At 58.7% G+C, this 42,586-nt stretch carries 35 protein-coding genes; 26 read left to right on the top strand and 9 right to left on the bottom strand.

Features of this window, described 5'->3' with window-relative positions; translation table 11 throughout:
• The first annotated feature begins 414 nt into the window (after positions 1 to 414).
• The 3 genes from purE to DW732_RS01575 all read left to right on the top strand — a co-directional run bounded on the left by purE (position 415) and on the right by DW732_RS01575 (position 2,394).
• Positions 415 to 879, top strand: a complete 465-nt coding sequence (gene purE, locus DW732_RS01585) for a 5-(carboxyamino)imidazole ribonucleotide mutase (RefSeq protein ID WP_006235810.1) — start codon at positions 415 to 417, stop codon at positions 877 to 879.
• A gap of 35 nt (positions 880 to 914) precedes the next feature.
• On the top strand, positions 915 to 1,910 hold the full coding sequence (locus tag DW732_RS01580) for a class B sortase (RefSeq protein WP_118098323.1): 996 nt from the start codon (positions 915 to 917) through the stop codon (positions 1,908 to 1,910).
• Between the two features lie 88 nt (positions 1,911 to 1,998).
• The gene (locus tag DW732_RS01575; RefSeq protein ID WP_199569685.1) at positions 1,999 to 2,394 is read left to right on the top strand and encodes a molybdenum cofactor biosynthesis protein MoaE; all 396 of its coding nucleotides are present in this window, start codon (positions 1,999 to 2,001) and stop codon (positions 2,392 to 2,394) included.
• Between the two features lie 90 nt (positions 2,395 to 2,484).
• Here DW732_RS01575 and DW732_RS01570 read toward each other — a convergent pair whose 3' ends face one another.
• The gene (locus DW732_RS01570) at positions 2,485 to 3,714 is read right to left on the bottom strand and encodes a putative ABC transporter permease (RefSeq protein WP_117743346.1); all 1,230 of its coding nucleotides are present in this window, start codon (positions 3,712 to 3,714) and stop codon (positions 2,485 to 2,487) included.
• A 286-nt stretch (positions 3,715 to 4,000) separates the two neighbouring features.
• Between DW732_RS01570 and DW732_RS01565 the strand changes: the two genes are divergently transcribed.
• From DW732_RS01565 to DW732_RS01535, 8 genes are all read left to right on the top strand, one after another.
• On the top strand, positions 4,001 to 5,671 hold the full coding sequence (locus DW732_RS01565) for an amidophosphoribosyltransferase (RefSeq protein WP_117743345.1): 1,671 nt from the start codon (positions 4,001 to 4,003) through the stop codon (positions 5,669 to 5,671).
• 156 nt (positions 5,672 to 5,827) lie between these two features.
• Positions 5,828 to 6,931 (top strand): phosphoribosylformylglycinamidine cyclo-ligase, encoded by a 1,104-nt coding sequence (gene purM / locus DW732_RS01560; RefSeq protein WP_117655823.1) that lies wholly within the window; start codon positions 5,828 to 5,830, stop codon positions 6,929 to 6,931.
• Complete coding sequence (purN, locus tag DW732_RS01555) at positions 6,921 to 7,619, top strand: phosphoribosylglycinamide formyltransferase (RefSeq protein WP_118098319.1); 699 nt, start codon at positions 6,921 to 6,923, stop codon at positions 7,617 to 7,619. The genes purM and purN overlap by 11 nt, the downstream gene beginning before the upstream one ends.
• Before the next feature lie 289 nt (positions 7,620 to 7,908).
• A complete protein-coding gene (locus DW732_RS01550; protein WP_118098317.1) occupies positions 7,909 to 8,295 on the top strand; it encodes a hypothetical protein in 387 nt (128 codons plus the stop codon).
• Between the two features lie 930 nt (positions 8,296 to 9,225).
• Entirely contained in the window at positions 9,226 to 9,561 is a 336-nt protein-coding gene (locus DW732_RS09760; RefSeq protein ID WP_147356347.1) for a zinc-ribbon domain-containing protein, read from the top strand.
• A 13-nt stretch (positions 9,562 to 9,574) separates the two neighbouring features.
• Positions 9,575 to 9,901: a hypothetical protein gene (locus DW732_RS01545; protein ID WP_118098315.1), complete on the top strand. Its 327-nt coding sequence runs from the start codon at positions 9,575 to 9,577 to the stop codon at positions 9,899 to 9,901.
• Between the two features lie 419 nt (positions 9,902 to 10,320).
• A complete protein-coding gene (locus DW732_RS01540; RefSeq protein WP_118098313.1) occupies positions 10,321 to 10,977 on the top strand; it encodes a hypothetical protein in 657 nt (218 codons plus the stop codon).
• Positions 10,978 to 11,171: 194 nt separating this feature from the next.
• The gene (locus DW732_RS01535; protein ID WP_118098311.1) at positions 11,172 to 11,690 is read left to right on the top strand and encodes a zinc ribbon domain-containing protein; all 519 of its coding nucleotides are present in this window, start codon (positions 11,172 to 11,174) and stop codon (positions 11,688 to 11,690) included.
• A gap of 10 nt (positions 11,691 to 11,700) precedes the next feature.
• Here DW732_RS01535 and DW732_RS09755 read toward each other — a convergent pair whose 3' ends face one another.
• Positions 11,701 to 12,192 (bottom strand): Crp/Fnr family transcriptional regulator, encoded by a 492-nt coding sequence (locus DW732_RS09755; RefSeq protein WP_158567314.1) that lies wholly within the window; start codon positions 12,190 to 12,192, stop codon positions 11,701 to 11,703.
• Positions 12,193 to 12,300: 108 nt separating this feature from the next.
• Between DW732_RS09755 and DW732_RS09750 the strand changes: the two genes are divergently transcribed.
• The 10 genes from DW732_RS09750 (at position 12,301) to DW732_RS01485 (ending at position 20,804) form a co-directional block, all read left to right on the top strand.
• Positions 12,301 to 12,486 carry a hypothetical protein gene (locus tag DW732_RS09750; RefSeq protein ID WP_147356345.1) on the top strand — a complete coding sequence of 62 codons (186 nt, stop codon included), beginning with the start codon at positions 12,301 to 12,303 and terminating at the stop codon, positions 12,484 to 12,486.
• Positions 12,487 to 12,744: 258 nt separating this feature from the next.
• Positions 12,745 to 14,211 (top strand): ATP-binding protein, encoded by a 1,467-nt coding sequence (locus DW732_RS01525; protein ID WP_118098308.1) that lies wholly within the window; start codon positions 12,745 to 12,747, stop codon positions 14,209 to 14,211.
• Positions 14,212 to 14,241: 30 nt separating this feature from the next.
• Positions 14,242 to 14,709 carry a PTS sugar transporter subunit IIA gene (locus DW732_RS01520; protein ID WP_118098306.1) on the top strand — a complete coding sequence of 156 codons (468 nt, stop codon included), beginning with the start codon at positions 14,242 to 14,244 and terminating at the stop codon, positions 14,707 to 14,709.
• A gap of 135 nt (positions 14,710 to 14,844) precedes the next feature.
• Positions 14,845 to 16,065, top strand: coding sequence for a peptidylprolyl isomerase (locus tag DW732_RS01515; RefSeq protein ID WP_117743341.1), 1,221 nt, complete (start codon positions 14,845 to 14,847; stop codon positions 16,063 to 16,065).
• Between the two features lie 54 nt (positions 16,066 to 16,119).
• Positions 16,120 to 16,563, top strand: coding sequence for a GatB/YqeY domain-containing protein (locus DW732_RS01510; protein WP_117743340.1), 444 nt, complete (start codon positions 16,120 to 16,122; stop codon positions 16,561 to 16,563).
• A gap of 416 nt (positions 16,564 to 16,979) precedes the next feature.
• On the top strand, positions 16,980 to 17,711 hold the full coding sequence (locus DW732_RS01505) for an amino acid ABC transporter ATP-binding protein (RefSeq protein ID WP_055251548.1): 732 nt from the start codon (positions 16,980 to 16,982) through the stop codon (positions 17,709 to 17,711).
• Positions 17,712 to 17,719: 8 nt separating this feature from the next.
• Complete coding sequence (locus tag DW732_RS01500; RefSeq protein WP_118098304.1) at positions 17,720 to 18,595, top strand: transporter substrate-binding domain-containing protein; 876 nt, start codon at positions 17,720 to 17,722, stop codon at positions 18,593 to 18,595.
• A gap of 25 nt (positions 18,596 to 18,620) precedes the next feature.
• Positions 18,621 to 19,367 (top strand): amino acid ABC transporter permease, encoded by a 747-nt coding sequence (locus DW732_RS01495; protein ID WP_117743673.1) that lies wholly within the window; start codon positions 18,621 to 18,623, stop codon positions 19,365 to 19,367.
• A gap of 3 nt (positions 19,368 to 19,370) precedes the next feature.
• The gene (locus DW732_RS01490) at positions 19,371 to 20,009 is read left to right on the top strand and encodes an amino acid ABC transporter permease (RefSeq protein WP_006235796.1); all 639 of its coding nucleotides are present in this window, start codon (positions 19,371 to 19,373) and stop codon (positions 20,007 to 20,009) included.
• Positions 20,010 to 20,180: 171 nt separating this feature from the next.
• Positions 20,181 to 20,804, top strand: a complete 624-nt coding sequence (locus DW732_RS01485; protein ID WP_117734775.1) for an AAA family ATPase — start codon at positions 20,181 to 20,183, stop codon at positions 20,802 to 20,804.
• Between the two features lie 51 nt (positions 20,805 to 20,855).
• Here the strand turns inward: DW732_RS01485 and DW732_RS01480 are convergent, their stop codons facing one another.
• The gene (locus tag DW732_RS01480; protein WP_118098302.1) at positions 20,856 to 22,259 is read right to left on the bottom strand and encodes a helix-turn-helix transcriptional regulator; all 1,404 of its coding nucleotides are present in this window, start codon (positions 22,257 to 22,259) and stop codon (positions 20,856 to 20,858) included.
• 226 nt (positions 22,260 to 22,485) lie between these two features.
• On the opposite strand from DW732_RS01480, the gene DW732_RS01475 reads away from it, so the two are divergent.
• Positions 22,486 to 24,405, top strand: a complete 1,920-nt coding sequence (locus tag DW732_RS01475) for a hypothetical protein (RefSeq protein ID WP_118098300.1) — start codon at positions 22,486 to 22,488, stop codon at positions 24,403 to 24,405.
• Positions 24,406 to 24,578: 173 nt separating this feature from the next.
• On the top strand, positions 24,579 to 31,199 hold the full coding sequence (locus DW732_RS01470; protein ID WP_118098298.1) for a leucine-rich repeat protein: 6,621 nt from the start codon (positions 24,579 to 24,581) through the stop codon (positions 31,197 to 31,199).
• Between the two features lie 233 nt (positions 31,200 to 31,432).
• On the opposite strand, the gene gltA is transcribed toward DW732_RS01470, so the two are convergent.
• The 6 genes from gltA to glmU all read right to left on the bottom strand — a co-directional run bounded on the left by gltA (position 31,433) and on the right by glmU (position 39,021).
• Complete coding sequence (gltA, locus tag DW732_RS01465) at positions 31,433 to 32,842, bottom strand: NADPH-dependent glutamate synthase (RefSeq protein WP_117734771.1); 1,410 nt, start codon at positions 32,840 to 32,842, stop codon at positions 31,433 to 31,435.
• A complete protein-coding gene (locus DW732_RS01460; protein ID WP_006235793.1) occupies positions 32,833 to 33,672 on the bottom strand; it encodes a sulfide/dihydroorotate dehydrogenase-like FAD/NAD-binding protein in 840 nt (279 codons plus the stop codon). The genes gltA and DW732_RS01460 overlap by 10 nt, the downstream gene beginning before the upstream one ends.
• A 196-nt stretch (positions 33,673 to 33,868) precedes the next feature.
• Positions 33,869 to 34,498 (bottom strand): aminoacyl-tRNA hydrolase, encoded by a 630-nt coding sequence (gene pth, locus DW732_RS01455; RefSeq protein WP_199569684.1) that lies wholly within the window; start codon positions 34,496 to 34,498, stop codon positions 33,869 to 33,871.
• Positions 34,499 to 34,849: 351 nt separating this feature from the next.
• Positions 34,850 to 35,977, bottom strand: a complete 1,128-nt coding sequence (locus DW732_RS01450; protein WP_118098296.1) for a hypothetical protein — start codon at positions 35,975 to 35,977, stop codon at positions 34,850 to 34,852.
• Positions 35,978 to 36,428: 451 nt separating this feature from the next.
• On the bottom strand, positions 36,429 to 37,415 hold the full coding sequence (locus tag DW732_RS01445; protein WP_089573682.1) for a ribose-phosphate pyrophosphokinase: 987 nt from the start codon (positions 37,413 to 37,415) through the stop codon (positions 36,429 to 36,431).
• Positions 37,416 to 37,608: 193 nt separating this feature from the next.
• On the bottom strand, positions 37,609 to 39,021 hold the full coding sequence (glmU, locus tag DW732_RS01440) for a bifunctional UDP-N-acetylglucosamine diphosphorylase/glucosamine-1-phosphate N-acetyltransferase GlmU (protein WP_118098294.1): 1,413 nt from the start codon (positions 39,019 to 39,021) through the stop codon (positions 37,609 to 37,611).
• A 199-nt stretch (positions 39,022 to 39,220) separates the two neighbouring features.
• Between glmU and DW732_RS01435 the strand changes: the two genes are divergently transcribed.
• Genes DW732_RS01435 through DW732_RS01425 form a run of 3 tightly spaced genes read left to right on the top strand, consistent with a single transcriptional unit; the run spans position 39,221 to position 42,280 of the window.
• Positions 39,221 to 40,108 (top strand): energy-coupling factor transporter transmembrane component T, encoded by an 888-nt coding sequence (locus DW732_RS01435; protein WP_233539320.1) that lies wholly within the window; start codon positions 39,221 to 39,223, stop codon positions 40,106 to 40,108.
• On the top strand, positions 40,108 to 41,562 hold the full coding sequence (locus tag DW732_RS01430) for an ABC transporter ATP-binding protein (RefSeq protein WP_199569680.1): 1,455 nt from the start codon (positions 40,108 to 40,110) through the stop codon (positions 41,560 to 41,562). Before DW732_RS01435 ends, DW732_RS01430 begins: the two co-directional genes overlap by 1 nt.
• 4 nt (positions 41,563 to 41,566) lie before the next feature.
• Positions 41,567 to 42,280 carry a DUF6580 family putative transport protein gene (locus DW732_RS01425; RefSeq protein ID WP_118098292.1) on the top strand — a complete coding sequence of 238 codons (714 nt, stop codon included), beginning with the start codon at positions 41,567 to 41,569 and terminating at the stop codon, positions 42,278 to 42,280.
• The last annotated feature ends 306 nt before the right edge of the window (positions 42,281 to 42,586 follow it).

The following is a 42,586-nucleotide window of genomic DNA, read 5'->3' as shown; positions in this document are numbered from 1 at the left end:
CCGACCTGAGTCCGATTGGGCTGAATTTGACTTTCTGAACCGGTGGAGACGCTCAAATAAGGGCGATAAAGGTCATTATGGGGCTCAAAGTGACTTCAAACCACTCTATTAGCGCCAAGAGGCACGGCCAAAAAATACGTATCTGAACTAACTGTCCACTACCCTCCGCAAACCTTTCATTCCAACCTAAATTAGCCAACGTACGTCATAGCAATTCCCGGTAGGTCCCCGGGTGCCCCGCGGCGGGCCGGGTTTATTATCGGAGCGACTTTGCGAAGCAAGGGGAGCGAAGATAAAAACCCGGCCCGCCGCGGGGCACCCGGGGACCGCAGGGACGGGAGCAGCTATACTACTCTCAGTAGTTAAGGGTCGCGGATCCGCCGCGTCATCGCTCTCAACAGGAGGTCTTTGTTTATGGCAGATCAGAAGCCGGTTGTCGGGATCATCATGGGCTCCAAGTCCGATCTGGGCGTTATGGAAGGCTGTACCGCCGAGCTCGAGGCGCTCGGTGTGCCCTATGAGCTCGTCATTGCGAGCGCGCACCGCACGCCGGCGAAGGTCCACGAGTGGGCTTCGACTGCTGCCGACCGCGGCATCAAGGTGATTATTGCTGCTGCCGGCAAGGCTGCTCACCTGGGCGGTGTCGTGGCTGCGTTTACGCCGCTGCCGGTCATCGGCGTGCCTATGAAGACGAGTGACCTGGGCGGCATGGATTCGCTGCTGTCGATGGTGCAGATGCCTTCGGGCGTGCCCGTGGCCTGTGTGGCCATCAACGGTGCCAAGAACGCCGCCATTTACGCCACGCAGATTCTGGGCGCATGCGACCCCGAGTACCGCAAGGTTATCGAGAAGATGAAGCAGGAGATGGCCGACGCCTAGGCGTTCCGCCGTTTCACCGCAGTATAAGGAGAGCCATGTCCGACTATCAGGGAAAACGATTCAAGGTTCCTCAGATTCCCGATCCGTCGAAGCCGGGTGCTGCCCGTGCGGCACAGCAGGGTCGGACATCCTCTCCTCAGCAGCCGCGCGCGCCGCGTCCCGTAACGCCGACATCCCATCGTCGTCAGGATACGCCGGCTGCGTATCGTCCTTCGTCTTATAGCACCGCTAAGAAGCCGCCCCTGTCTTCATCGCATGCCGCGCCGTCGGATTACGCCGAGCCGCCGCGCAAGAAACGCCGGTCCGTCATTCCCATTCTGCTCATCATTATCGGTATCGGTCTGATCGTTGCCGCTGCCGCCATCTTTATCAATGCGCAGATTGGCTACAAGCAGGCGAGCGAGTCGTATCAAAAGATCGAACAGCAGTATAGCGATAAGGACGCTAGCGGCGTGCCGATTATCGATTTCAATGCTCTTGCCCAGACAAATCCCGAGGTCGTCGGTTGGATTTACGTACCGGGCACCAACATTAACTATCCCGTAGTGCAGGCTACTGATAATTCCAAGTACCTCAACACGTTGTTCGATGGCACGTCCAACGCATCGGGTGCCATCTTCTTGGATTACGAGGACATTGCGCCCGGCATGGTGGATCAGCAGACTACGATCTATGGTCACCACATGAACGACGGATCGATGTTCAATGTGATCTCGGGCACGACCGATCAGGCGACGTTCGACAGCATAGAGTGCGTGTACTACATCACGCGCGACGCCACCTATAAGCTGCGTCCGCTGGCGACCAAGGTCGTTGAGGACACGTATGCCAAGGCGCGTACGCGCAATTTTGAGGGCGACGACGGGCTCAAGAACTACCTGTCCGAGATGCTCGACGGTGCCTCTGCCGTGGCGAGCGATGCGGGCGACCGCGCCGCCTCAGCAACCAAGGTCGTGACGCTCGTGACCTGTCGCTCGCTGTCGCTGAGCAACACGCGCGTCGTCATGGTGCTCACGCCGGTCGAGGAGTAGATTATCCAGGGGTAGCTAAAAGAGCCCCGTCCCAAATTAGCTACTCGCTGACGGTAAGGGAGAAATGATGCTTGAAAGTGGCAAAACGATGCCTTCGGTTGATGCTTGGCTGCGTGAGGCTAAGGCCGATGCTTCGGCGGCTGGCTGCGGTATGTACCTGACACACAACGGTGTGGTGCGTGCGACGCCCAAGGCCGAGGTGCGCGGAGTCGAGACCGATGGCGTGGCGCCTGGGCATAAGGTGGGCGGCATGGTGTTCGGCTTCGATACTCAGAAGGTGCAGGCTGCTATCGAGGCCACGCGCGCGATGCCTGGTATCGGCTATGTGCGCGTGTGGCTGGCAAGCGGCGAGCTTACCGTGGGCGACGACATCATGCTCGTGCTCATTGGCGGAGACGTTCGTCCGCACATGGTCGATGCCCTGCAGTCGCTTGTCGGCACCATCAAAAATGAGTGTGTGAGTGAGGTCGAGCGCGAGGCGTAGAGGCTTGCGTCGACAGAAGGCTCGTTTATAAAAATGCCCGCCGGTACGTGTGATACCGGCGGGCATTTTGCGTTTTGGGCGCGGTGGGCGCTACACGCGCGTCGCATCCTTGGGGCTCATGGTCATGCTCTGGAAACGATTTTCCATATACTCATTATCGAAGTACGTGCCGTAGAACTGCGCAACGGGAATATCGCTGACCGTGCCGTTGACGCGCTGGTACCAGTAATCGAGCGACTGCAGCGTCATGACGCCGTCGACCAGCATGATGATGGTAAAGATGACGGTAGCGGAGTAGCGGCTCTTCCACGGAATCATGTTGATGAGATTGAGCAGCCTCGGCAGCAGCAGCTTGATCCAGATGAGGCCACCCAGGCCCCACAGGCAGGCAAAGCCCGTGCAGGTGCGTCCGCCGGTAAGGACGGCGAGCGGGTCGGGCATGCCAAAGAGCTTCATGTGCGAGTAGTTCCACGAGACCACACCGAACGAGGTCTGCATAAACCAGCCCACGAACACCTCAAAGCTTGCGCCAAGTAGGGCACTCACCAAAAAGATAATGATGGGGTTCTTTTTGTAGAAGCGGTTGAGCACCATGGTCATGAGTACGGCGCCAAATCCGTAGATGGGGCTGAAGGGGCCAAACAGCATGCCGGCGCGGTTCTGGTAGACGCCCGGGTCGTCGACCGTCATATGCCAGATGTCCTCCAGGATCAGGCCGAGTACGCAGCAGACAAAGAATACCCAGAACAGGTTGAAGTAGTTGAGCTTGATGTAGCCTTCGCCGGTCTCATCGCGGCCGAGCATGCCCTCGGCGGCGGCGTCGCGATCGAGCATCTCCTGCAGGCGGCGCTGCAGCTCGCGCTCCTGACGAAGCGTGGGGTCGACGGTGGCCGAAAGCGCGACGAGGATGCCGAGCTGGATGGCGGGGCGCAGCAAGAACGGCCCGATACCCTGGAGCATCACGTCGACCAAAAGCTCAACGACGGTAAATGCGATAAGGATATAGGACAGGCGCGCGGCGTTGCGGCGCTGGTTCTTAATGAGGTCAAGGCCAAAGATGATCAAGATGACCGCGCTCGCCGCCGAGAGCATGATGCCGGCGACGATAAGGCCGACCGCGACGAGCGTGTTGTCGCCGAGCTTGGCGGCGGTGTTGCCGGTGATGAGCGCGGTGATGACCTGCCACATAAAGGCGGCGACCGACGGGAGCGTGCCCACGCCGGATAGAATGCACAGGGCGGCGTACACCTTAATGATCAGGGGGATCTTCTTGACCTCTGTGGCGCTGGGGACGCTGGGGTCGAGTTCATTTCGATCCATACATAACCTTTCTCGCTTTGTTGCAGGTTATAAGGATACGCCGCCGACCTGCCAAAAGACAGGACAAACGACCCAATTGCAACTTTGTAATCCCCAACGGTGGACACGGCGGCAATCTGGGGGGTGCGGGCGCTTGCACTGGACAGACCGATAAAATGTTTGACCACAAAACTGATTATTAGCTCGGTGGGCTTTTAAAAAGCGCTGTTCATGCGCGGGAGTGCTTGTCCTGCCGTGCGTATAATAAGGTGGGTAACGCCAAAATACGAGGCTCTGAGGGGATGCCATGTCTCAAGAAACCATCCGCGCGGCCGAGCGTGCCGCGGGACAGGTGAACACCATGTCGACGTATGATCCGGACTCCGACCAGCTGCATGAGGAATGTGGCATTTTCGGCGTATGGGCGCCCGATCGCGACGTGGCTCGACTGACGTACTTTGGCCTGCGTGCGCTGCAGCACCGTGGCCAGGAATCGGCGGGAATCGCCGTGGGTGACGGCGGCACGGTTATGGTCCGCAAGGATCTGGGCCTGCTCGACCGCGTGTTCTCCAACGCCGACCTGTCGACGCTCTCCGGCCAGCTGGCCGTGGGCCACGTGCGCTATGGCACCGCCGGTGCCAAGAGCTGGGAAGCCTCTCAGCCGCATCTTTCTACCATCAACAGCGTCATTATCGCGCTTGCTCACAACGGCACGCTGGTCAACACCGACGAGCTGCGCCGCCAGCTGATCGAGCTGGGCGTGCCGTTCCTCTCCAATTCGGATTCCGAGGTCGCGACCAAGCTCATCGGCTACTTTACTCAGCGTACAGGCCATCTGCGCGAGGGTATTCGTAAGACCATGGAGCTCGTGCGCGGCGGCTACGCCATGACGCTCATCAATGAGCAGGCGCTCTATGCCTTCCGCGACCCGCACGGCATTCGCCCGCTGGTGCTGGGCAAGCTCGTGGACGAGGGCCTGGACCAAGCCGATGCCGCATCCGTTTCGCAGCTGCCGTCGCAAGACGACGCCGCGACGGTCGACGCCACCACCCATGTCACGCGCGCTGGCGGCTGGGTCGTTGCCTCGGAGACCTGTGCGCTCGACATCGTGGGTGCCGAGTACGTCCGTGACGTCCGTCCCGGTGAGATTTTGCGCATCAGCGCCGAGGGCCTGGTATCCGAGCAGGGCGTACCTGCAGCCGAAGAGCCTGCCAACTGCATCTTTGAGCAGGTCTACTTCGCCCGCCCCGACTCCATCATGAACGGCAAGAGCGTCTACGCCTGCCGCTACGACATGGGTCGCCAGCTGGCACACGAGGAGCCCGTCGAGGCTGATCTGGTCATCGGCGTGCCCGACTCCGGCCTGCCGCCCGCGGAGGGGTATTCGCACGAGAGCGGCATTCCCTTTGGCGAGGGCCTCATCAAGAATCGCTATGTGGGCCGTACGTTTATCGAGCCCACGCAGGAGCTGCGCGCCATGGGCGTGCGCATGAAGCTCAACCCGCTGCGCGACAACATCGAGGGCAAGCGCCTGGTCGTCATCGACGACTCCATCGTGCGCGGCACCACCATGGTGCAGCTCGTCAAGATGCTGCGTAACGCCGGCGCCAAGGAGATTCACATTCGCATCAACTCGCCCGAGGTCATTTGGCCGTGCTTCTACGGCATCGATACCGACGTGCAGTCGCAGCTCATCAGTGCCAACAAGACGGTCGATGAGATCTGCGAGTACATTGGCGCCGATTCGCTGGCCTTCCTTTCGGTCGAGGGCTTGCTGAAGGTCATGCCCAAGGGCGGCTATTGCGATGCATGCTTTACCGGTCGCTATCCCGTGGCGATTCCCGAGAGCTTTGGCCGCGACAAATTTATGGAGGGCTTTAAGCCCCGCAACCTGGACAAGCCGCTGCACTTTGACGACGACGCCGTGGTCGAGAAATACGACGACCGCAGCTGGGAAGAGGAACACGGCGAGGCCTAAAGCCTGCCAAAAGGGACAGGTTTATTTTGGTAGGTTTTACCTGCTGTTTTGTTGATATGACGGCGCGTGCTGTTATGGCGCGCGCCGAAATGAACGCAACTATGAGCACCGTTTGGCGCCTGCGCGGCGCCACGGTAATGGGAGAGGAAGGCTCAGATGAGCGACAGCAAGCATGTGACGTATGAGGATGCCGGCGTCGATACCGCCGAGGGCGGCCGCGCCGTCGACGCGATTAAGCAGATGGTCAAGGACACCAATCGCCCCGAGGTTATCGGCGGCATCGGCGGCTTCGGTGGCCTGTTCTCGGCTGCCGCGCTTAAAGATATGGAAGACCCGATCCTGATTAGCGGCACCGACGGCGTGGGCACCAAGCTCGTGCTCGCCCAGATCATGGACCGTCACGAGACGGTGGGTCAGGATCTGGTCGCTATGTGCGTCAACGACATTCTGGCTTCGGGCGCCGAGCCGTTGTTCTTCCTGGACTACGTTGCCATCGGTCACATCGAGGCCGAGCACATGGCAAAGATCATCAAGGGTGTGGCCGATGGCTGTAAGCTCGCGGGCTGCGCGCTTGTGGGCGGCGAGATGGCCGAGCACCCGGGCGTTATGGCCCCCGCCGATTACGACCTCGCCGGCTTTACCGTGGGCGTCGTCGACCGTCCCAAGATGCTCGACCCCGCAAACGTCCGCCCGGGCGATGTGATCCTGGGCCTGCCTTCCACCGGCGTGCACTCCAACGGCTACTCGCTCGTGCGCAAGGTCATCGGCGTCGACGGCATTAAGCCGGGCACGCCCGAGGCCGCCGCTAAGGCCGAGGAGCTGAGCCGTCCGCTCGAGGAGCTCGGCGGCGCATCGCTCGCTGACGCCCTGCTTGCTCCCACGCGCATCTACGTCAAGCCGATTCTTGAGCTGCTGCGCGGCGGCGCTCCGGTGCACGCGATTGCCCACATCACCGGCGGCGGTATTACCGAGAACCTCAACCGCGCGCTCGCCGACGACGTCGACGCCGTGGTCACCCGCAACGGCGCTGAGATGGGTTGGGACGTTCCGCCCGTCATCACCTACGTGTCGCGCCAGGCTGAGCTCGCGCCCAACGAGGCGTGCAAGACCTTCAACATGGGCGTTGGCCTGTGCCTGATCGTCGCCCCCGAGGACGAGGCCGCGGTTACCGAGGCCCTGGTCGCGCTGGGCGAGAAGCCGTTCCGCGTAGGCGAGTGCGTCGAGGGTTCCGGTAAGGTCGTGTACTCCGATGAGCGCTAACGAGCAGATGGCTGCCGTCGAGGGCCTGGACTTTGTGCCCTATGCCCGTCCGACCGGCACCGATACGGACGAGCCGCTCAAGATCGGTGTGCTCATCAGCGGTTCGGGTACCAACCTGCAGGCGCTGATCGATCTGATCGCCGCCGGCAAGCTCAACGCTTCGATTGAGCTTGTGGTGTCGAGCCGTCCTTCGGCTAAGGGTTTGCAGCGCGCTGAGCGCGCGGGCATCCAGACGCTCACGCTGTCCAAGGATGTCTATGCCGACCCTATTGCCGCCGACGAGATCATCGCGCACGAGCTGCTCGAACGCGGTTGCGAGTATGTGGTCATGGCCGGCTACATGCGTATGGTGCACACGCCTCTGCTGGCGGCGTTCCCCAATCGCGTGGTCAATTTGCATCCGGCGCTGCTGCCGAGCTTTACCGGTGCGCATGCGATTGATGATGCCTTTGCGCGCGGCGTCAAGGTAACTGGCGTGACCGTGCATTTTGCCAACGAGATTTACGACAATGGCCCCATCATCGCCCAGCGTGCGCTGGCCGTCGAGGAAGGTTGGGACGTCGACACGCTCGAGGAGCACATCCATGCCATTGAGCACGTCCTGTATCCCGAGGTCGTGCAGATGCTCGCCGACGGCCGCGTCCACGTGCTGGAGAGCGGCAAGGTCGCAATTGACGCGGCGCGCTAGTCGTTGGTTTGTGTTGGCGGTTAAGTGTCGGAGGTACGCTTAACCGCCATTTTTTATGCATTGCGATCTACGTTGCTTGAGGCAAACGATTGCCACAGCTTGATGTTCATAGTCCAATTGCTTCGCCAAGAGGCGCGATCCGGCAAGAGATTAATTTAGCCTAATAGAGCCATTTGCTCTTCTTTGTGCTCGGGATACGCCGGACCATAATCAAATGATAATGCGCTAAATAATCTTATGAGGATAATCAAATTATCTTTTGTACGGGTGCTGTCTGTTGGGAGCAAAGATGGGTGCACAATTATTTTCGAGACGAACAGCAATTAAAATGGCCGTTGCCGCGGCTTCTGTCCCGCTGATTGGTCTAGTTGGATGTGGTGAGAAGTCGATTGTTGGAACTTGGGCAAACGACGACGGAGACGAAATTCTCCAATTTGATGAGAATGGTGATTGTTCGGTTCCTTTTACCTATAACGGTGCGTGGCTGGAAAGCTGCGATCGCTATACGATTCAAGAAGACGAGACATTGGTTCTAAGTAGCAGTCAAGGAAATATCAGCTCTCAACATTGGAAGAAAGCCAGCAGCAAAGAGGAAGCTGAAGAGGCGGATGATAGGCTCTATTTTCTCAATGGGGATGAGCTTATTATCAACAACGAAACGTACACGAGAGAATGAGAACTAAGACACGCCGACCGTGTGAAGACGGGGAATGCCATAGATGAATACCGTGCCGGGCTCGTGACAAACATCATTGTCACGAGCCCGGCACACATTAAAGTATAAATTGTTCACCAGTCCGCATCCTCTTTTTGCTCAGATTGAGCCGTTTGCTGCTAGTGCGGTTGTTGCTCAGATGCCGATTGAATCCGATGCTGACTTCGCGCACAGGACAGGGTTACCGGAGTCATTCCTAAAAACGATGCTATATTCCTATGGGGAATAGCATCGATCAGTCCAGGATATTCCCTCAGAAACCATTCATATCGATTCTTTGCGCTGAGGTGCCCGATGACGTTTTCGACTTTCCAGTGATTGTGTCATGCGCTCTCAAGCAACGAATTATAAATGGACAAAAGTTGAGGGGTACTTTCTGCTGCTCTGTAGAAATCCGAAATTTTAAGCTTAATGAGATTGCAATCCGTTAAAGCTTCGAAACATTCAGAAGAGAGCGTTGTTGCGTCTGCGCTTGTCATAACCGGAGTGCCGGGAACGAAGACGAGACGATCGGTTACTTCATCTCCGTCGGCTGAGAGGCCATGCGCTCCGGCTATGCCCTTTTCTAATAAATAAAAAAAGTTTGCTTCTGGCCGAAATCAGTTATTTCCGATCCTTTTTCGCGGGCAGCTTGTGGAGCTTCAAAGCGGTTCTCCTGTCGACAATTATGGCGCTTCGACTGCGGTCTGTCGCAGGGGCGTTATCAAATGCTAATGCGTGTTTGTTGCCAGTGTGGATAATCAAGTCTGCCTAAATAATTCCGTGTTTGATTTCGAACCCAAACGAGGGCTATGGCATTAAAGCCACCATGTTTTCTAGAAATTTGAACGGTGGGGCCATATCGATTGCGAGATTTTGAAGGGTTAATTGTCTCGTTGGAGGGTGGGGCTAATGAAACCAAAAAAGGAAACCGTTGCTTTGCTGTCACTTGGCTTGGGTCTTTTTGCGCTGGTCTACGGGCTAATAACAAAAGCGATGTTATCTCATCGTTATACGTTTAAAGCTCCTCTTACCAGCATGGAGCTTTCGGTTTTAGCAATTATTGGAATCGGATTCGTTCTATTGATTGTCGGTGCGCTTCTATTTATAAGCGTGCGCTATGCATCCAAGAATGTGGTTGATATTGATTCGACGCGGAATAAAGGCAAGGTATGTCCTTATTGCCAAACCCGGATTATAGGAGATGCAAAACATTGTCCGAACTGTGGTCAAGAGTTGGGTCAATAGAAAGGGGCTTGAGATGCCGAGGACAACGGTAACGATTTGTGCGCACGGTCAAATTGATACGCCAAGGGTCTTAGAGATTTGGAAGAGCATTATTGAGGGCGCCGGTTTTCAACAGAAACTAATTAAGGGTGAACCTTGTTGGTCGAAGGGCGACGGCGTGCTAATGCTGCAGCGTAATTTTACGATCGCTTTTGGCGAAAGGGAAATTGTGCTTGAGGGATGGATGGGCGATGCTCTCTTGGGCGAATCCGATTTAACGGGCGTTAATGGCTGGATGCAAAAGAAAAAGATGAAAGGGCTCCTGTCCCAAGCGGAGGGAGCAATCAGGAGCATAGTCTAGGCTGCATTAGATAGCGATATAGCGATTATTGATGACTGAAATGCATAGCTGGGCCATAAAAATATAAGAATACTGGTAGCCGGGTGCCCGATTTAATTTGGACACCCGGTGATTTCGTTTATCTTGCCAACAAGCTTTAAGTCAACGATGTTCGGCCGCCATTGGCTTCTGGAAAGACTTAGGTTAAGTGGCAAGTGATCGATGTTAAAGGTCAAGCGAAGGATATGGATATGTCACCGTCTTCGGTTGGCCGTGATTCATCTTGGCTTGATACGGGCATGCAATTTTTGTTGCGAGTGTCGTTGGGGTATGGCTTTTGTTCCATGTCGGCCAGGGGCCGAAATCTAAACAAAGTAGCCAATAGCGGCGACAAGACGATAGGACGCTAGATAAGAGCGATATTAGTGGATAGGGGTAAAATGAGAAAAGCAATCGATTTAATAGCAATTTTTTTATTTGGTGCAATGGTTGTATACATTGCATCGGTCGTTTCATCCAATGGAGCGGCGACGCAGTATGCTGTGTCGGGTTTTTGGGGCGGATGGGTGGAATCTCCAAAAATCTCAACTATCGCATTTTGGATAGTGCTCGTGTATCTTGGGCTAGTGGTATTGACTTGTTCGCTGTGCTGGAAGAGTCCCCTATTGGTGTTGGCGGTTTTAGGCGCAGTTTCGATTATGGTTCTCGTCAATCCCTCTTATTCAATTTATATCTGCTACGTAATGTTCGGTCCGGGACATTTCATTGGAGACCTGCTTATGCCCATTGCGTCATTTTGCGGATCGGTTATTTTTGGCAGTCAATTTGCCTTTGAAAACGGATATGGCTGGTTTGTAAGGCTGATTTGTGTCTTGTTCTGGTCAATGGGATTCTTGGCGATCGTTGCAGCTCCGGGCGAGTTCTTTAGCGAGCTGTTCTCCGATTCAGGAACGGCGCAGTCAACATCGAGCAGAAGCACAAGATCTGATTGCAGTGACGAGATTGATAATTTATTGCGTGATGCCAAGATAGACCGGATCCAAGAAACGTTGGATGACATTAAATACTGGGAAATTCGTAACGGAGGCCGTAAGTAGCTGTGTCGAGATTGCGCGGTTGAAACGAGAGGCATTAATGCGTGGTGCAAGACAGATGATGTCACTGTGCCGCAGCGACATCATCTGTCTGCTGGGGTGCTGCATGTAGGGGGCCAGACCACCATCGCCTTTTGCGACAATGGCTGGTTAATAATTGATTGTGATAGTTAACAGGCGGGCTATGAGGAGGATATATGCCACTGCTGCCAGTTGATCATGAGCCATTCCATCTTGATGCAGGTGAACGATCTACGCCGCGCATTGAGTTGATCTATGATCTTGAGGAAGAAGCGCGAAGACTTGAAGATGACTATCAGGTTCTAGTGGATGCGTTATGCGACGATATCGTTAAAAGCGAGGGCGAAGATGAAATACGGTCGAGTATTGAGCACCGAATCGGCATGCTGATAAACATCAAAGAGAGCCAGCGCCTCTGCTATGCCCAAATTGAAGATTTGGTGCCTAGACGTCATCCTTGTCCGGTCCCTCCAATGAAAAAACGTCCCAATTGCTGCGGTGAGGTCGAATGCCAATGCTGCGGTACAAAAAACGAGATAGATGCTCAATTCTGTAAAATATGCGCTAGCCCTATTGATATGGGCGAAATATGGCGTTATTGCAAGAAGTGTAGGATTGCATACAGTAGGGAGATCAACTTCTGTCCTGAATGCGGTTCAACAATAACCGTCGAGATTAAACGTAAAAGGAAATAGCGTTTCGTTGCTATATGCCTGCCCTTACGCGCGAAAGTGTGATTGGCGACATACCCAAAAATGATGAGATGCGCGAATGGGGAACCCTGTCGATAACCCCCGGATACTCCTCGAGAAACCATTTATAGCGGTCACGAGCTGGCAGCAGCCTAAGCGCGGATTCGGTTTTATAGTGATCGTGCCAAGCCCTTGATAGATATCGGTTAATGAGAGCTGCAAGTCCTGGATTATATTGGGCTTTATTTTGAACATCGCTTATCTTAAGAAGAACGAGCGTGCAGTCTGTTAAAGCTTCAATATAAGTCGGAGATGGAATGTCAAACTCGGGGCTAGGCATTACGGGCATGCCCGGTTCCGCCATTATGCAGTCAGTGATTTCCGAACCATCGCTTTGTAGGGAATACGAACAGGCTACCCCTTGTTTTAAAAGGTAAAACCATTTTTGTTGGGTACCCATTTCAAGGATAATTTCCCTTTTTTGAAATTGCTGGATTGAAGCCATTGCCACTAGCTCGGCTAATAGGTTTTGGTTGTCGCACGGGGCGTACTGACAGAAAAAATTCGGATCTAGGGACACGGAATCGCTCCAACGGGCACATATCGTTAACAAATGCTAACCAAGAATAAGATACGCCATCGGGGGGGGGCATTATCAAATGCTAATGAGGTTCTGGCTTTTTCGGAAATTTCAGAAATGCATAAAAATGGAGTGCCGCTGCGCCACTATTTGCCAGCTGTGTTTTTCGTTGCTGTGCCGCTGCCGCTCGATTTGTTCGAAGGACATGATGCTGGATAAGGACAACGCCCATTTACTTGGCGATAATTGCTGGTTTAATTTCATGCCCTGCTGCTTGAATTCCTTTTGACATCGGGCCATATCTTCTTGCCTGCCAATTACGGCAGTCGACTCTTTCGCAGAGAACAAAGCTTCCAGCATTGAGGTTATCTGGGAAAACGGCCAGAAAACTTGGCCTTCAGCTTCAAATTGTGCACAATTCTATTTATCATCTATTTAACATCTTGTTATCAAAATAAGCGCAAGGAGGCAGGCTCAATGAGTGAAGCAGATGGCATGGAGCTGATTTATTCGCTTATCGGCTACCCTGATGAAACCGAGTGGCTTGAGTTTAAAGAGGGTAATAGCGACCCCGTTAGAACGGGTCGTGACATCTCGGCGCTTGCCAACGCTGCCGCTTACTGCGGCCGTGCATATGCCTATAAGATCTGGGGCGTGAGCGACGATACTCATGAGCTTGTGGGCACCCAGTTCAACCCATATCACGCAAAGGGCAAGGGAAACCAAGAGCTTTTGATGTGGCTCAAGCTCGCGCTCTCAAACAATGCGAATTACGAGTTTGCGGTTATTGATCATGAGGCAAAGCGCTTTGTGGTGCTGAAAGTGCACGCCGCGAACGCTCAGCCGGTCTATTTTGATAAGACCGCCTACATCCGAGAGGGGTCTTCGACGGCAGAACTGCTTCCTGGTAGTGCGCGAGAGGCGGAGCTGTGGCGTCGCTTGCAGGCGGGGAACGCGGAGCTCGCTGTAGTTGAGAGCGATTTGACATCTCAAGAGGTCGCCGAGATACTAGATGTTGATGCGTATTTTGAGTTGTGCAGATTGAGAAGACCTGTCGATCTGGACAGAGTGATGCTTGCTCTTTGTGAACAAGAGCTGATTCGTCGTCAAGATAACGGCCGATATAGTGTGACGCGCTTGGGAATGCTTCTAGTGGGAAAAAGGCTTTCTCGCTATCCGGAGCTCAGGAAACGCACGCTGCGAATCGTGCGATATGCAGGAAAAGGCAACTTTGACATTATCGGTGATACTGAAATCGACAAGGGTTACGCTTTGGCGCTTCCACAAGCAGAGCAACTGGTCATGTCGATGATTCCGGCTGTTGAGGCACTGGATGGTGCATTTCGACGCATTCAGACGGCTTATCCTCAAAGGGCGATTCGCGAGTTGCTATCAAACGCCGTGATCCATCAAGACATTGCCGACAATACGGCGGGGCCTCTTGTTGCGATTTACGACAATCGCATTGAGGTTTCTAATCCCGGAACAACGCTTATTCCGGCAGAGCGCGTGCTCAACGCTCAGCCGAAAACGCGCAATTCGATGATGGCGTCCCTCATGCGCCAAATGGATCTTTGCGAAGAAGGCGGTACGGGCTGGGATTTAATCGTAGATTCGCTCGAAAAAGCCGGCATGCCTTCACCGGTTATCAAGAGTGAGGGAGGGCTGGGAACGCTCGTGACGCTCTATTGCGACTGTCCGTATACTCGAATGAAAAAGAGCGAGCGAAAAAATGCCGTGTACTGGCATGCCTGTCTTTTGTATGCCCAAGGTGAGTCAATGAGCAATCAGTCACTGCGAGAGCGTTTTGGTCTTTTGGACGAAAAGAAAAACACGGTGGCGATGTCTCGTCTAATCAAAGAATGCCTGGAAGGGGCGTTGATAAAGGAAGAGGATGAGGACGCGGGTTCCAAATACAAAAGGTATATTCCGTATTGGGCCTAAAGACAGGAAATGAAAAGAAGGAGGCGGCTTATGTCTGGTAATAACGAAGCATTATTTACACCTGAACTGGTGTTTTTTGATTGGGAGTGCGCGACGCCGGATGAGGTGTTTGCGCGGCTCGAGGACGAGCTTGCGCCTCGCGGCTACACTGCGCCCGGTTGGCTCGATGCCGTCCGCATGCGCGAGGATGCCTATCCCACGGGTCTTGCCATGCCGGCGGCAAATATCGCCATTCCGCATACCGATCCGGGGTTTGTAGCCAAGCCCTATATCGCGGTGGTAAAGCCCGCCGCACCCGTGACATTTAACGCTATGGCTGGCATGGGCGCTCCGGTGCCGGCGCAGATCGTCATCAATCTGGGCATCGCCGAGCCGGGCGGCCAGGTCGAGGCCCTGCAGGCGCTCATGAACATCTTTATGGACGCGGATGTCGCGGCCGATGTGCTCGGCCAGACCACACCTCAAGGCATGGTCGACGCCATCCGCCGCCACTTTTAAAGCCGGCACTTGGGGACAGTCCCTAACTGCCGGCAGAAAAGGAACGTCCCCAAGTGCCAGGGTTGCCCCCTTTGTCGCGGAGGCCGCGTTGTGACACAATGGCGTTTGTTCGATTCGTGATGCGAAAGGCCAAACATGGCAAATAAGAAAAAGAACTCCGAGGCCGCGCCGACGCCCGAGCAGCAGGCTCGCGCTGCCTCCAACTCTCGTAAGAAGCAGCGCAAGACGTACGTGTCTAAGACCGTCAAGATCGTTCTGGTGGTCATCGGCGTGCTGGCGATGCTGCTTTCCGTCTCGGCCATGGCGTGCTCCGGCCTTATGTCGCAAGCAGAGGATACCTCGGGCTACAAGCTTACCGGCGGTGTGGCTGCCACTATCAACGGCACCAACCTCACCGAGGACACCGTGACCAAGCAGATCATGAGCATGCGCACGTCCTACGGCTACACCAAGGACAAGGACTGGGCGCAGTATCTGGTCGACAACGACCTCACGCCCAAGAAGTACCGCAAGCAACTCATCGACTCCTACACGCAGCAGATTCTGCTTCAACAGGCACAGAAGGAGAACGGCGTGACGGTGTCGGACGAGGAGGTCGAGAAGGCTTGGAAGGACGCGTGCAAGAGCGCGGGCGGTGCCAAGGCCTTTAAGAAGACCCTCAAGACCTACGGCTACACCGAGGACACCTATAAGAGCTCGCTCAAGGAGAGCCTGGCGCAGCAAAAGCTCAAAGATGCCGTGGCGCCCACCAGCAAGCCCAAGGACAGCGAGATCGTCGATTACATCAACGAGAATCTGTCGAACTACAACGATGCCCGCCGCTCGTCGAACATCCTGATCAAGGTCGATTCCGACGCATCCGACGAGGACAAGGCTGCCGCCAAGGCTAAGGCGCAGGAGTGCCTGGACAAGATCAACTCCGGCGAGCTGAGCTTTGAAGACGCCGTGAAGCAGTATTCCGACGACACCGGCTCCAAGGAGAAGAAGGGTGACGTGGGCTGGGACAAGCTCACCACCTTCGTCGACAGCTACCAGGCGGCACTCGAGGGGCTCAACAAGGGCGATGTGAGCGACGTGGTCGAGTCGACGTACGGCTATCACATCATCAAGTGCACCGACTACTTCCATGTCGATAATCAGGTCGATGACATCAACCAGGTGCCCAAGGCCATCAAAAAGTACGTCTCCAACGTGGTGAAGACGCAGGCAGAGAGCACTGCGTATAGCGAGTGGCTGGAGCAGTACAAGAAGGATGCCGACATTACCGTTAACCCCATGCCCAAGGACGTGCCGTACAACGTCAGCCTGAAGGGCGTCACCAAGAGTTCGACCGACGATTCGTCGACGACTGAGTAATCATGGGGCGGCGCTCGTGTGAGTGCCGCCCGCACTATTGAGGAGGATTTGCAGATGACCAACGAAGAGCTGCAGAAGGAAATGATTGCGGCCATGAAGGCCAAGGACAGGGTTCGCCTGTCTATCATTCGCCAGGTTAAGGCTGAGGTGAAGAACATCGAGGTCAATGAGCGCCGCGACGTGACCGAGGAAGACGTCAACAGCATGATCAAACGTCTGATCAAGCAGACAAGCGAGACGCTGGAGATGTCTATCAAGGCCGGCACCGACCAAGAGCGTACCGACAACCTGACCGAGCAGGTCAAGATTCTGGAGAGCCTGCTGCCCGCGCAGGTTTCGGGCGAGGAACTCGAGGCCCTGATCGAGCAGGTCATCGCCGAGCTGGGCGCCACGTCCAAGAAGCAGATGGGCCAGGTCATGGGTGCACTCGGCAAGGCCACCGGCGGCAACTTCGACAAGCCGGCTGCGGCAAAGATCGTCGGAGCGAAATTGGCGTAATTTGTTACGCGGTTTTACCAAACCGCGTAACGGCTCGACGCTGCAAACCCGCACACACGGCAATCTGACGTTCAATTTCAAGGGCGCGACCATAAGGTCTGCGCCCTTTCATTTCACGTCACCTTGCTCGCGTGTACGGGTTTTCGCTGACTTATGCTCAACAAGGGCGGTTGTATTATTTTCGGGTCTTGAGGGGCGTGGCCGTCATGGTCGCGCCCCTTTTTGGTGGGGCACCCATTGGGGACAGACTTAAATGAGTGCCCAATGAGCAGGTACTCATTTAAGTCTGTCCCCAATGGGTGCCAACGAGTGGGTGGAAGATTGCGGGTTCTTTACGGGGGTGCAGTGTGGGCTGCGGAAACGCGATTCTTTCCGTACAATGATGCAATTCGTGTAAACGCAGGGAAGGGGCATTCATGGCAGACATGATCGAGATCAAGCATCTCAACAAGTACTTTGGCGACCTGCATGTGCTCAAAGATATCAACCTCACCGTCAAGCGCGGCGAGAAGCTCGTAATGATCGGGCCTTCCGGTTCGGGCAAGTCGACGCTCATCCGTTGCGTCGACTATCTGGAGGAGCCCACATCGGGCGAGGTCATCATCGACGGTACGCCGCTCACCAAGAAGAATCACCTGGAGATGGCTCGCAAGTACAGCTCCATGGTGTTTCAGCAGTTCAACCTGTATCCCAACATGACGGTGCTCGGCAACCTGACGCTCGCGCCCATCAAGCTGCAAAAGAAGAGCAAGGAGGAGGCGACCGAGATCGCCATCGCCGCGCTCAAGCGCGTCGGCATGGCGCATAAGGCCGGCGAGTATCCGCAAAACCTCTCGGGCGGTCAGCAGCAGCGCATCGCCATCGCCCGTGCCCTGTGCACCAAGCAGCCCATCATCCTGTTTGACGAGCCGACCTCGGCGCTCGACCCCGAGATGGTGCAGGAGGTGCTCGACGTTATGATTGAGCTCGCGCAGGAGGACATCACCATGATCTGCGTGACGCATGAGATGGGCTTTGCGCGCCAGGTGGCCGACCGCGTCATCTTTATGGAGGACGGCCGCATCCTGGAGGAGGGCACGCCCGAGCACTTCTTCGATAACCCCGAGAACCCGCGCTGCCGCGAGTTCCTGTCCAAGATTCTGCATTAGGCGCGGTGATGGACATGACGGATATGACGAGGGCGGCCGTGTCGCGCCGTCACTTTTTGCAGCTGGCGGGCGCTGGCATGCTCGCGCTGACGGGGACCGCGCTCACCGGTTGCGGCAACTCCACCAGCGGCGAGGCCTCCGACAAGGGCTCCAAGCTTGCGGCCATCAAGTCGCGCGGTCATCTGAATGCCGGCGTTAAGAAGGACGTTCCCGGCTACGGCTATTACGACACCGCCAAGGGTCGCTTTGAGGGCATGGAAGTCGATTTGTGCTACCAGATTGCCGCCGCCGTCTTTGATGTGAGCTACAAGGAGGCCCGCGCCCAGGAGCTGGTCGAGTTTACCGACGTAACGCCCAAGACGCGCGGCCCGCTGATCGATAATGGCCAACTCGACGTGGTCGCGGCGACCTACACCATCACCGACGAGCGCAAGAAGAGCTGGGATTTCTCGACGCCGTACCGTACCGACTACGTGGGACTCATGGTCAAGAAGCGTTCGGGCTTTACCTCGATTGAGGATCTGGATGGCAAGGTCATTGGCGTGAGCCAGGGCGCCACCACGCAGGGCCTGATCGAGCAGATGATCAAGGACAACGGCTTTAGCTGCAAGCCCGAGTTTAGGGCCTTTAGCGGCTACCCCATCATTAAGAGTTCGCTCGACGCCGGCAATATCGACGTCTTTGCCATGGACCGCTCCACGCTGGCCGGCTATATGAATGAGACCGTCGAGCTGCTGCAGCCCGAGGTCAAGTTTGGCGAGCAGGGCTACGGCGTGGCGACCAAGAAGGACTGCGACCTTTCGGCCGTGGTCGATCAGGTGGTCTGCGATCGCCTGGCCGACGGCTGGCTCGATCAAGAGGTCAAGACCTGGGGTCTTGTGTAGGCGCATCGTCCAAGGAAGGAATCAAATGCTCGAAGGATTGTTTGACGCCGACCGCTGGTCGACGACATTTCAAAACATGGGGCCCTTCTGGGAGGGCTTTGGCGTGACGCTGCAGGTGGTTGTTGCCGGTCTGCTGTTGTCGCTGGCGCTGGGCACGCTGCTGGGCGTGTTCTCGACCACCCGTTCGCGCGTGCTGCGTGCCATCAGCCGCGTGTACGTGGAGTTTTACCAGAACACTCCGCTGCCCGTGCAGGTACTCTTTATGTACATGGCCGGCCCGCAGTTTTTGCAGGCCATAACCGGCGCCGACCAGCCGGTGCGCATCGCGCCGTTTGTGCTGGGCTTCTTGGGTGTGGGCCTGTACCACGCGGCCTACATCTCGGAGGTCATCCGTACCGGCATCGAGGCCGTTCCGCGCGGTCAGATGGAGGCGGCCCAGAGCCAGGGCTTCACCCGCGCGCAGGCTTACTGGTACATCGTGCTGCCCCAGACGTTCAAGATTATCCTGCCGCCGCTGTGTAATCAGGCGCTCAACCTGGTCAAGAACACGTCGGTGCTGGCGCTCGTAGCCGGCGGCGACCTTATGTACCGTTCCGACAACTTTGTGAGTCTGTACGGTTACCTGCAGGGATACATCGTCTGCTGCCTTATGTACTTCATCATCTGCTTTCCGCTCGCCATGCTGGTGCAGTGGCTCGAGCGCCGCTCCAAGGAGCGTCCGCGCGGCGTGAGCCTGGCCGAGCTGGGGCTCGACAACGTAGAGGAGGCCTAGCGCATGGAAATCTTCAACGCGACCAACCTGCTCTACATTTGGGGCGGCTTTGTTAAGACCATCGAGATCTCGGCGCTGTCGATCTTTTTCTCGCTCATCTTTGGCACGGTGCTAGCGCTCGTTAAAAGCTATGCGCCTCGCCCGTTCCGTATTTTGGTGAGCGCCTATATCGAGCTGTTCCGTTGCACGCCGAACCTGCTGTGGATTCTGTTTATCTACTTTACGGTGCAGGGTTTGGACATTGTGATCTCGACCATAGCCTTTACGCTGTTTACCAGCGCTGTTATGGCCGAGATTGTGCGCGGCGGCCTCAACTCGATTCCGCGCGGCCAGTTTGAGGCAGCGCAGAGCCAGGGTTTTGGCTTTTTTGCCACCATGCGCTACATCATTCTGCCGCAGACGTTTAAGACGATCATTCCGGCGCTGTTCAGCCAGTGCACGACCGTCATCAAGGACAGCTCGTATCTTTCGGGCATTAACGTGGCCGAGCTCATGTACACGGCAAACGTCGTGATGGCCCATGCGATCGACCTGTCGCAGGTGCTTATGCTCTACGGCCTGGTGTTTGCGATGTACTTTGTGCTCAACTTTGGTATCTCGTTGCTGGTGAGAGCATATCAGAGGCGAATGGTGGCCGCATAGTCCTGCTTCCCCTAGCACGGCACCTTGCCCCTCAATCGTCGCTTGCGTACATTTAGTACGCGGCGCTCCTCTTTCGGGGCAATCTGCCGCACTTGGGAAACCAGGACCGGCGTAAGTGACAAAATGGGAAACAGAGACTGCCTTTTTCTCATTTGTTAGAAAGGAATCGCGATGAGCGATCTGGAGAATAAGAAGAATCCTGTGGTCATTACCATCGCGCGCGATTTTGGTGCCGAGGGTCACGAGATTGGCCGCATACTTGCCGATGAGTTGGGGATTCCGCTGTACGATAACGAGCTGCTGGTGCGCGCGTCACTGCGTGCGGGCGAGTCGCTCGACAAGATGGCCGCCTATGATGAGCGTCTGGCTGTGGAGAACATGGCGTTTCTGCCCGACCGTTACGATGCCCGTTCGTACTCGGACAAGTTGTTCCAAAAGATGAGCCAGGTGATTTTGGATCTGGGTGAGACCGAGAGCTGCATTATCGAAGGCCGTCTGTCCGATTACCTGCTGCGTAACAATCCCAACCACATTGCCGTGCTGGTGACCGCTCCCTTTGAGGATCGCGTCGAGATTGTGCGCAAGAAGCGTGGCCTTAATAAAAAGAAGGGCGCCAAGCTGGTCAAGCAGCAGCAGAAGGCGCGTGAGGCTTTTTACAAGCGCTATAGCGCCGGCAAGTGGAAGATGACGAGTGGCAAGGATATCGTCGTCAACCGCGCCAAGCTGGGTCGCGAGGGCTGCAAGGACGTCATCGCCGCGGCCTACCGCTACAAGGTGGCCCAACTCGAAGGCTAGCCGACCAAAACCACCACAAAGGGGACAGGCACCTTTGTGGTGGTTTTTGTTTTAGGCCGAGGGAAAGGCCTTGGTGAGACCGGCGCGCGTCTGCGTGTCGGTCTTTTGATAAATGGAGCTCAGGTGGCGCTGTACCATGCGCATCGAGATACCAAGCTCCTCGGCGACCTGTTTGAGCGGGCGCTCATCTTGGGTCACAGCCACCAGCACGTCAACTTCGCGTGGGGTGAGAGCGTGATCGGTGATGAAGACCTGACGCTGCTCCTCGATACTCGGTGCTGCCAGTGCCTCCTCGGCAAGCTGTTGATGTTCGCGCTCCTGCTCGGTTTGGGGCAGGCGGAATAGGCCCGCGGCAACGAATGCCACGCAGGCGGCGACGAGAAGCACGACCGCGCCAATCATGATGAGGGCGACGTTGCCAGAGGTCGCAAGCGCAAGCGAGACGCCCGACGTGGTGAACGCGCACACGTTATTGGCTGCACGGCCCATGCCGGCCCAGAAGGCGGGCACGTGCATGTGCGGTGCCAGCTGAGTAAACGTGGCGGTAAAGAACGTGACAAAAAAGCCCGAGCTCAGGTAAAAGACAATGAGGCCCAGGTTGGGATCGGCTCCTGCTTCGACGGCTAAGACCGAAATGGTGGAGAGTACCGTGACGCCGAACATGACGAGCCCCATGTAGCGACGCTCGGCAAGATCAAAGATAAGACCGGCGGCAAGACCGCTCGCTGCCAAAAAGAGGCGCGGCCAGGTCTGCACGGCGATGGTGCCGTGGGCGTTGGAGAACGTGACCACGTTATCGAGAGTAGAGAACAGACAGGCCAGAATCATGACGAGCGCGATGCTCCAACACGCCTGCTTGGCAAGGGCGTGCGATGGCTCAACAAAGGGATTGATGGCGGGGCTGGAGCTCTCAGCAGCCTTTTGGGGAACGACGCTGAGGGCGGAGATGGCGATCGTCGCTGTGCCAAGGACGATGAGCTCTGCGATGCCGCCGCAATTGAGCAGGTTGATGGCGAACTGCATCAGGATGCCCGCGGCATAGGCTGCTCCCGCACCGGTGGCGAGCTTGGGATCGTCTTGGAATGTCGTTGCGAAGGCATGGTGTGCCGCGCCGCCCAGTAGGCCGAGTCCGAGGAATGCGAGGCATCCCAGAATCTCGAGCGCAAGCGGGCTCGTGGGGGACTGAATCTGAGTCAACCCCAAGATGGCGATGGGGACGGCGGCGCTGACAACTGCCTGAGGCCGGTTTTTGCGCTGTGCGAGCCCGAGCAGCGGCGCATATCCGATAAAGCCGATCACGCTGGCGCCGAGGATGAAGCCCTGCGCAATCACAACACGCTCGGCACCGGCGAGCAGCCCGACATTAATGTCGAATCGAAACTCGGCAGCAAGAAAGACAAAGGTAAAGAGCGCAAGTGCCAGAAGCGCGTTGATTTTAGGCTTACTCAGGTTCAAGAACGGTCCTTTGGATGGACGAATAATCGTGTCCTCGATTGTAGCGTTCCTGGGACGAGTGTGGCGATGGTGGAATCATATTGAATTAAACCGCAGGTAGAGGCCTAGGTTCACATCTACGAACCTAGGCGTGCGGAGTCATTTTGCACATCTTGGTGGTACAGGACCACCACAAAGGGGACAGGCACCTTTGTGGTGGTATGCCCCTACGACCAAGGAGGCCGTTATGTACGGAAGCCGCTTTGATAAGCAAACTCAGCGCGAGCGCACCTGCTCGTTGGTTCATGGAACCTGGCACTGCGTGGGCGCCAAAATCGCTTGTGCCGGCGCGTGTGCGCTTATGGTCGGTCAGTTGCTGCTGCCGAGCGTGGCGCTGGCGACCGAATATGCCGATCCCGCCGCTGCGACGGTCGAGGTCGCCGCGGCTCCGGTGACGCCGACGGTTGCGGAGGATACGGCTGCAACGACCGCACCAGCTGCTTCGACCGCGCCTGCAACCGATGCTGCTCCGGCGGCGCAAGCCACCGTTGAGCCTCAGCAGACAATCCCAGCCGATGCCGCCAATGAGTCTAGCGGTGCTGCGCTCGCTGGGCAAAACGCTTCTGGCGACGACAACGCCGCCATGCCGGCGAGCAACGCCATCATGCCCTGCGGTGTGACCGATGTTGTTGGCGGCAGCGACGTTAGGGTCAATACGACCGTGGTTCCCCGCTACACGGACTGCGTGCTTCCGTGCGATGTCACACTCGAAAAGGGCCAGCCGTATACCTATGATGATTTTCCCGATGTAGAAGGTGGCATTCCAGAAACGCTTGCGAGCGAAGTCGTCGAGGTTAAGTACTACAGGGCCGATGCCGCTTCGGGCACTCTGGTCGAAGTTCAGGATGCGTCCATGTCCGACGTGACGGCTCGCTTCGAACCCGTTGGCAATCACATGAGGCTGACGCTGACCTTTACGGGTGGCGCGGCGGGCGGCTCGTATCGACTCACGCGCAATGAGGCTCTCTATATTGGCGCGGCACTGGAGTATACCGGAACTGACTATGAAGGCAGCTCGACTATCCTCAACGAAACCAGGTACGACTATTACCTCCGCTACGCCATCAATAGCGAAATTACGCTTGTTGCGTCAGAAAACGAAGCCATCCATAACCTGGACGTCAACGACGTGAAGACCGACTACGCGCCCGGCGAGGCGCCCCGCGCGACCGCGACGATCCCCGCCGCCGATGCCGACAAGTATGAGATCGCCTACGAATGCTGGGAGGAAATGGAGCTCGACATGGAATCCGGGGAGTCGGTACCCGTTGCCTTCTGGTATTCCGACCCCGCAAAGTACACGCCGGGCATGAAGAAGATTGACCACTTCGAAGAGGGTAAGTTCTACATGTACTCCGTTGAGCTGAAGCTCAAGGGCGACAATACCGTGGCCGATGACTGCAATATGAACGTTAACGGTCATTGGGCGCCCCACATCAAGACCGTCAACGGCGTCTTCGCGCCAAACGCTGACAATATGCTGTGTGAGCAGCCGATCGACGAATGGCGTGCCATCGACGTTATCGAGATCAACGGCGCCACGACCACCTTTAAGGCGGGCGATAAGCCGGTCTTTACGGCGAATGTTCCGACGGGCTCCAACTCCCTTCCTCAGTGTGAGTACTGGACGGGTAGCGACGGCAGTGAGGTGAATTCCGTTGAATTTTGGGACCAGCACATCACCAATCACATCGACGCCTTTAAACCCGGCGTGACCTATCGCTACGGCATCTACCTCAAGCCTGCGCGCGGCTTCTACTTCACGCCCGACACCAAGCTGGTGATCAACGGCCAGGAGTGCGGCTACCAGATGGGCGAAGCGAGTGTAGTTGATCCCGAGAGCGGCTGGATCTACACCCTGTGGCTCAACACCGATCTGACGTTTACGCCCGAGGCCATGCCGACTCCCGATCCGCAGCCCGCGGCTAAGCCGGTCACGACAACCACCACGACCAAGACGGTTGAGAAAACCACGCCGGCCAAGAAGTCCGATGCTGTCCTGGTCGCCACGGGAGACGCCACCGCGATAACGATCGCCGCCCTGGGCATCGCTGGCGCAACTGTTGCCGCTGCCGGTGTTGCTGCGACCAAGCGTCGCAAGCGTTAGGTTGCGCTCCGCCACGACGGATGAATAACCCCAACCACCACAAAGGTGCCTGTCCCCTTTGTGGTGGTTTGCGCAGGTAGAACGGTAGGTTCGTATATATGAACCTACCGTTCGCTTTGTTTTTGGACGACGATTACGCTGGATGACTTTTGGTTTTCAGGAAAGGAACGACCATGAGGTGGACCACTGTTCGAGCGCTTTGTTGCCGCCTGACCGTTGTCGCTGTGACCCTCACCATGGTGACGGGTTCTTTGCCCGCGGGCGTGTTTGCCGAGGCCCTCAACACCGACGGCACTTTTGTACAGACGGATAACGGCCAAGCAGGCGACGCCGCTTCCGCCGATTCGGCTGACGCCCAAACGTCAGACTCTGCTTCCGCCGGCCCCATGCCCGATGCCGGCGCTGCCGACCCCACAGCGCTCGATGCCGGTGACACGCCTGCGCCCCCGGCCTCCGAGATTGCATCGGCGGCGGGCCTGACGGGCGCCGGGCAGACCGAGAGCACACCTGCGGGTACGCTCGCCACCGATCTCGTCGAGGGCAAGGAACTCGCCGAGCAGCAGAAGCAAGAGGAGACCGCCGAAGCCGAAGCAACCTGGAATGAGGATCTTGGGCTCTGGATGACCTCGAAGGGCGCCACGGGCGTAAAAGGTGAAGACGATGATGGCTACGTGGCCGGCGAGCAGACTCCCGCGCAGTACTACTTCTCGATCGATAGCCTCACCAACGAAATTTCTATCGAGTATGGCGACGCGGGCATTACCACGTTGGAGGTGCCCTCGACCATCGACGGCAAGCATGTCGTAAGCCTTACGGGTATGGGAAGCGCTGCGCTCACATCAATTACGTTTGCTCCCGATTCGCATATCCGCTCTGTGGGCAGTTTGGGCGGCAGCAGCATCAAGGAAATCACGCTGCCCGATTCGGTTGAGGAGTTGGGCTGGAATGCGTTTACCGGAAGCAAGACACTTCAGACGGTGACCTGGCCCAACAACGCGGCTTTTACCACGATTCCCGAGCAGGCCTTTGAGGGCTGCGAACAACTTGACGACAAGGTGGTGGCAACGCTGCCGCCTTCGGTTAAGACTATCGACTATCGTGCCTTCGCCAATTGCGGCGTGCCGCAGTTCTACGTATCGGGCGAGACGGAGCTCACTTTTACGCAGATCAACGTGCCGGGCACGGTGGAGCGGATTGAGCGCTATGCCTTTGACGGGTGCTCGCATGTGTCGTCGGTGACGATCGGCGACGGCGTCAAATATATCGGAGCGCATGCGTTTACTTACCTCGATCCCGCACTGGCCGGTAAGGAAATCGTTGTGCCCAAGAGCGTGCGGTCGATTGGTTTGGAGCCGTTTGACAATACGCGTATTACCAGCAGCGCCGGCAGCTCAACCACTAATCACAACGCGGTGGCGCTGCGCATCATGAATCCCGATGTCAAGCTCGAAGAGGCAGGCCTGTACACAAATAACGTGACGATCGACGGCGTCGATTACTCGATGCCTTTTAGCGAGGGCCAGACCATCTATGCCTATGCGACGGACTCGGCGGGCAACCCCTCGATGATTAAGAAAATTGCCGATGCCGTTGCCGATCGCATGGACTCGGCCGATCCTTCGCGTCCTGCCTACACTTTTGAGTGGATGGGCGAGGCTGCCCAGGTAACGGGAAAGCTTCCCCAGGGTGCGACGGCCATACTCATGCAGGCGGGACAGTCCACGCCGTTAGCGGTTGGCGATGACGGTGCTTTTACGGTGGATGCCCTTTCCAAGATGGCGGCCACACTGCGCATATCGCTCGATGGTTGCTACGATATGGTGCTCGCTCGCCCGGGCGATCAAATGACGGGCACGTGGGACGTCGGGGAGATCAATGCCGAGGACTTTACCAAGATTCCGGCCTCGCGCGCGATTGAGCTCAACGTGGCCTATCTCGAACCGGTCGCAGGCCAGGATAAGACCGAACGCATTGAGCTCGATAGTCTCGATAACATCGATCTGACGGTGGAGAGCGGCGGCAAGACGCTCAAACCTGCCAAGGGCGACAAGGAAAACGACTTCCGTATCCAGGGCACAGCACTCGTGGTGTCGCAGGCCATTGCCGACGCGGACCAGGATCTGGAGATAACGCTCAAGCCCAAAGACAGCCTCAAGCTGGGTGGGGCGACGGCGACGGTGAAGCCTTCGGCCGGCAAGGTCGCTATCGACTTGAAGCCTTGGGGCACGGCGACGGTCACGACCAAGGGCGACTACCAGGGAGCCAACCGCGTGCTGGTGTTCCGTGCGTCCGACGGCAAGCTCGTCGCCGACGGCGTCACCTATTTGATGGGTTATGAAGACGATGGCACCACGCCTATCATGAAGGCCGAGACGCCGCGCCTTAAGGCCGGTTCGTACACCATCGTCGCCTTTAACAAGACGAGCTACGACATCCAAGCGACGAGCTATTCCACGTTTAGCCGCCTAGGGCTGACCGTGGGTAAGCATATCGCGCAAAAGCAGGTGAAGATCGAGGACGGCAAACAGCTCGACGTGACGCTCGACGTCCCCACGTTTGACGTGGAGACGTATCGTGCCGAGCGTGGGCTGACGGCGGGCTCGGTTATCGCTGATTCGTCCGCGGTCGTTGGCGTGGAGACCGAGCTGCGCATTCATTACGAGCTCAAGGACAGCCAGGCTGCCAAGATTGAGATTCCGCTGGCCAAGGATGCCGTCGAGGATGTGTCCGCAGGCGCTCGCGAAGCCGGCGCCAGCTCCGATGCCGGGTGGGTTGACACAACTTGGGAGGGCGACAACCTCGTTCTCGACATGAAAGAGGGCATGGGCGCTGATGTGTTTGTGCGCTTTAAGCCTAATGCCGCGGGCATCTATGCCATCTCGCCGCTTATTACGCTGGGCGAGGTGACATTGCCGCTGGGAAGCACCACACTCGAGGTTAGCGGATCGTTCATCGAGGTCGACAGCACCGACGTTCACAGCCTGCTGGGCAATGTAGCCTACGTTTATGCGTCGCCGGGCAAGAGCGTGCAGCTCACCGTGGGGACGGGCTCGTCGGCTGCAAAGTACACCGGCAAGACCAATAAACTCGGCCGTGCCAAGATTGAATACGACCTGCCGCAGGATACGCTTGCCGCCGAGCGCGTGATGCTCGAGGCGCGTGTGGGTTCGACCGATGTTGCCGCGGCTGCCGCCGATGTGACGGCTCGCAATTATGTGCGCTATGTTCCGGGCGCTTCGGTCTGGAACTTTGATGTGACGTATCGTGGCGGTACGCAAAGCCTGGTCAAGGACGGCAAGGACACCGGCAAGAGCCTGTGGACCTTCCATCATCTGCCACAAAAGAAGAACGCCTACTGGACCTTTGACATCACGCTCGAGGTGGGAAACGAAGAGGCCGCCGACACGCTCGACCTGTACGTGGACTGCGTGGATGGCAAGACGGTGACGATTCCTCTGACTCAAAAGTCGCGCGAGGGCACCCGTGTGCGCTATGTGGCGGAGTATGTGGACGAGGGTTACCTTAAGCTGCTCGACGAGTTTAACAAGGCGAATGACTCGACCTATGTGAACTGCGGAAACTTTGAGCAGATCTTTATGCCGCAGACCTACCGCATCTCCAATGCTCAGCTTATGACCATGCTGAGTTTTGATGCCAACGCTTCGGCCAAAAAGCATTCCGCCGCGGCCGAGGAGCGCCAACAGGAGTTCTCGAATGCCGTACAGCAGTGGCACGAGTATATGATGGATAACTCGTTTAATGATGTCGACGAGGCCTTTAACGACGCGATTGACCAGATGGTCGCCGATGCGTTTGCCGAGGAGGACAAGGACGGTAAAGAGGACGAAGCCCAAGGTGGAACTGCTCGCAAGGCCCGCCGTGCCCCTGCCGCCAGCGACGGCGAGGGTGATGATGCTGGCAACGACGAGGCGGCGCAGTTTGCCGCCGAGCTTAAGGCTGCGGTTGGCGGCTCGTCGGCGCTGCTGACCAAGCAGGGCGACAGCTATGGCGTCAACGTGGACAAGATGATCTTTGAGGATGCTTACGGCACCAGCGAGGATTGGTATCAGGAACTCGCGGCGGCCCAGGGCGCGAACGCTGCGGATGCGGCCGCCATCAAGGAGCTCGTCGACCATGCGTCGCGAGCGGAGTTTATTGCCCAGCAGGCCGAGGATCTGGTAGGCCAGTCGATGGGTATCGGCCAGCTCAACCAATACGGAAGCTGGAATGACGCAACCGCTGCGGCGCTCAACAAGTGTGCGGGCATTAAGGCCAGCGAGTACAACGGGCAGTCGACGAGCGGGTTTAACGATTTGGGCCAGGCGCTCGGCAGCTCGCTGAGCTACAAGGCGGCTGATGACGATACCGTCAAGGGCTTTAAGGTCGCCGCGCCCGATGGCGAGCAGACGGCCTATATAGAGTCGGAATTTATCGAGAACTCCAATAACAACAAGAACCAGGCGCTTCTGTTTAACTCGATTGCCATGCAGTGCGACATTCTGGACAACCTGTACGACAACTGGAATGTGGTCCATAGCCTCAACAACTCCAAGGTGCGCGGATGGCTCATGGCCTGGAAGCTCAACGGCGACGTGAGCGCCCATATGAAGCTCATCCGCACGATCCGTTCGCTCAAGAGCTATAAGATCGAGTGCGAGATGTTCGGACAGGTCTTTAAGACCGATGCGTGGAAGGCGGCCGGCCAGGCGTTTCCCGCGGCGACCCAGGGCATCGGCATCTTTACCGGCATTTACGGCGTGAACGATGCCAGCAAGAACTGGGAGAACGTGAACGTCCGTATGCAGAAGGTGAAGGGCGAGCGCGAAGGCTATGAGCTTCAGCATACGCGCTTGCTTGCCAAGCCCGAGAAGACCGAGGACGACTGGAAGTGCATTTACGCGCTGCGTGACGCCATGGAGAAGGCGCGCGCGTTTGAGGATCTGCTGTATCGCCAGCTCTGCCACGACAGCACCGATGTGGCAGTGGGCTCCATTATGACAATCGCCGGCGTGCTGACGGCCGGTTCGGCGGGTACCGTGGTGGGCGCTGCCTATGATGCGGCTTCGACGAGTGTGGGCTCGGAGCGCGCGATTAAGTTAACCAATGCCGAGTGCGCCTACGATGTCGCCTGTGAGCAGGTGGAGCGCGCGTGCCAGAATCGTATTACGGTCAACTGGGGTGAGCTGACCGATGCCGAGGTCTATAACGCCAACAAGGACGGCTTGATCTCGGACGAGAAGATGCAGTCGATCTTTGAGGCACGTTACCGCCATGTGGCCGCCAAGGCCGCACCTGATCCTGCGGGCGTGGTGTATGAGGGCCTGCTGTCCAATACGGTCGAGGGTGCAACGGTTGAGCTGTGGAGCGCCGACGATGCCACCGGCACCAATGCCACGCGTTGGGATGCCGAGGAGTATGAGCAGGACAATCCGCTTGCAACGGGTGCGGACGGTGCGTACAACTGGAATACGCCGACCGGCTGGTATCAGGTGCGCGTGACCAAGGACGGGTATGAGGAGGCGCGTTCGGCTTGGCTGCGCGTGCCGCCGATTCAGACTGAGGTGAACATTGGCTTGGTGTCGACGGCGGCGCCCGAGGTGGCTTCGGCCCATGCCTATACCGATTGCATCGAGGTTGAGTTTGCGCAGTATATGGACGCGAGCGACGATGCTCTGGTCGCATTGTGCGCGCAGGGCTTGGGCGACGTGACGTATACGTGGCTCGACAAGCAGGACGATCCCAATGGCAAGCCGTTGTCGCGCGTGCTGCGTATTCGCTATGTCGATGCGCGTGAGGCGGGCTCGACGGTGGCGTTTGAGCTTGATGGCGCTCGGAACTATGCCGGCACGGCCATGTCGCGCTGGGCAAGCGGGGAGCTTGCCGTGGGCGTTCGTGCCGACAAGCTCAAGCTCAACGTGGAACAAGCTGTGACCATGCTTGAGGGCGGCGACTTTGAGCTAGTGGCACATGTGACCGATAAGGCGGGCAAGCCGTTTGCGGGCGCCAAGGTTAGTGTTGGGCTGGAGTCCTCGGCTATCTGCTCTGTCGATGCCACCCAGGCCGTGACGGGCGAGGACGGCGCGGCGACGTTTGTGCTGCATGGTGCTCTGCCCGGTTTGACGACGTTGACGGCGGCGGTGGATGGCACGGCGCTGTCCAAGCAGGTTGACGTGCGCGTGTCTGCCGAGGCCGTGCGACCGGCGCGACCGGCGGCGACGATTGGTGCGACGACGTTTGGCTCGTGGTCGCCCAAGGAGAATTACATTACGGTGCCCAAGGGTACGAAGTTGGAGCTTTCGGCCGAGGACGGCACGACGATTTGGTACACCACCAACGACACCTGCCCCTGCCGTGACGAAGGCCGCGTAAAGTACGCCGAGCCTATTGCGCTCGATAGCAACATGTATGTGCGCATTGCGGCACAACGCCCTGGCATGTCGTACAGCGAGTATTCCGAGCGTCTGAACATTACGATTACGGTGACCGATGAGACGGTGCCTGAGCCGACGCCCGATCCCAAGCCGGAACCCAAGCCGACGCCTGGCGGTGGCGAGCAGGGTGACGGTGCGGATGGCTCCGGCGGTACCGGGGCTCCTGCGGGTGGTTCGACTTCGACGACGACCACAGTGATGACGGACAAGTCCAAGGGTAAGGGCGAGAGCGGCAAGAAATCCGGCGGCACGGAGCTTGCCAGCACGGGTGACTCCGCCGCGATGACGGTCGCCGCCCTGGGCATCGCCGGCGCAACCGTTGCCGCGGCCGGCGTCGCCGTGACCAAGCGCCGCAAGCGCTAGGTTTTGGTGGCGGCGCCCATTCTCGGCTTTTACAAAATCTCAATCTGTAACACCAAGCCAGATATTTGGACTCAAGGTGTTACAGATTGAGACGAAACGACCAGGCAAGTCCCAAACCACCACAAAGGTGCCTGTCCCCTTTGTGGTGGTTTGGACGGCCGGCATAGAAAAAGTCCCCGCCGGGCGTGTGCTCGACGGGGACTTTGCCGTTTCATGGCTAGCGCTGTAGGTGATTACTCGCCCAGCAGGCTCTTGGTGATGGAAGCGGCGGCCTTCTTGCCGGCGCCCATCGCCAGAATGACCGTAGCGGCACCGGTGACGATGTCGCCGCCGGCCCAGATGCGGGGATCGGTGGTCTGGCCGGTCTCCTCGTCAGCGACGATGTAGCCCCACTTGTTGAGCTCCATCTTGCCGCCGATCTTGGCAGCGAAGGGGTTGGCGTTGGTGCCGATAGCCGAGATCGCGACGTCGCAGGGGATCTCCTCGATGGCACCCTCGATGGCAACCGGACGACGGCGGCCGGACTCGTCGGGCTCGCCGAGCTCCATCTTCTGGACCTTGACGGCGCACACGGAGCCGTCCTCGCCAGCGACAAACTCGAGCGGGGAAACGAGCGGCAGAACCTCGACGCCCTCGGCCTTGGCATGGTGCAGCTCGGCGCGACGGCAGGGCATCTCGTCCTCGGTACGACGGTAAGCGATGATGGCGTGCTCGGCGCCCAGGCGCTTGGCGGTACGGACGGCGTCCATAGCCACGTTGCCGCCACCAAAGACGACGACGTTCTTGCCGTGCTTGGTGGGGGTGTCGTACTCGGGGAACTTGTTGGCCTTCATCAGGTTCACGCGGGTGAGGTACTCGTTAGCGAAGAAGACGTTGGGCAGGTTCTCGCCGGGGACGTTGAGGAACTTGGGCAGGCCTGCGCCGGTCGCCACGTAGATGGCGTCGAAGCCCTGCTCGAACAGCTCCTCGGCCGTGGCCATGTTGCCCACGACGGAGTTGTACTCAAACTTAACGCCCATGTCCTCCAGGCCGTCAATTTCGCGCTTGACGACCGCCTTGGGCAGACGGAACTCGGGGATGCCGTAGACCAGCACGCCTCCGCCGGTGAAGAAAGCCTCGAAGACGGTGACGTCAAAGCCGTTGCGGGCGAGCTCGCCGGCGCAGGTGATGCCGGACGGGCCGGAGCCCACGACGGCGACCTTCTTGCCGTTCTTGGGGGCCATCTTGGGCGTGGAGGCGAGCTCGGGGCGGTCACCCAGGAAGCGCTCGAGCTGACCGATGGCCACGGGCTCGGACTTCTTGCCACGGATGCACTTGCCCTCGCACTGGTTCTCCTGCGGGCAGACGCGGCCGCAGATGGCGGGAAGCATGGAGTCCTCGCGGATGGTATCGAGGGCGCCGCCGAAGTCCTTCTCGCGGATCTGCTCGATAAAGCGGGGGATGTTGATGTTGACGGGGCAGCCCTCAACGCAGAACGGCTTCTTGCAGTTGAGGCAGCGCTCGGCCTCGGCCAGCGCCATCTCCTCGGTGAAGCCCTTGTCGACGGGGCGGAAGTCGCAGGCGCGCTCGGCAGCCGGCTCCTCGTTATCGGGGGTGCGGGGCGACTTCATATCGGCAACGAAACGACCGTTAACTAGTGGCATGCGCAGCTCTTTTCCTCATAGGCCTTGAGGGACTCGCCCTCTTCGGAACGGTAAGCGGCCTGGCGGGCACGAAGGTCATCCCAGTCGACCAGGGTGGCATCGAAGTCGGGGCCGTCGACGCAAGCGAACTTGGTCACGCCGCCCACCTCGACGCGGCAGCAGCCGCACATACCGGTGCCGTCAACCATGATGGGGTTGAGCGACGCGGTGATGGGGGTGTCGTACTTCTGGGCGGTGAGGGTCGAGAACTTCATCATCGGAACGGGGCCGACGCAGAAAACCTGGCTCACGGCCTTGTCCTGCAGCAGGCGCTCCAGCGGAGCGGTGACAACGCCCTGCTCGCCGTAGGAGCCGTCGTCGGTGGTGATGTGGATGTGGTCCTCGTCGAGGAGCTCGCGGAACTGGTCCTCCATGAGCAGGAGGTCCTTGGTGCGGGCGCCCATGATGGCGTGGACCTCGTGACCGGTCTCGACCAGGTGCTTGGCGACCGGGAAGGCAATTGCCAGACCGACGCCGCCGCCAATGACGGCGCAGGGGCCCTCGGCCATCTCGGTGGGAACGCCCAGCGGGCCCACGACGTCGCGCAGCGACTCGCCGGCCTCGTAGGTGGAAAGCATCTCGGTGGTCTTGCCGATCACCATGAAAATGAACTCGACCCAGCCCTCGTCACCGTTCCAGCCGGCCAGGGTGAACGGCACGCGCTCGCCCGTCTCGTTGGCGCGAACCATGAGGAACTGTCCAGCATGCGCATGCTTGGCGATTGCGGGCGCCTCGATGCGGAACTTGAACACCTTCTCCGAGAACTGCGTCTTCTCCAGGATCTTATACATAGAACCCCTCTCTTGTTAGGGCGACCAAACCGTGCCTCCACGGAAATGGACGGCAGCCCGAATAAAACCGTACGCGCACAGGCGTTGTGCAGACATACGGTGCAAATTATACCCTCATGGGCATGTCGCTTGCGTGTATCTTCGGCAGGTGGGAAAAGTGACCTGCCAAAAAGGGACAGGTTTATTTTGGCAGGTTTTAGTGCTTGCCGTTGGCGGAAGCGGCGCCGTTTACGTGATCGCGGGCGTAGATTACGCCGTGGACGATGGCCAGACCGGCAGCGTCGGCGGCACGGGCGCAGGTGTTCTGGAAGTCCTCGGCCTCGCGGGCGCGCAGCTGCTTGAGCACATAGTCGGCGACGGCCATCTTGCCGGGAGGGTTGCCGATGCCGGTGCGGATGCGGCTAAAGTCGCGGCTGCCCATCTTGTCGATGATGGAGCGCAGGCCGTTGTGGCCGGCATGGCCTCCGCCCACCTTGACGCGCACATCGCCGGCGGGGATGTCGAGCTCGTCGTGGATGACGAGCAGCTCCTCGGCCTTGATCTTGTACTCACGGCAGAGCTTGGAGATGGGACCGCCCGAGGTATTCATGTACGACTGCGGCTTGACCAGCACGATCTGGCGCTTGCCGTCCTCTTCCTCGGCATCGTTGATGTTGATGAGCGCGACCTCGGCGCCGGCCTGGTTTTTCCAATACGTGACACCGGCCTGACGGGCCAGCTCGTCGATCGCCTTAAAGCCGGCGTTGTGGCGGGTCTCGGCATATTCCTCGCCCGGGTTGCCAAGCCCGGCAACCATGCGAATCTTAAGCGGCTGTGCAGCTGCCATGTTCATCCTTTCGTTGATTTGTCGCCTGCTATGGTGAGCGACCCTGTTGCCACTGTCAAATGGAGGGCAATTGAGGTTGTTTGGGGGCGTTTGGACGCCCGTCAAAATCCGAGGTGGACAGTTAGTTCAGATACGTATAAGTTCTGAGGACTCGAAGTGCTTAATTCGATGCCGATACGTTGTTTTGGAGCTTTAGTTAGTCCATATGGCGCCGTTTTGAAGTCTACCCTGCCTTCAAATAGGGCGAATGGTATAGAGATAGCTGCAAAACAGCCTAATTCACTGTGTCCATTTATACGTATTTGAACTAACTGTCCAGCCCTGCTCGACGGCGCACGGGTGATTCGCCGTTTAGACCGGCGCAAGGCCGATTCCGGCCCGCAGAGCGTTGAGCCAAGCGGCCTGACGCTTGCGATAGCCCTTGACGCGATACCGGAATCGGACTCCCGCGAGTCGATGCATCGTTTGGGCGAAGGCTTCGAGTGCAACAAGGTCTTTCATTTGGTCGCGATTAATAACCAGGACGTGGATGCCCATTGCTTTGAGTCCATTATTTCGATTGCCATCGTGGATGCGAGCGTTTTGAAGCTCATGCCCAATTCCGTTGTATTCGTTGTCGACTCCGGCTGCCGGGCAATATAGGTCGCAGATGGCGTAAGGGATGCCGGAGGACATGTTGACCGCAAGAGTGTCGAAGTCGATTCGATGGTTGAGTAGCAGGCCTCCCATGGGCAGGCTGCAGCATCCGAATCCGCCAAAGCGCATGGGCGCTCCGAGAACGGCAAACATTAGGGATTCGGCTGGGGATGCAGATCCGGGTCGGGCGAGATTGACTGCCGTGCGAAACGAGGTGTATGAGCTACTTTTGGCGAAGCGCGCGACCGCCTCAAGCTCTTCGATAGTTGTGGCGGGCTCGCATTTGTAGTGCGCCTGTTCGTAGCGGGTTTCGTTCTGCTGTTCGGCCGCCGACTGATCGCCCCGGCAATCGAGGTCGTCCATCGCTTCGTAGCCATCGCCCTTGGGCCAGACGTCGTCATAGGCAATGGGGTATGTTGCCCCGGGAGGAAGGGAGTAGGTTCCGAGCAGTTCCATGAGAAGCATCAAGGTTTTGGCGACTGATTCATTTTTGGAACAAAGCATGGCTGTCATGGCAGGAGACGTTGCGTAGATGTCGGCCTCGACGTGCATAATTGCACCTTCAGGAAGCGGAGCGGAGAGAATATGCTGAAGAAGTCGCTTGTCGGGGCGTCTGTTGTCTTCGCTTGAAACGAGAAGATCGAGCAGTTCGGAATCATCTTCATTCCAGGCGTCGAGTATCGAAAGTGCGCCAAAGTCTATCGCGTCATTATTGGGAATGCAGCTAGCCAAGGCCTGTGCTTGCTGTTCACTATCAACGGAGTCCCAGGGTAGGGCAGAGTACGCCCGTCGTGCGCGACGAATTGCGCGGAGGGCGGAGAGATGTGAAATCACGGTCGTCATAGCTATAACGTACTAAGTTGGCGGCAGAATGCGACCGCCATACCGTTCTTTTCGCTCAGCGGGGCGCTGCGCGCCATGAACGGCTGGGTGTTATGAAATCGATGGAATCGGTTGAGGGGATTGCAGGAAATTGAGCTCTGCCGCGAAGGTTGACGATAGCTACTGGACAGTTAGTTCAGATACGTATAAGACGGCGGGCGTTCGAGGCGTTTCTAAGGGCCTTCGAGGGCGATTTGAGGGTAAATATGCGGCGGTTGTACTCGAAAACGATGAGCATTGGGCGGCATGGCATCCGCCGGGGAGCTCAGAAGGCTCCGAACGGCCCTTTGGGGCTTTAAAAAATACGTATCTGAACTAATTGTCCAGGGAAGGTTGGCGAGGGATAGAAAAAGGGTCGGAAGCGAGCTTCCGGCCCTTTAAAAGCATCAAAGATGATGCGATGCGCGTTGGATTACAGTGCGAAGTCGCCGCCGACGAGCGTGGAGACGGGCTCCTCGTGGTAAACGGCGGAAATGGCCTGGGCGAACTCCTCGGCGACCGAGATGGTCTTGATCTTGCCGCCGACCTCGACGGGGATGGCGTCGGTGACGACGCACTCGACGATGGGGGCGTCGTTCAGGCGCTCGATGGCCGGGCCGGAGAAGATGCCGTGGGTGGCGCACACGTAGATGTCGCCGGCGCCCATGGCCTTGAGCTCCTTGACGTTGGCGCACAGGGTGCCAGCGGTGTCGATCATGTCGTCATTGATGATGCAGGTCTTGCCCTTGATGTCACCGATGATGCCCATGACCTCGGCGGCGTTGTGGCGCGGACGGCCCTTGTGGGCGATGGCGAGATCGCAACCGAGCATGTCGGACAGCTTCTTGGCGGCCTTGGCGCGGCCCACGTCGGGGGACACGACAACCAGGTTGTCGGTGTCGAAGTGCATGTCGTTGTAGTACTGGCCGAACAGCGGCAGTGCGGACAGGTGGTTAACCGGGATATCGAAGAAGCCCTGGATCTGGCCCTGGTGCAGGTCGAGGGTGATGATGCGGTTGACGCCGGCGCGCTCGAGCAGGTTGGCGACGAGGCGGGCGGTGATGGGCTCGCGCGGGCCGGCCTTGCGGTCCTGGCGGGCATAGCCGTAGTGGGTGATGACGGCGGTGATGGAGCGGGCAGATGCGCGCTTGGCAGCGTCGGTGGCGATGAGCAGCTCCATGAGCATGTCATTGACGTTGCCGCCGGCCACGGACTGAATCAGGAAGACGTCGGCGCCGCGGACGGTCTCGTCGTAGCGGGCGTAAATCTCACCATTGGCGAACTGCTTTAGCGTAAGGCCCGAAAGCTCGACCCCAAGGTACTCAGCGATCTTCTGAGCGAGGGGACGGTTGGAGGAACCGGAATACACGCGGATGGACTTGCGCATATTCTCCGACTTCTCGGGATCATTAATCGGCATTACCCTTCTCCTTTATACATCGAATGCCATATAGATGCCTTGTTGCATTGTAACCGCGCGATGGGGTTTATCGAGTCTTGATAACGTCTTTACCGTCAACGGACACGAACCGACCACTCATCCGGTCGCGCAGGTCAGCATAGAAAAAGGAGCCGTCCCCATGGGAACAGCTCCTTAGATGCTTGATAAAACGTTATACCTCGTCGTCCTCGTGCAGACGGCGGCGATAATCGGCGGCCCAGCCCTCAATATTTACCTGACGGGCGCGGCCCAGGCCGAGTGCGTCTGCCGGAACCGGCTCGGTGATGACGGAGCCGGCGGCAACGAGCGCGCCGTCGCCGATCTGGGCGGGCGCGACCATCATGGTGTCGGAGCCGATGAAGGCGTCCTGGCCGATGACGGTCTTGTGCTTGTGCACGCCGTCGTAGTTGCAGGTGATGGAGCCCGCGCCCACGTTGACGCCGGAGCCCATGGTGGTGTCGCCGATGTAGGACAGGTGCGGCACCTTGGAGCCCTCGCCGATCGTGGACTTCTTGATCTCCACGTGCGTGCCGGCCTTGGAGCCATCGAGCATGTGGGTGCCCGGGCGCAGGTAGGCGCGCGGGCCGCAGTCGACACCGTTCTCGATGACGGCCTCGATGGCGATAGTCTCATCGATGACGCAGCCGCTGCCGACGGTGGTGTCGGTGAGGCGGCTGTTGGGGCCGAGCTGGCACTCCTCGCCCACGGTGACGTGGCCGATCAGGTGTGTCTGCGGCCACACGACGGTGTCGCGGCCGATGACGGCGTCGGGGCCGATCCAAGCCTGCGTGGGGTCGATGAAGGTGACGCCCTCGGCCATCCAGTGCTCGTTGATGCGATCGCGCGCGATGGCGGTGAGCTGCGCGAGCTGGATGCGGCTGTTGACGCCCAGACCGTCGCGGTAATCATCGCAGTGGAAGATGGAGACCGCCTGGCCGTGGCCCTTGAGAATTTCGAGCATGTCGGGCAGGTAATACTCGGACTGCGCGTTGTCGTTGCCGATCTCGTCAATGTGGGCGGCGAGCTGCGCGCCGTCAAAGGCGTAGCAGCCGGCGTTGCACTCCAGCAGCGCGGCGGCCTGCTCGGGCGTGCAGTCCTTCTGCTCGATGATGCGCTCGACCTGACCATCGGCGCCCAGCTTGATGCGGCCGTAGCCGAAGGGATCGGGCGGGGTCATGGTCATGACGGTGCAGGTGAGCTCGCCGGTGGCGACGGTCTGTGCGAACTTTGCGACGGTGTCGGCGGTGATGAGCGGCAGGTCGCCGTTGAGCACGACGACGGGGCCTTGCGTGATGCCACAGGCCTCGAGTGCGACCTTCACGGCGTGGCCGGTGCCCAGACGCTCGGTCTGCTCGACGCACTCGACTTTGGTGGCGCTGTTGGCGTAGGCGCCGTCGATGAGGGCGCGCATCTCGTCGGCGTGGCTGCCGATGACGACCACGACGCGGCTGCAGCCGGCCTTGATGGTGGCGTCGACGATCCACTGAACCATGGGCTTGCCCAGGATCTTGTGCGAAACCTTGCAGTGGTTCGACTTCATGCGGGTGCCCTCGCCGGCGGCGAGGATAATTGCGGTTGCGTCCATGTGATCTCCTGTTACGTTATAGAGACGTGTGTTTGGAAACGATACACGGCGCAATATGATACCGCAGGCATATGATGAGCGCGTAACGATTGGCGCATGGCGGCCGATGTCGGTGTCGCCGGTGTGGCGTTTGCGCTGGTTGTGTATGGCGCCGGCGGCGCTGCAGCGTTGGCGTTTGAGCGAGGGGATGGGGGTGCCCGTGGACATCACGCGAGAGGAATCGGGCAGTGAGCCCGTCGCGGCGTTCTCGATGTCGCATCCGGCTGTGCCAGCGCTCTATATGGTGCTGACGCTGGGGCTTACCATGTTCTCGATGCAACCGGTGTTGATTGCGCTGTCGCTTGCGGGCGGGCTGGCGTACGGGTTTGCGACGCGCGGTGCAGCGCGTACGCTGGGGGCGCTTCGCTGGCAGCTGCCGGTGATTTTGATCATCGCGTTGGTCAATCCGCTGTTTAGCGCCTCGGGCTCGACGGAGCTGTTCCGCATCGGCATGCGCGCAGTGTATTTGGAGAGCATGGTATACGGCCTGTGCATGGGCGGGCTGTTTGTGGCGAGCGTGCTGTGGTTTGAGGCCGCGGCGTCGATGCTTGGCTACGACAAGGTGCTCGCGCTTTTTGGCAACGCCGCGCCGGTGGTCGCGCTCATGATTTCGATGTGTATGCGGTTGATTCCGCAGTTTCTGCGCCGCGGTCGTACGGTACTGGCGGTGCAGGATGCGATTGACGTGCCGGGGCGCGCGCCGGCCGACCCCGTGCGCTCGCGTCTGCGGGCGTCGAGCGTGTTGATGGGCTGGGGCATGGAAGATTCGCTGGAGCGCGCGGACGCCATGCGCTCGCGCGGGTGGGGTGCCGCGACGCGTCGCACGACGTACGCGCGGTATCGGCTGGGGTGCGGCGATGTTGCCGCGCTGGTTGGGCTTGCGGTGTTTGGTGCCGCTGCGGTAGTGGTGGCGTGGGTTGCGACGACGCAGTATTCGTTTTACCCGCAGCTTTCGGTGCCGGCGCCGTGGCCGGGCTATGTTGTATACGCGGCTTGGATGGCACTGCCCTGCGCGCTGCACGTGGTTGACGAAAAGAGGTTTGGCTGATGACTCGGTTGGACGGGAGCATGATGACGGGCGCGGCGCGCGGCTCGGATGAGCCGGCGATTGAAGTGCGGGGCCTGCGCTTTGCCTACCCCGGGGCCGAGGCGCCGGTGTTCGATGGTCTCGATTGGCGCGTTTCCCAGGGCGCGTTTGCGCTGCTCGTTGGTGGTACCGGGTCGGGTAAGTCGACGCTGCTCTCGCTGCTTAAGCCCGAGATTGCGCCGACGGGTGAATGCGCTGGTGAGCTGCGCGTGCTGGGCGAGAGCGTTGCCGACATGGATGTTCGGGCGTCCGCGGAGCGCGTGGGCTATGTGTTTCAGGACCCCGAAAACCAGATTGTGTGCGAGACCGTGTGGCACGAGATGGCGTTTGGCCTAGAGAATCTGGGTGTGTCGCGCGACGAGATGCGCCGCCGTGTTGCCGAGACCAGCTATTTCTTTGGTCTGGAGGACTGGCTTCATCGCGATACCGATACGCTTTCGGGTGGCCGCAAGCAGCTGCTGTCGCTTGCCGCCGTCCTGGCGCTGCGTCCGCGTGTGCTGCTACTCGACGAGCCAACGTCTCAGCTCGATCCCGTTGCCGAGAAGAATTTCCTGCACGCGCTGTTTCGTGTGAATCGCGAGCTGGGCTGCACGGTTGTTGTGGCGACGCATCAGCCGCGCCCAATGCTCGAATACGCGACGTGTGCGTACCGGATCGAGGGTGGCAGCGTGCGCGAGGTGGTTGACCTGGCGAGTTTGGGTAGTCGCGAGGGACTTTTGGCTTTGGACTCTTGCCGGCCCGCGCAGGGGGCGGCGACGAGTGCGGCGGCAGCTATCCGCGAGGGCTGGTTTCGCTACGATCGAACGTCCGGCTGGGTGCTGCGCGGGCTCGACGTGGCGTTTTCGGCTGGCGTGGTGCATGCGGTCGTGGGCGGAAACGGCTGCGGCAAGTCGACGATGCTCTCGGTGCTGGCCAAGACGGCTAAGCTGCAGCGTGGCCGCATGGTGCGTGGGACGGCTTCGGCGGCGCTGCTGCCTCAGAATCCCAAGGCCCTGCTGGTTGCCGAGACGGTTCGCGATGAACTAATGGAATGGGCTTCGACCTGCGGGTACGACGAGGCCGTGGCACAGGAGCGCGCAGCAAGTCTGGGGCTGTCGGGCCTGGATGGGCGCCACCCGTACGATCTTTCGGGCGGACAGCGTCAACTGCTTGCATTGGCAAAGCTGCTGCTGATTGGCCCCGAGCTGCTATTGCTCGACGAGCCCACCAAGGGTTTGGACCTGGCCAGCCGCCGCATCATCGCTCGCGCCCTGCGTGGCCATGTGAAGGCTGGCGGCACCGTCATCATGGCCACGCACGACCTGGACTTCGCCGAGCAGGTCGCTGACGAAATCGCTATGATGTTTGACGGCGAGATCGCCTGCATGGAGCCGCCGACCGACTTCTTTGCCGACAACGTGTTTTATAGGGCGTGATGGAATGGCGGATTATCGCGTCTCGCGCTTACTTGCAAAAATGGAAATCCCGCTGCTGCTGGCGGTTCCCGCAGTGATGAGTGCGGCGTTGCTGGCAGGCGTTGAGCAGGCGGCGCTTGCCATGCTGGTTGTGGTGGCGCTGGTGCTCGCGCTGCTCTTTGCGGGCTACGAGGCGTCGCGCCCCGGCCTGCGCCAGATTATGCCAACGCTGGTTCTGGCGGCGTTGGCCGCGGCGGGGCGTATCTTGTTTGGCCCCATTCCCGACTTTAAACCCGTGAGCGCCATCGCCATTATCGCGGGGGCGACGCTGGGCCGGCGCAGCGGGTTTATGGTCGGCGCGCTGGCGGCGCTGACCAGCAACTTCTTTTTTGGCCAGGGTATGTGGACGCCGTGGCAGATGTATGCCTGGGGACTCGTCGGCTATGTTGGCGGCGCCCTGGCGCATGCGGGTGCGTTCGACCGTGCGGATGGGACCGTGCGCATGCCGGCATTGCTTGCGTACGGTTTTGCATCGGGCCTGCTCTATGGCGTCGTGATCAACGCATACGACATCATCGGTTTTGTGCAGCCGCTCACGTGGGCGGGCGCCGTGGCGCGTCTTGCCACGGCGGTGCCGTTCGACATCGCGCACGGACTCGCGACCTGCGTGTTTTTGGCCGCCCTGTACAAGCCCTGGTGTCGCCGCATCAACCGAGTCGTCGTGAAGTACGGGCTGTAGGGCTGGTTGTGTCGGGGCGGGAATCAATACTGTCGAAGTACCATTTCAAAACTATGCCGGTTTACGGGGCTAGATTGGCACAGGCAGGCCATACCGACTTTTTTCGAAATAGAGTAAGCCGTTTACCTGCAGTTTTATTATTTCTGAATTGCGTATGGTTGGGGGTTTGCGATTTAGCCCCGTAAACCGGCATAGTTTTGAAATGGCCGGTTGACATGACGGGCATCGTGGCCCTCAGAGAGCCAAATTGATCCGTTTTCTTCCGTCCCCAGACGTCCCCGGGAATCAGCTGAACCCGCCCGCCAC

This window comes from Collinsella sp. AM28-11LB, from assembly GCF_003469895.1.
Taxonomy (GTDB): Bacteria; Actinomycetota; Coriobacteriia; order Coriobacteriales; family Coriobacteriaceae; genus Collinsella.
The sequence above is the reverse complement of the archived record's forward strand: the minus strand, read 5'-3'. Positions and strand labels throughout refer to the sequence as shown.

Excerpts from the sequence above, each read along its gene's own strand:
- purE (WP_006235810.1), top strand. The coding sequence starts at position 415 with ATGGCAGATCAGAAGCCGGTTGTCGGGATCATCATGGGCTCCAAGTCC.
- DW732_RS01580 (WP_118098323.1), top strand. The coding sequence starts at position 915 with ATGTCCGACTATCAGGGAAAACGATTCAAGGTTCCTCAGATTCCCGAT.
- DW732_RS01575 (WP_199569685.1), top strand. The coding sequence starts at position 1,999 with ATGCCTTCGGTTGATGCTTGGCTGCGTGAGGCTAAGGCCGATGCTTCG.
- DW732_RS01570 (WP_117743346.1), bottom strand. The coding sequence starts at position 3,714 with ATGGATCGAAATGAACTCGACCCCAGCGTCCCCAGCGCCACAGAGGTC.
- DW732_RS01565 (WP_117743345.1), top strand. The coding sequence starts at position 4,001 with ATGTCTCAAGAAACCATCCGCGCGGCCGAGCGTGCCGCGGGACAGGTG.
- purM (WP_117655823.1), top strand. The coding sequence starts at position 5,828 with ATGAGCGACAGCAAGCATGTGACGTATGAGGATGCCGGCGTCGATACC.
- purN (WP_118098319.1), top strand. The coding sequence starts at position 6,921 with ATGAGCGCTAACGAGCAGATGGCTGCCGTCGAGGGCCTGGACTTTGTG.
- DW732_RS01550 (WP_118098317.1), top strand. The coding sequence starts at position 7,909 with ATGGGTGCACAATTATTTTCGAGACGAACAGCAATTAAAATGGCCGTT.
- DW732_RS09760 (WP_147356347.1), top strand. The coding sequence starts at position 9,226 with ATGAAACCAAAAAAGGAAACCGTTGCTTTGCTGTCACTTGGCTTGGGT.
- DW732_RS01545 (WP_118098315.1), top strand. The coding sequence starts at position 9,575 with ATGCCGAGGACAACGGTAACGATTTGTGCGCACGGTCAAATTGATACG.
- DW732_RS01540 (WP_118098313.1), top strand. The coding sequence starts at position 10,321 with ATGAGAAAAGCAATCGATTTAATAGCAATTTTTTTATTTGGTGCAATG.
- DW732_RS01535 (WP_118098311.1), top strand. The coding sequence starts at position 11,172 with ATGCCACTGCTGCCAGTTGATCATGAGCCATTCCATCTTGATGCAGGT.
- DW732_RS09755 (WP_158567314.1), bottom strand. The coding sequence starts at position 12,192 with ATGGCTTCAATCCAGCAATTTCAAAAAAGGGAAATTATCCTTGAAATG.
- DW732_RS09750 (WP_147356345.1), top strand. The coding sequence starts at position 12,301 with ATGCTAACCAAGAATAAGATACGCCATCGGGGGGGGGCATTATCAAAT.
- DW732_RS01525 (WP_118098308.1), top strand. The coding sequence starts at position 12,745 with ATGAGTGAAGCAGATGGCATGGAGCTGATTTATTCGCTTATCGGCTAC.
- DW732_RS01520 (WP_118098306.1), top strand. The coding sequence starts at position 14,242 with ATGTCTGGTAATAACGAAGCATTATTTACACCTGAACTGGTGTTTTTT.
- DW732_RS01515 (WP_117743341.1), top strand. The coding sequence starts at position 14,845 with ATGGCAAATAAGAAAAAGAACTCCGAGGCCGCGCCGACGCCCGAGCAG.
- DW732_RS01510 (WP_117743340.1), top strand. The coding sequence starts at position 16,120 with ATGACCAACGAAGAGCTGCAGAAGGAAATGATTGCGGCCATGAAGGCC.
- DW732_RS01505 (WP_055251548.1), top strand. The coding sequence starts at position 16,980 with ATGGCAGACATGATCGAGATCAAGCATCTCAACAAGTACTTTGGCGAC.
- DW732_RS01500 (WP_118098304.1), top strand. The coding sequence starts at position 17,720 with ATGGACATGACGGATATGACGAGGGCGGCCGTGTCGCGCCGTCACTTT.
- DW732_RS01495 (WP_117743673.1), top strand. The coding sequence starts at position 18,621 with ATGCTCGAAGGATTGTTTGACGCCGACCGCTGGTCGACGACATTTCAA.
- DW732_RS01490 (WP_006235796.1), top strand. The coding sequence starts at position 19,371 with ATGGAAATCTTCAACGCGACCAACCTGCTCTACATTTGGGGCGGCTTT.
- DW732_RS01485 (WP_117734775.1), top strand. The coding sequence starts at position 20,181 with ATGAGCGATCTGGAGAATAAGAAGAATCCTGTGGTCATTACCATCGCG.
- DW732_RS01475 (WP_118098300.1), top strand. The coding sequence starts at position 22,486 with ATGTACGGAAGCCGCTTTGATAAGCAAACTCAGCGCGAGCGCACCTGC.
- DW732_RS01470 (WP_118098298.1), top strand. The coding sequence starts at position 24,579 with ATGAGGTGGACCACTGTTCGAGCGCTTTGTTGCCGCCTGACCGTTGTC.
- gltA (WP_117734771.1), bottom strand. The coding sequence starts at position 32,842 with ATGCCACTAGTTAACGGTCGTTTCGTTGCCGATATGAAGTCGCCCCGC.
- DW732_RS01460 (WP_006235793.1), bottom strand. The coding sequence starts at position 33,672 with ATGTATAAGATCCTGGAGAAGACGCAGTTCTCGGAGAAGGTGTTCAAG.
- pth (WP_199569684.1), bottom strand. The coding sequence starts at position 34,498 with ATGGCAGCTGCACAGCCGCTTAAGATTCGCATGGTTGCCGGGCTTGGC.
- DW732_RS01450 (WP_118098296.1), bottom strand. The coding sequence starts at position 35,977 with ATGACGACCGTGATTTCACATCTCTCCGCCCTCCGCGCAATTCGTCGC.
- DW732_RS01445 (WP_089573682.1), bottom strand. The coding sequence starts at position 37,415 with ATGCCGATTAATGATCCCGAGAAGTCGGAGAATATGCGCAAGTCCATC.
- glmU (WP_118098294.1), bottom strand. The coding sequence starts at position 39,021 with ATGGACGCAACCGCAATTATCCTCGCCGCCGGCGAGGGCACCCGCATG.
- DW732_RS01430 (WP_199569680.1), top strand. The coding sequence starts at position 40,108 with ATGACTCGGTTGGACGGGAGCATGATGACGGGCGCGGCGCGCGGCTCG.
- DW732_RS01425 (WP_118098292.1), top strand. The coding sequence starts at position 41,567 with ATGGCGGATTATCGCGTCTCGCGCTTACTTGCAAAAATGGAAATCCCG.